Source organism: Caballeronia sp. SEWSISQ10-4 2 (assembly GCF_030464885.1).
GTDB lineage: Bacteria > Pseudomonadota > Gammaproteobacteria > Burkholderiales > Burkholderiaceae > Caballeronia.
In genome coordinates, this window is the sequence record NZ_JALPRJ010000068.1 from 1 (window position 1) to 45,630 (window position 45,630).

At 59.9% G+C, this 45,630-nt stretch carries 40 protein-coding genes, 1 pseudogene and 1 riboswitch; of the genes and pseudogenes, 16 read left to right on the plus strand and 25 right to left on the minus strand.

All coding sequences use genetic code 11. The annotated features are described in order from the left end of the window. Window positions 1–167: 167 nt before the first annotated feature. The 14 genes from M0D69_RS33055 to M0D69_RS33120 form a co-directional block, all read right to left on the minus strand. Window positions 168–977 carry a class II aldolase/adducin family protein gene (locus M0D69_RS33055; protein WP_301786047.1) on the minus strand — a complete coding sequence of 270 codons (810 nt, stop codon included), beginning with the start codon at window positions 975–977 and terminating at the stop codon, window positions 168–170. 288 nt (window positions 978–1,265) lie between these two features. After that, window positions 1,266–2,303: a tryptophan--tRNA ligase gene (gene trpS / locus M0D69_RS33060; RefSeq protein WP_301786048.1), complete on the minus strand. Its 1,038-nt coding sequence runs from the start codon at window positions 2,301–2,303 to the stop codon at window positions 1,266–1,268. Between the two features lie 209 nt (window positions 2,304–2,512). Beyond that, window positions 2,513–4,333, minus strand: a complete 1,821-nt coding sequence (gene atzF, locus M0D69_RS33065) for an allophanate hydrolase (RefSeq protein ID WP_301786049.1) — start codon at window positions 4,331–4,333, stop codon at window positions 2,513–2,515. A 21-nt stretch (window positions 4,334–4,354) separates the two neighbouring features. Next, a complete protein-coding gene (gene uca / locus M0D69_RS33070) occupies window positions 4,355–7,954 on the minus strand; it encodes an urea carboxylase (protein WP_301786050.1) in 3,600 nt (1,199 codons plus the stop codon). A gap of 189 nt (window positions 7,955–8,143) precedes the next feature. Further along, window positions 8,144–8,785, minus strand: coding sequence for an urea amidolyase associated protein UAAP2 (locus tag M0D69_RS33075; protein ID WP_301786051.1), 642 nt, complete (start codon window positions 8,783–8,785; stop codon window positions 8,144–8,146). Between the two features lie 15 nt (window positions 8,786–8,800). Continuing rightward, window positions 8,801–9,505 (minus strand): urea amidolyase associated protein UAAP1, encoded by a 705-nt coding sequence (locus tag M0D69_RS33080; protein WP_301786052.1) that lies wholly within the window; start codon window positions 9,503–9,505, stop codon window positions 8,801–8,803. A 12-nt stretch (window positions 9,506–9,517) separates the two neighbouring features. Next, window positions 9,518–10,309 carry an ABC transporter ATP-binding protein gene (locus M0D69_RS33085; protein WP_301786083.1) on the minus strand — a complete coding sequence of 264 codons (792 nt, stop codon included), beginning with the start codon at window positions 10,307–10,309 and terminating at the stop codon, window positions 9,518–9,520. Next, window positions 10,309–11,121: an ABC transporter permease gene (locus M0D69_RS33090; protein WP_301786053.1), complete on the minus strand. Its 813-nt coding sequence runs from the start codon at window positions 11,119–11,121 to the stop codon at window positions 10,309–10,311. Before M0D69_RS33090 ends, M0D69_RS33085 begins: the two co-directional genes overlap by 1 nt. A 27-nt stretch (window positions 11,122–11,148) precedes the next feature. Beyond that, entirely contained in the window at window positions 11,149–12,219 is a 1,071-nt protein-coding gene (locus tag M0D69_RS33095; protein ID WP_301786054.1) for a putative urea ABC transporter substrate-binding protein, read from the minus strand. Between the two features lie 58 nt (window positions 12,220–12,277). Further along, window positions 12,278–12,385: riboswitch (guanidine-I (ykkC/yxkD leader) on the minus strand. A 379-nt stretch (window positions 12,386–12,764) separates the two neighbouring features. Further along, window positions 12,765–13,598: an AraC family transcriptional regulator gene (locus M0D69_RS33100; protein ID WP_301786055.1), complete on the minus strand. Its 834-nt coding sequence runs from the start codon at window positions 13,596–13,598 to the stop codon at window positions 12,765–12,767. Continuing rightward, window positions 13,595–14,260, minus strand: coding sequence for an NAD(P)H-dependent oxidoreductase (locus M0D69_RS33105; RefSeq protein ID WP_301786056.1), 666 nt, complete (start codon window positions 14,258–14,260; stop codon window positions 13,595–13,597). The genes M0D69_RS33100 and M0D69_RS33105 overlap by 4 nt, the downstream gene beginning before the upstream one ends. 35 nt (window positions 14,261–14,295) lie before the next feature. Next, window positions 14,296–15,030 carry an enoyl-CoA hydratase/isomerase family protein gene (locus M0D69_RS33110; protein ID WP_301786057.1) on the minus strand — a complete coding sequence of 245 codons (735 nt, stop codon included), beginning with the start codon at window positions 15,028–15,030 and terminating at the stop codon, window positions 14,296–14,298. Next, window positions 15,027–15,479: a DUF2000 domain-containing protein gene (locus tag M0D69_RS33115; protein WP_301786058.1), complete on the minus strand. Its 453-nt coding sequence runs from the start codon at window positions 15,477–15,479 to the stop codon at window positions 15,027–15,029. The genes M0D69_RS33110 and M0D69_RS33115 overlap by 4 nt, the downstream gene beginning before the upstream one ends. 592 nt (window positions 15,480–16,071) lie before the next feature. After that, window positions 16,072–16,662 carry a hypothetical protein gene (locus tag M0D69_RS33120; protein ID WP_301786059.1) on the minus strand — a complete coding sequence of 197 codons (591 nt, stop codon included), beginning with the start codon at window positions 16,660–16,662 and terminating at the stop codon, window positions 16,072–16,074. Between the two features lie 556 nt (window positions 16,663–17,218). Here M0D69_RS33120 and M0D69_RS33125 point away from each other — a divergent pair. After that, window positions 17,219–18,424, plus strand: a complete 1,206-nt coding sequence (locus tag M0D69_RS33125) for a hypothetical protein (protein WP_301786060.1) — start codon at window positions 17,219–17,221, stop codon at window positions 18,422–18,424. A 115-nt stretch (window positions 18,425–18,539) separates the two neighbouring features. After that, on the plus strand, window positions 18,540–18,968 hold the full coding sequence (locus tag M0D69_RS33130) for a CBS domain-containing protein (RefSeq protein WP_301786061.1): 429 nt from the start codon (window positions 18,540–18,542) through the stop codon (window positions 18,966–18,968). Between the two features lie 299 nt (window positions 18,969–19,267). Here M0D69_RS33130 and M0D69_RS33135 read toward each other — a convergent pair whose 3' ends face one another. Beyond that, complete coding sequence (locus tag M0D69_RS33135; RefSeq protein ID WP_301786062.1) at window positions 19,268–20,152, minus strand: LysR family transcriptional regulator; 885 nt, start codon at window positions 20,150–20,152, stop codon at window positions 19,268–19,270. A gap of 127 nt (window positions 20,153–20,279) precedes the next feature. On the opposite strand from M0D69_RS33135, the gene argC reads away from it, so the two are divergent. Next, window positions 20,280–21,209: an N-acetyl-gamma-glutamyl-phosphate reductase gene (argC, locus tag M0D69_RS33140; RefSeq protein ID WP_047848539.1), complete on the plus strand. Its 930-nt coding sequence runs from the start codon at window positions 20,280–20,282 to the stop codon at window positions 21,207–21,209. Between the two features lie 226 nt (window positions 21,210–21,435). Here argC and M0D69_RS33145 read toward each other — a convergent pair whose 3' ends face one another. Continuing rightward, window positions 21,436–23,115: an ABC-F family ATP-binding cassette domain-containing protein gene (locus M0D69_RS33145; RefSeq protein WP_301786063.1), complete on the minus strand. Its 1,680-nt coding sequence runs from the start codon at window positions 23,113–23,115 to the stop codon at window positions 21,436–21,438. Between the two features lie 568 nt (window positions 23,116–23,683). Then, complete coding sequence (locus M0D69_RS33150; RefSeq protein ID WP_301786064.1) at window positions 23,684–24,058, minus strand: VOC family protein; 375 nt, start codon at window positions 24,056–24,058, stop codon at window positions 23,684–23,686. A gap of 80 nt (window positions 24,059–24,138) precedes the next feature. Between M0D69_RS33150 and M0D69_RS33155 the strand changes: the two are divergent. After that, a pseudogene (locus M0D69_RS33155) lies at window positions 24,139–24,285 on the plus strand (tyrosine-type recombinase/integrase); the annotation flags it as partial. A 204-nt stretch (window positions 24,286–24,489) separates the two neighbouring features. On the opposite strand, the gene M0D69_RS33160 reads toward M0D69_RS33155, so the two are convergent. The 3 genes from M0D69_RS33160 to M0D69_RS33165 are packed head-to-tail and all read right to left on the minus strand — an operon-like array spanning window position 24,490 to window position 25,619. Next, entirely contained in the window at window positions 24,490–24,864 is a 375-nt protein-coding gene (locus tag M0D69_RS33160) for a glyoxalase/bleomycin resistance/extradiol dioxygenase family protein (protein ID WP_301786065.1), read from the minus strand. A 32-nt stretch (window positions 24,865–24,896) separates the two neighbouring features. Further along, a complete protein-coding gene (locus M0D69_RS43905) occupies window positions 24,897–25,076 on the minus strand; it encodes a WYL domain-containing protein (RefSeq protein ID WP_367619791.1) in 180 nt (59 codons plus the stop codon). A gap of 12 nt (window positions 25,077–25,088) precedes the next feature. Further along, window positions 25,089–25,619: a helix-turn-helix transcriptional regulator gene (locus M0D69_RS33165; RefSeq protein ID WP_367619792.1), complete on the minus strand. Its 531-nt coding sequence runs from the start codon at window positions 25,617–25,619 to the stop codon at window positions 25,089–25,091. A 344-nt stretch (window positions 25,620–25,963) separates the two neighbouring features. Between M0D69_RS33165 and M0D69_RS33170 the strand changes: the two genes are divergently transcribed. Together M0D69_RS33170 and M0D69_RS33175 are read left to right on the plus strand one after the other, a co-directional pair. After that, window positions 25,964–26,587 (plus strand): serine hydrolase, encoded by a 624-nt coding sequence (locus tag M0D69_RS33170; RefSeq protein ID WP_301786066.1) that lies wholly within the window; start codon window positions 25,964–25,966, stop codon window positions 26,585–26,587. After that, on the plus strand, window positions 26,539–26,949 hold the full coding sequence (locus tag M0D69_RS33175) for a hypothetical protein (protein ID WP_301786067.1): 411 nt from the start codon (window positions 26,539–26,541) through the stop codon (window positions 26,947–26,949). The genes M0D69_RS33170 and M0D69_RS33175 overlap by 49 nt, the downstream gene beginning before the upstream one ends. 120 nt (window positions 26,950–27,069) lie before the next feature. On the opposite strand, the gene M0D69_RS33180 is transcribed toward M0D69_RS33175, so the two are convergent. Then, window positions 27,070–27,894, minus strand: coding sequence for an alpha/beta fold hydrolase (locus M0D69_RS33180; protein ID WP_301786068.1), 825 nt, complete (start codon window positions 27,892–27,894; stop codon window positions 27,070–27,072). Window positions 27,895–28,206: 312 nt separating this feature from the next. After that, a complete protein-coding gene (locus M0D69_RS33185) occupies window positions 28,207–28,731 on the minus strand; it encodes a DUF29 family protein (protein ID WP_301786069.1) in 525 nt (174 codons plus the stop codon). 841 nt (window positions 28,732–29,572) lie between these two features. Between M0D69_RS33185 and M0D69_RS33190 the strand changes: the two genes are divergently transcribed. Both M0D69_RS33190 and M0D69_RS33195 read left to right on the plus strand, forming a co-directional pair. Next, window positions 29,573–30,292: a phosphatase PAP2 family protein gene (locus M0D69_RS33190; protein WP_301786070.1), complete on the plus strand. Its 720-nt coding sequence runs from the start codon at window positions 29,573–29,575 to the stop codon at window positions 30,290–30,292. Between the two features lie 558 nt (window positions 30,293–30,850). Further along, complete coding sequence (locus tag M0D69_RS33195; protein ID WP_301786071.1) at window positions 30,851–32,818, plus strand: phosphatase PAP2 family protein; 1,968 nt, start codon at window positions 30,851–30,853, stop codon at window positions 32,816–32,818. 187 nt (window positions 32,819–33,005) lie between these two features. Here M0D69_RS33195 and M0D69_RS33200 read toward each other — a convergent pair whose 3' ends face one another. Both M0D69_RS33200 and M0D69_RS33205 read right to left on the minus strand, forming a co-directional pair. Further along, window positions 33,006–33,527: a hypothetical protein gene (locus tag M0D69_RS33200; protein WP_301786072.1), complete on the minus strand. Its 522-nt coding sequence runs from the start codon at window positions 33,525–33,527 to the stop codon at window positions 33,006–33,008. A gap of 70 nt (window positions 33,528–33,597) precedes the next feature. Then, window positions 33,598–34,428 carry an MFS transporter gene (locus M0D69_RS33205; protein ID WP_301786073.1) on the minus strand — a complete coding sequence of 277 codons (831 nt, stop codon included), beginning with the start codon at window positions 34,426–34,428 and terminating at the stop codon, window positions 33,598–33,600. A gap of 130 nt (window positions 34,429–34,558) precedes the next feature. On the opposite strand from M0D69_RS33205, the gene M0D69_RS33210 reads away from it, so the two are divergent. Further along, window positions 34,559–35,497, plus strand: a complete 939-nt coding sequence (locus M0D69_RS33210) for a LysR family transcriptional regulator (RefSeq protein ID WP_301786074.1) — start codon at window positions 34,559–34,561, stop codon at window positions 35,495–35,497. An 8-nt stretch (window positions 35,498–35,505) separates the two neighbouring features. Here M0D69_RS33210 and M0D69_RS33215 read toward each other — a convergent pair whose 3' ends face one another. Then, window positions 35,506–36,483, minus strand: a complete 978-nt coding sequence (locus M0D69_RS33215) for a glycerophosphodiester phosphodiesterase family protein (protein WP_301786075.1) — start codon at window positions 36,481–36,483, stop codon at window positions 35,506–35,508. A gap of 487 nt (window positions 36,484–36,970) precedes the next feature. Here M0D69_RS33215 and M0D69_RS33220 point away from each other — a divergent pair, with 487 nt between their 5' ends. From M0D69_RS33220 to M0D69_RS33250, 7 genes are all read left to right on the plus strand, one after another. Beyond that, entirely contained in the window at window positions 36,971–37,786 is an 816-nt protein-coding gene (locus tag M0D69_RS33220) for a TlpA disulfide reductase family protein (RefSeq protein ID WP_301786076.1), read from the plus strand. A gap of 103 nt (window positions 37,787–37,889) precedes the next feature. Beyond that, window positions 37,890–38,306: a DUF302 domain-containing protein gene (locus tag M0D69_RS33225; protein WP_301786077.1), complete on the plus strand. Its 417-nt coding sequence runs from the start codon at window positions 37,890–37,892 to the stop codon at window positions 38,304–38,306. 135 nt (window positions 38,307–38,441) lie between these two features. Continuing rightward, entirely contained in the window at window positions 38,442–38,903 is a 462-nt protein-coding gene (locus M0D69_RS33230) for an MEKHLA domain-containing protein (RefSeq protein ID WP_301786078.1), read from the plus strand. A 66-nt stretch (window positions 38,904–38,969) separates the two neighbouring features. Beyond that, window positions 38,970–39,467, plus strand: coding sequence for a cupin domain-containing protein (locus tag M0D69_RS33235; RefSeq protein ID WP_301786079.1), 498 nt, complete (start codon window positions 38,970–38,972; stop codon window positions 39,465–39,467). Between the two features lie 671 nt (window positions 39,468–40,138). Then, window positions 40,139–41,614, plus strand: a complete 1,476-nt coding sequence (locus M0D69_RS33240; protein WP_301786080.1) for a PLP-dependent aminotransferase family protein — start codon at window positions 40,139–40,141, stop codon at window positions 41,612–41,614. A gap of 917 nt (window positions 41,615–42,531) precedes the next feature. Beyond that, complete coding sequence (locus M0D69_RS33245) at window positions 42,532–44,190, plus strand: NRAMP family divalent metal transporter (protein WP_301786081.1); 1,659 nt, start codon at window positions 42,532–42,534, stop codon at window positions 44,188–44,190. A gap of 237 nt (window positions 44,191–44,427) precedes the next feature. After that, complete coding sequence (locus M0D69_RS33250) at window positions 44,428–45,135, plus strand: MgtC/SapB family protein (protein ID WP_301786082.1); 708 nt, start codon at window positions 44,428–44,430, stop codon at window positions 45,133–45,135. Window positions 45,136–45,630 lie beyond the last annotated feature (495 nt).

Below are 45,630 nucleotides of genomic sequence, written 5' to 3' on the forward strand. Positions count from 1 at the left end.
AAAAAGAAATGAAGTGCCGCCACGCACAGTGGCTAATAGTGATAAAGAAATCAGCTAACTCCCGCAGACCACTAACGCCGAAAGTACCACCCCGGCATCAAGTCCGACCACTACGCCCAAAACCCCACCAGCATCCCTAACCGCCTCAACCTCCCACGGCTTAAAAATCAATCAAGCAGATCAGGCTCGGCCTCGACAAGACCTTCATACAAACTCTCAAACGAAAACAGCGCACCTCCCGGACGACCGACCCGCTCGTGCGTCAGTGCTGCGACGTCATGCGGAATTCGCTGAGGCGTGCCGGCGGCTTCGGCGAGTAATTGCGTGTGGCATGCGTTATCCAGCGCGAGATACCACCACGCGGCCGCTTCCACAGTCGGGCCTGCGGTCAGGATGCCATGATTCTTCAGGATGACCGCCTTGCTCGCACCTAGCGCTGTCGCAATGCGCGCCCCTTCCTTGGTGTCGAGCACCACACCCTGGAAATCATCGAATAGTTCGTGATCCTCATAGAACGAGCACGAGTCCTGTGTCAATGGATCAAGCTTGCGTCCCAGGGTCGACCACGCCTTGCCATATAGCGAGTGGGTATGCGCAGCCGCGACAATATCCGGGCGCGCTTCATGAATGGCCGCATGAATTGCAAATGCGGCTTGATTGACGGGTCCCTTACCTACAACGATCTCGCCGGCGCTGTTCACCAGCAGCAGGTCGGAAACACGCATGCGTGCGAAGTGCCTGCCAAGTGGATTGACCCAGAAGTGATCGTGCCATTCCGGATCGCGCGCGGTGATGTGGCCGGCGAGACCTTGGTCGAAACCGTAGCGGGCGAAAAGACGGAACGCGCCGGCAAGGCGCTCCAGACGATGCCGGCGTTCGGCCGCAGGCGTGGCAGGAGGCGGGACTTCGTCGAACCAGAATTTGCGGACGGGGGAGGCGTGCAGAGCAAGATCGGGTGCGTCGGTGAGAGTGCTCATTGTATTGATGTCCTTTGACGTTCAAGCGGCGCTAACCGTTTACGAGGAAAGCGGTTACGCCGGTCGGCAAGGCTAGTGGTGGCGAGTGTCCCTGGCGCGACTGGACGCCGTTTGGCGACAGGCGCCAAAAAGGATTCGGTGGCGCCAGTGGATCGCCTCAAAGGCTAGCATTCGGGAATGCAAAGGCTAAATATCAAATGAAGATAACCATATCGGTTGCACATGGTTTCGCTCAGGACGCGGAAAGCGCCAAGGTAGCCTGGTGCTTTCCAATCGGAGCGTTGCTTCTTAAGACCTTACGGATGCAAACGAAAACGTTCCTAGCGCTGTCCGCACTTCGTCGAGCGTGCGTTGCGTGACCGCCTTGGCACGATCCGTTCCGGCCTTAAGCATGCTGAAGACATAACCCGGGTCCTCGGCAAACCGTTCACGCCGTTCGCGCATGGGGGCGATCAACGCCTGGAGCTTATCTTCCAGCCTGTTCTTGAGCACCATGTCCCCGAGCCCTCCCGCCCGGTACGATGCCTTCAAGCGCTCCACTTCTGCACGGTCGTCGTCGAATACGTCCAGATAGGTAAAGACCACGTTGCCTTCAACGGTCCCTGGATCGGAGGCGCGCAGATGGTTCGGATCGGTGTACATACTCCTTACTGCTTCACGTATGGCGTCAGGCGTTGCCGATAGCGGAATCGAGTTGTTCTGCGATTTGCTCATCTTGGCTTTTCCATCGACACCGGGAAGGCGGCCCATCGACGGAATCAATGCCTCGGCTTCCGGCAGAACGTCCACGCCTGCTTGCCGGTTGATGCGTCGAACGATCTCGTTGGTCTGTTCGATCAGGGGAGCCTGATCCTCTCCTACTGGCACAACGTTGGCTTTGAACCCGGTGATATCGGCGGCCTGCGCGACCGGATAGCAGAGAAAGCCCGCCGGAATGTCGCGACCGAAACCGCGCGCCTGAATCTCTTCCTTGATGGTCGGGTTCCGTTCGAGGCGCGCAACGGTGACAAAGTTCAGATAAAGAAGGGTTAATTCGGCGAGGGCCGGCAGACCCGACTGGACCGCGATCGTGCTCTTGCGAGGGTCGATACCGACAGCCAGATAATCCAGCGCCACTTCCAGTACGTTACGGCGCACCTTGTCGGGATCGTGCGCGTTGTCGGTCATGGCCTGGGTATCCGCGACGAGGATATATTGCGTGTGCGTTTCCTGAAGCTCGATCCGGGTCTTTAGCGAGCCGACATAGTGACCCAGATGCAGCGGCCCGGTAGGGCGATCACCGGTCAGGACGGCGAGGCGTGGCGTGGACGGCGTAGCGTCGTGCATAAACGGATTCTCTTGGAGAACCGCCGCAGAACAATTGCACCGGGAGATAAAGCCATGTCAACCGGACTGCGGCGGTCATGGTCATTAAAAGGCGTGACAATGCCGCTCCCTCAGGAGCGGCACCAGGTATTCGCAGTGGCTAGATTGATTGCGGACATGGCATAAGAATGCCATAGAGCAAGGATTGTTGACAACGCCCCGTTTAACGATCAGGAGGCGTTTTCGAGGGATCCGCTCACGGCGGCAATCCAGCGCCTCCATCCACCAAACGAAGTAATTTCCCGCATTCCTTCCAGCCCAAAGGCATCGCAAATAAATCCTGTCTCCCAGCGGCCATCCGAGAGTTCGACTTTTCCGAGTCCCAGAGGCGCTGGAATGCCTGTCAGGAACGACCCCAATTCCGCGCTGGGCAACTCCCATACCTCGACTTCGATAGCCGCGCCGCCGCCATCGGAAACGCGCGCCATTCCGGGCCGGGCCACGACTCCCTCAATCGCAAACAACCGATAACAAGGCGCACTCGAGGTGCGTTCAACGAGTCGGCCGCCGCGCTGAAGCAACTGCCAGTTCAAAGGCAGTCCCTCCATATGCGCACCGCAAACCACAACGCGCGCGCGGTCGCCGTGAGCCTGTCGCGCTAACGGTTGCAAATCGGGAGCATTGCCTCCAACAACAGGAAAAGCAAACATCCGCTGTAATCGATCAGCGATACTTAGCAAATATTGATCGGTAAACGGTCGTCCAAAAACGGTAATGCCCCAAGGTAATCCATTGGCCATGAATCCGGCCGGTGTGGCAACGGCCGCATAGTCGAGAAGGTTCATGAAGTTGGTGTAATACCCTAGCAAGGAGTTCGGGCCGATAGGGTCCGCCTCCAGCTCCGCCAACGTGACCGGTCGAGGGAAACTCGGCGTGAGGACGAAGTCCACCTCTGCCATGACGGCATCGCAGACTTGCTTGAGCGCTTGAAGCCGGTACTGCGCGCGAAACGCATCGACAGCCGTCGTGCCCGGCGCTTTGGCGAGCACGTCGCGGATCACTGGCAGTACGGTGTCAGGTCGCGTCTCCATCAGCGCCCCCGCGACGCTATAACGCTCCGCGACCCAAGGCCCTTCATAAAGCAATCTGGCTGCTTCGGCGAATGGCGCGAAGTCGATTTCAACGCCCGTTCCACCAGCAGCTTCGAGCGTCTTGCGGGCATCGTTGAAAAGTGCCGGACTTTCGGCGCATCCCGCAAACTCGAGTGATGAAGGCACGCCGAATCGAAATGCGGATACCTCGCCGAATGCACTTGCATCGTTGAAGTGCGGATTGACGCGGCTATAAGGGTCGCGAGGATCTTGCTTCGCCGTGAGCGCGAGAAGTTCGCTAGCCTCGCGTGCGGTTGCTGTCAGATAGGTGACGCAATCCAGTGTGCGGCAAGCTGGCACGACACCCGCGGTCGACAGCAGCCCCTTGGTCCCCTTCAAGCCCACCAGATTGTTCAATGCGGCAGGCACGCGCCCAGAGCCTGCTGTATCGGTACCAAGCGCAAAGCTCGCCACGCCTAACGCCACTGCCAGCGACGACCCCGCGCTCGATCCACCAGAAGGGAAATCCGGATGCACGCTGTTGCGGCACTTGCCATAAGGCGAGCGTGTGCCGTTGAGACCCGTCGCGAACTGATCGAGATTGGTCTTGCCGACAGGCACCGCGCCAAGCGAAATCAATTGCGCGACGAGCGTCGCCGATTCAGTGGGTACATAGGCAAACGCAGGACACGCGGCGGTCGTCGGTATGCCGGCCAGATCGATGTTGTCCTTGATTGCGAACGGGATGCCATAGAGTGGCAGCGCATCGATGTCTCGTGTTTCCAGCGTGTCCAGATAAGGCGCGACTTCGTCCTCGTTCAGGACATGGATGAATAAGTAAAACTCGGGATTGAGCGCGGCGGCCTTTGCGAGCAGCTCGCCAATCAGTTTGCGCGGCGTGGTTTCTTTTGCACGATAGGCGGCGCGCAGCGTAGACATGCGCAGGTCGAATGATGGCATTGTTTTTCCTGATCTGACTGGTTAAGACCGTTCGATGATTGCAACCCGCTGGCCCGCGCGCACAGGCGAGCCCGGCGACACATACACTTCGCCGACCGTCCCGGCGCACGGCGCGCATACCGATATTTCCATTTTCATCGACTCGATGATAAGCAGTACGTCTCCTGCTGAAACGGTCTCTCCGGGTGTCACGCGCACTTGCCACAGGTTGCCGGCAATTTCGCTGTCCACCGCGATCTGTCCGTCTTCCAGCGGTGCTATCTCGGTGGTGTGGGGCACAGGCGCTTCAAGACTTTCCTCCGATGCGCCCGCTTCACGCCAACGCTCGCGCTCGGCCTGAAACGCGGCTTGCTGGCGCGCTCGAAACTGCGAGATACCTTCGGCTTCGCTTGCCAGAAACGCCTGGTAGCCGGCAAGAGACAACTCTGTCTCCTCTATCTTCAACGCATACCGCCCGAGCGGGAAATCCGCGCGGATCCGCAGCAGTTCTTCGGCGGAGACTTCGTAGAAGCGGATCTGATCGAAGAAGCGCAGCAGGTACGGGCGCCCCGCGAAATCCGCGATCTCGCGATAGCGATTCCACATCTGCAATGTGCGGCCGACGAACTGGTAACCCCCAGGCCCCTCCATGCCATACACGCACAGATACGCTCCGCCGATTCCCACTGAGTTCTCGGCCGTCCACGTCCGCGCCGGATTGTATTTGGTCGTTACCAGACGGTGGCGTGGATCGAGCGGCGTGGCAACTGGTGCGCCAAGATAGACATCGCCGAGACCCATCACGAGATAGCTCGCATCGAAGACAATCTGCTTCACGGCGTCGATGGAATCGAGGTCGTTCATACGACGGATGAACTCGAGATTGCTCGGGCACCACGGCGCGTCCTTGCGCACGGTCGTCATGTATTTATCGATAGCGAGCCGGCAAGCAGGATCGTCCCATGAGAGGGGTAGATGTACGATGCGCGATGGTGCGCGTAAGTCGTTTTGCAGCAGTACGTCCTGCCACTTTTGCTGGATTGTCGCGAGCAACTGGCTGAGCGGCAGCCGTTCCGGCTGGTAGTGAATCTGCAGCGAACGAATGCCCGGCGTCAGATCGATCACGCCCGGTAACGCGAGTGCTTCAAGCGATTGCATCAACGCATGACCGCGAAAACGGAGGACCAGATCGAGGTCCGGCGGCCCAATTTCGAGCAGCAAATGCGTGTCGCCGGAAAGTCGCGCGACCAGCCGCCCAGCGTGCGTGCCGGTGTCGAGAACGATGGGCGAAGTGAGCGTTTCAACCTGCGGGTATTCGGGCGCGCTCTGAAGTTCCAGCGTCTCCAGTTCATGCAGTCGCGCAGCCGCAGCTTTGCGGGCGGCATCGATTTGCACCGGCACGAAGCGCACTTTATCGCCCGCTTTCAATTGCCCGATCTGCCAGAGATCGGCCTCAATGATCGTCACCGGACAAACAAAGCCGCCGAGGCTTGGGCCGTCGGGGCCGAGAATCACGGGCATGTCGCCGGTGAAATCGATCGCTCCGACCGCGTACGGATTGTCGTGAATATTCGATGGATGCAATCCGGCTTCACCCCCGTCCTCCCGCGACCATTCCGGCTTTGGCCCGATCAGGCGTACACCGGTGCGGCTCGAGTTGAAATGGATCTCCCATTCGGTCGCAAGGAACTGCTCAATATAGCGTGGACTGAAGTACTCCGGTGAGCCGTGAGGGCCGTAGATGACACGCAGCGCGCGCACCGTAGCGAGTTGAGGAACGAAGGGCAAGGATGCGCCTGCGCTGACATCGTCCAGGGGATTCAGATGCAGCACATCGCCCGCGCGAAGCGCGCGGCCGCCATGACCGCCGAACTGACCGAGCGTAAATGTGCTGCGGCTGCCTAGATAAACCGCCACGTCGAAACCACCCCGCACGCACAAGTAAGCGCGTGCGCCCGCGCCGCGAATCGTGCCGAGCGCGAGCGTCGAACCGGCGGGAACGAACAGCGTCGTATGCTGCGATTGCTCTGCATCGTCGAGCACTACCGGCAAGCTCGCACCCGTGACAGCGACGACTGCATTCGTGTTGAAACGCAAGGTCGGACCGCCCATCGTAATTTCGAGCGCGGCGGCGTTGTCGCTGTTGCCTAGCAGCCGGTTGCCGAGCCGCAGCGCGCGATCGTCCATTGGGCCGGAAGGAGGAATGCCGACCGCCCAATAACCAAGGCGCCCCGGATGATCCTGGACGGTTGTCTGAGTGCCACCGCTTACGATTTCCACAGTGTTCGCGCGATACCGTAGTCCTTCAAGGCAGCGCGTCCATGGCTCGCCGGAGGCGAACGGGGTGTCGTCGATGATCTGGCGCAGATAGTCGCGGTTCGTCTCCACGCCGTAGAGGCTAGTGTTTTGCAAAGCGTCGGCGAGTGCCCGGCGCGCGGCATCGCGGGTGGGTGACCATGCGATGATTTTCGCCAGCATTGGATCGAAGTACGGAGGCACCTCGCAACCCGCTTCAATCCATGTATCGATGCGCAGCGCGCGGCCGTCGGCAGGAGGGAACGCCACGTCGGTCAACAGGCCCGGACTCGGCTTGAAATCGCGGCCTGGATCTTCTGCATAAAGCCGTGCCTGGATCGCATGACCCTCGGGCCTTGACGCCGCTGCCAGATCGCTCAGGGGTGCGAGCGTGCCTGCCGCCAGCTCAATCATCCAGCGCACAAGGTCCACTCCCCAGACCTGCTCGGTCACGCCATGTTCCACCTGCAAGCGCGTGTTGACTTCGAGAAAATAGAACTGCTGCGCGGCGCTGTCGTAGACGAATTCAACGGTGCCCGCCGACCGGTACTCCACTGCTTTGGCGAGCTTGATCGCGGCTTCGCAAAGCGCTTCGGACATGCCTTCGGGCAAACAAGGCGCCGGTGTTTCTTCCAGCACCTTCTGGTTGCGCCGCTGCACCGAACAGTCGCGTACGCCGAGTGCAATCGCGTTGCCGCGGCCGTCGCCGAATACCTGGACTTCAAGATGCCGCGCACGTTCGATGTACTTCTCCAGGAACACGCCAGCGTCGCTGAAGTTGTTCTGGCCGAGACGTTTCACCACATCGAAATGCGCACGGAGTTCGTTCGCGTTCCAGCACACGCGCATGCCGATCCCGCCGCCGCCCGCCGTGCTTTTCAGCATGACCGGGTAGCCGATCTTTTCGGCGGTTTGCAACGCGGCGTTCACGTCCTCCAGAAGGCCCGTGCCTTCGAGCATTGGCACGCCCTGTTCGGCTGCAATTGCGCGGGCAGTGTGCTTCAAACCAAAGGCGAGCAGTTGCGCCGGCGTGGGTCCGATGAACGCGATGCCCGCTGCTTCGCACGCCTCACCGAACTCCGCATTCTCCGAGAGAAAACCATAACCCGGATGAATAGCCTGGACGTTTTCACGGCGCGCGATGTCGAGGATCTTGCTGACATCGAGATACGTGGCCGACGCCGGGCCGTCGCCCAGACCATGCGCGATCGTGGCCTCGCTCACATGAAGACTGGCGCGGTCTGCTTCGGCATAGACGGCCACACCCGCGACGTTGAGCGCGCGCAGCGTTCTAAGGATGCGGCACGCTATGGCGCCGCGATTGGCGATAAGGACTTTCTCGAACATGAGAGATGGGGGATGCGTGGGCGGGCCGTCCCGCCACGGGGAAAAGCATGCCGCGGTCGTCCGCGGCAAGACGCATTTCGCGCGTCGTCAGAGCAAGCTTTTACTTGAGCTGTAATTCTTCTCGCGTCCGGGTGCAGTAGCGGCCCGAGCGTACGAGCAACACGAAATAAAGCCAGTCGCGCCACTTCTTCAGTTCCATATCAGCAACTCCGCGGGCGTCGGGTTGTAGGCGTTGCAAGGGTTGTTCAGTTGCGGGCAGTTCGAGATCAGTACGATCACGTCCATCTCCGCGCGCAGTTCCACGTATTTGCCCGGCGCCGAAATGCCGTCTTCGAAGGTGAGACCGCCTTCGGCCGTGACCGGCACGTTCATGAAGAAGTTGATATTCGCGCCAATGTCCTGCTTCGACAATCGTCCGTCGTGCGCACAAGCTCGCAAGTAGTTGTCGCGACAGCTATGCATGTAGCGCTTTTCCAGCGCGTAGCGCACGGTGTTGCTCTCTTGAGCGCACGCGCCACCGAGCGTGTCGTGACGGCCGCAGGTATCGGCGACGATGCTTAGCATCGGATTGCCGAGGTTCGAATAAAGCACCGTGCCGGTGGTGAGATACAGGCTCTTCTGGCGTCGCAGCGTGCGCTGCGGGTCGAAGCGTTCGCGAGGATCGGTGAGGCTGTAGAAGAGCGTATCCACGGCCTGGTTGCCTTCGAGATCCAGGATGCGCAGCGTCTGGCCGGCCTTCACTTCGTGAAGCCAGGGTTCCCCGGCCGCAAGCGTTTCGCGGAAGACGGCATGTTCGGGAAGTTTGTCGCTGACGGTAAGCGTTGTTGTCATGGTGTCAGAGTCCGCTTAGAGAAAGAAGCGATCGGTGTTCATGAAGCCGCGCACATTTTCTTCGCACGAGGTCCGGCAAAATTCCGCGACCTGGCGATCGGCTTGTCTTAGCGCAAGCTTGACCGGCTTGGGTGCATAGTCGGGATTCGGGTCGAGCGGATGCTGGATCGCGGTAAGCACGACGAGCGTGTTCATCGGGGCGTAGAGCTCAACGTAATCGCCGGCCTTCGAATTGCCGGGGACAAAATTCAGAGCGCCTTCGCTGGTTACATCGACGCGGCTGAAGAGGTTGAGCGTCATCAGCAAGTCGGAGATGCCGAGTCCCCACTTGCCGAGTTCAACGAGCAGGTTGTCCGCGCCATTGCGATAAAACGCGTTACGTAGCTCCTGATAGCGGCCGACGCCGTATTTATCGTTCACTTCGTCCGCATTCGAAACACCGCCTATTGCGTCATGCCAACCACAGGTGTCCGCGACAATGGCAGCGAGCACACGGCCCATGTCGGAGTAAAGGCAATGACCGGCCGAAAGCTTTGCGGTGTGTTGGCACTTCAGCGTATCGGGAAGATTTAGCCGTTCGCTTTTTTCAGTGGCGTTGACGAGCATGACACTCACGTTTGCGCCGCCGCGCAAATCCGTAAGACGCAAGGACTGACCGCGCTTGACGATCAGCGATGCATGGCCGCCGCCTGGGACGGTTTCTTCCAATAGCAAATCCATCTTCAGTTTCCTTTAAGCCGGGATCACATCGGCACGCGCGGCGCCTTCCACGGCGGCTTGCGCCGCATGAATGGACGAGGCCGAATCGCGGCTGTGATCGAGTGGAATGTTGTAGGTGATACGGGCGCCGTATGCGCCGGGTGCTTGCGGGTCGACGCGTACCTTGTCGAATACGAGCACGCGGCTGCCCAGCGTGAAACCTTCCTTCAGATCGTGCGTGACCATGAAGATCGTCAGGTTCGATTCGCGCCAAAGGCCGAGCAGCATTTCGTGCATGTCGCGGCGAATACCGGGGTCGAGTGCGCCGAACGGTTCGTCGAGCAGCAGCACGCGCGGTTTCATGACCAGTGCCTGCGCAATGGCGAGACGCTGTTGCATGCCGCCCGAGAGTTGCTGCGGATACTTGTCCACCGCTGCGCCCAGGCCGACCCGTTCCAGCATTGCGACCGCTTCGTCGCGGGCCGCGCGGCGGCGCGCGCCGAACAGCCGGCCGGTGAACTTCGCTTGTGGCAGTTCCAGCCCTAGCAGCACATTGCGAACCACGCTCAGATGTTCGAACACCGAGTAACGCTGGAACACCACGCCGCGATGTTCGTCCGGCTCGGACGGTAACGGTTTTCCGTCGAGCAGGATCGTTCCGCGTGTAGCTTGTTCCTGACCGAGCAACAGGCGCAGGAACGTCGACTTGCCGCAACCCGATGCACCGACCATCGAACAAAATTCGCCTTCTGCGATACTCAGGTTCAGCCGTTCGAGCACGACCTGGTCGCCGTATTTTTTCCATACGTTGCGTACTTCGATCATCATGCGCCTCCGCCGTACCAAGGGAAGATCCATTGCGTCAGGCGTCTTAGCGCTTCGTCCATCAGCCATGCAAGCAGCGTGATCCACATGACATAAGGAAGGATCACATCCATCGCCAGATAGCGGCGTACCAGGAAGATGCGGTAGCCGAGGCCGTCGGTAGAAGCAATGGCTTCAGCCGCGATCAAAAAGAGCCACGCGGAGCAGAGCGACAGCCTCATTGCAACCAGAAGACGCGGCAGCAATTGCGGCAGGATCACACGCAGGATCAGCGTCCAGCTTGTAGCACCCAGGGTCTGGGCCTTCACCCACAATTCCGCCGGAATCTCGCGCGTGCGCGACTGCAGGTCGCGGATGATCATCGGCGTAATGCCGATCACGATCAGCACGACCTTCGACAGCTCGTCGAGCCCGAACACGATGAACAGGATAGGCAGCACCGCGAGCGGCGGGATCATGGAGAGCACGGTAATGCACGGCGACAAGGTCGCGCCCACCAGCGGTATCGCACCCGTTGCAATTCCGGCGACCAACGCGATCGCGGCACTGACTGCGAGACCGATGCCAAGCCGTCTGAGGCTGGACACCGTGTCGTCCCATAGCAAATATTCGCCGGTGCGCTTGTCCTCCGTAAATGCGACCTGCTTGATGGCGTCGCTCATTTGCGTGGCGCTGGGCAGCAGCTTGTCGTCGGGATTGATCTTTAGCCGCAGCGACGACCCGGTGAAATAGATCGCCACCAGCACGATGAACGGCAGCAACAGCAGCATGAGGCCGCCGCTCCGGCTGGGATGTCGATTGATGAGTCGCATGGCGCGCACCCTGTTAAAGATGCCGGCTTAGAGCTTGCCCGCTGCCGCCATCGCGACATAGGAAGGATCAAAGCGCAACTTGACATTGCTCTTGCTGCCCACCACGACACCCCTGTCGAACGCCATGCCGACCGCGTCCGCACTCGGTGCGCTCTGACCGAGCAGGCCGTGATCGAACGAGAACCTGGCGACTCGCGTCATGATGGTCGGCAGGTTCGGGCTCGTGACAAAAGCGAGCGCGGCTTGCGGCGTATAGAAGAGGGCGGTGGTGGAGAGCTGGCCCTTGAAGCCGGCGAGATCGGTGCCTGACGATTTGGCCATTGCAGTAAGCGCTTCCGTGCTGCCGGCGCTGTTTGCGTGCATCAGCGCGACCATCTCGAACCATGCGCCGGTGAGCGCCTTGCCGAGCGCCGGGTTGTCCTGCAGCGTCTTCGTGTTGACGACCATCATGTCCATGATTTCGCCGGGAATCTTGCTGGAGTCGAAGACTTCGGTGACGTTCGGTTGAGCCTTGAGGTCGGCGAGCATCGGGTTCCAGGTCACCGCTTGTTGTACGGTAGGCGTGGCGAATGCAGCGGAGATATCGGCGTCCGAGGTGTTCACGACCTTGAGGTCGCGCTCGCTCATATGGGCGCTTTCAAGCGCGCGTGCAAGCAGGTAGTGCGAGACGGAGAACTGGACCAGATTGATCTGCTGGCCCTTGAGGTCGGTGAGCTTCTTGCCCTTGCCCTTGATGAGAACACCGTCGTTGCCGTTCGAATAGTCGCTGACAATCAATGCGGTCGAATCAACACCGCCGGACGCGGGAATGGTCAGCGCGTCCATGTTGGTCATTGCGCAACCGTCGAACTTGCCGGCCGTGTATTGATTGATGGATTCGACGTAATCGTTGAGCTGGACGACATCTACGTTGATGCCGTATTTCTTGGCCCACTTGGAGACAATGCCTTGCGTTTTGGCTTCGCCCCAAGGCATCCAGCCTGCATAGATGGTCCAGCAGACCTTGAAGTCCGTACGACCTGCAGCGAACGAGGGGGTGGAGGCGAGGGTGACGAGAGAGACGGCAGCAATGCCGAAAAAGCGAACAAGCTTGCGCATGGGTTTGACCTCGAGGGGACGGTTAGCGGACGGCCAGGAGCAGCGCGAACATCGCGTTCTCTCCCGGGCTTTTATCCCGCCGTGTAACCTCGCCTGAGGTCGACAACTCTCGGACCAGCACCTGCTCGACTAAGCCAAGCAGGCCGGAACCCTAGTCATCCATTTCCAGATTGTGTGCTTTGACCGGATGCTGCACCGGCTCCTTGCATTTTCTTTTAAGCGATTAGCGTGCCATGCACGGAATGACTTATTGTCAGGGGCTTAGCGAAAATGCGTGCTCGGGTTTGGGCTTTCGTGCACCGCACTTAAGCCGTTAGCGCACAGTTTTCGTGCATGCATTGTCTTGTGCATTGGCGCTTGCAATGGTGCCTAGCTGGGCAGCCGTGAGACCGAGTGCCGATGCTCCTAGCAAGGTCCGACGCGATTTATTGACATCACCTGCCATTCGTTGCTCCTTGTGAGATTGACTGCCGACATCGTCCGCGTGGGTGGCGAGGTAGTGTAGGGGACCTGCAACACACGGAGACGGTGGCAAAAACTCGGCATCATGAGAAGGCAGCCTGATAGACCTTCGGCGTCACGCCAGTCTGCTGCTTGAACACGCGCGTGAAGTGCGGTTGGTCGGAAAAACCCATTAGCGCGCCCACTTCCGCAATGGGCCTGCCGGCTCGCAACAACGGCATCGCGCTGCGCACGCGTTCCTGTTGCTGGAAGGCATGCGGGCTCAATCCCGCGTCGCGCACAAAGGCACGCAGCAGCACGAAAGGCGTCACGCCAAACTCGCACGCAAGCGTCGACAAGGTCAGGTGTGCGTACAGTTCGTCTCGCAGGCGGGACTTGATCGCGCGTACCAGCGCAGGCTCGCTGCGCACCACGGGCAGAGCGGCAGACCGGCCCGCGTGTCGGGCATGCAAGCCGATGACGGCGCGGGCCAGCGTTTCACTGCGCTTGAAGCAGTCCTCGTCCACCTCGGAACACCAGTTCACGCCGTAGAGCTGCTGTGACAGTTCAGCGTCGATGACGAACGGACTCGGCATGTCGAACCGCTCGCGTCGGGGAATGCCGAGCCTCCCGCAGTAGGCGGCTAGGGCTGCGGGCTGCACATGTGCCACGCGCATTTTCCATTGCCCATCGCCGGCGGCGGAACCTGCGTGCACCACGTCGGCATCGATGACGATCACGTCGCCACGGCGGCACACGCGTCGCTGGTCCTGAACTTCGACCGCCAGCGCCCCACCCGTAATCACCGCAAGGCAATGCGTGTCGTGCGCGTGCGGTGGATAGCGGTGGCCGACGAACTGGCCCTTGAGCATGACGGCATCCATGACGTCTGGCGCGTGCCAGAGCTTGATCGACTTCGTCGGTCCAGTGGTGTTCATGGTGAGGCTGCCCCTGGAAGTGGCTGGAAGATTTCATCATATTCCTCTAGCCGTGGCATCGGCATGCGCGGCTGCTCGTCGAGGCAGGCGACGAAATCGCCCCAACGCTTGAGCGTGTCGACTCGCTGAGCGTGCGAACAATATGGAATGTGCCAGGCAAAGAACGGATCGAGCACTTCATAACCGACATAACCCAAGGTCCCCTGTAGCAGGTGGCGCAGCATGCCGCCTGCAAGTTCGCCATGTATGCCTTGCGGCCCGAACATGTGCTCCCGGCCGCCCAGGCTTACCCCGACCACCGCGCGCTTGCCGACCATGCCACCGCGACCGTAGATGCGCTTGCCGCCGTACAGCGCGCCGGACAGGAAGCAGCGGTCGATCCATCCCTTGATAAGCGCAGGCACCGAAAACCAGTAGAGCGGGAACACCAGCACCAGCGTATCGCTGGCCAGCAGTGCGTCGACTTCCCGCTTGATGTCGTGCGCAAGGGCGTTGTGCTCAAGTGCGTGGCGCTGCTCCTTGGCGTAGACAAGGTAGTCGCTGTTGGCGCGCTCGGCGAAATCGCTGGCGCGCACCACGGGATCGAAGTTGAGCGCGTAGAGGTCTGAAAAACTCACATCGTTGCCGCGCAACTCCAGCAGGCGTTGGGCTTCATGGGCCATGGCCGTGCAGAAGGAGCGCGGCGACGACGTGAACTTTATGCATGAGGGGTCGAGCGCCAGGTAACGGCAGGAATGAAGGCGTTCAGGTGGGCAAGCTCGTGCTGGATGGCTTCGCTGGCTGACAGCGTAGCGCCCTCCAGCAACAGACGCCGCATACTTTGCAACGCTGCCGGCGGCTTGGCGGATAGCATCGTGCAGTATTCGTCGGCCGTTGCGCGCACATCCGCGTCGGGAACCACGCGCGAAACGAAACCCCGCTGCAATGCCTCCGCGGCCGTTATCGGCCGGCCGCTCATGAGCCAGTCGCGTGCGCACAAATCTCCCACCCGGCGGGCCAGCAATGCGGTTGCGCCGGCTTCAGGCACGATACCGAGATCGGCGAACGGAAAGCGGAACATGGCCCCCTCGCCGGCGACCACCCAGTCGGCGTGCAGCAGCAACGTGGCACCAAACCCGACCGCCGCGCCATTGACAGCTGCCACGAGCGGCTTGGGCTGGTCCGCGAAGGTCTCGATGCAGCGGGCGACCGCGCCGTCGGCTGCCTGCGGCCACAAGGAACCGAACTCGGCCTTGTCGTGGCCCGAGCAAAAACATTCGCTGGTTCCGTGCAGCAGCACGCAATGAACGCCCACGTCTCCTTGCGCCGCGCGCAAGGTGTTTGCCAACGCTTCGAACAGAGGGCCGTTCAGCGCATTGCGCTTTTCCGGACGGTCTATACCCACAGACCAGACCTGGCCGTGAAGCTCCGCGGTGAGGTTTGCGCCCATCATGCGAACAGGGCGAAGCCGCCGACCAGTTTGCCGACCTTCTTTTTGGGCCCGACCAGTCCGACAGCCAGGTACTGGAGGGACTCGCCCGGCAGCACGCGCACCGCGTGTAGAAAGGCGTCGTAGTCGACGGTGGCCTGCCCTTGCACGGGAAAGTCGACCACGTCGCAGTGCGCCAGCGATTTCTGGCGCAGCGCGTTCAACTGATCAGCCGTGGCTTTGAGAACCGGGATGCCAATGGGAATGAGACCAGGGTGCGCCGTGCCGTCCCGCTCTCGCAAGGGCTCTCCGACGAGATGGCTGTGGCGCTGGCCCAGCGTGAACGCCACCACTGCAGCGGCGTTCGAGGCTTTGCCGGGCGGGAGCGCTTCGTCCACGACGATGACACAACGCTCCGGCTCGGGCGGGGCTTCAATGGCGTTAGCGCCGTCTGGCTCGTTTTGTAATAACAAAGCATCTCTCCAGAAAAGTAAGCGGTGGAGGGAATGCTAGGTAGATTCAGGCCACAAGTATTGAACGATCTTGCAGCAAGCCGAGGTCGTGTCGGCGACGATGACACGCCCGAACCTCCACCCCAATTGTGGCGGACAACCTAACGCCAGTAGCATTTCAGGTAGGTCGATACCGACGAGCGGGGGCAAGCGACTTCAGCGATCGTCTCGTGCCGGCTCGGTAACTGACGGTCGCAAATCGCACGAACGGCACTTGATGGCCGATGGTTGTCTATCGTGATAGGTCAGCCACGCTCCGTGGCTGACGTGAGGCCGAAGCTTGAACAATCATGCGCGATGGCTCACCGATCACGGCGCCGAACATTGCTGGACGGATGTCCAAGGGCGCGCCGGTTTCCGAGATCGCCTAGCCAGCGACAGCCGGATCACGTTTTCGCTACCCACCACTATGTGTTGTAGACGGATGGCATGGCGGCAAAGTACTAGGCGGCGGCGAGGCCCGGCCTTGAATGGCCGCCACGGTGTCGGTGCACTTCACGACGAGGTCGACGTTGACTCGGCCTCTGCGCGGAGCTAAGTGCCCGATACAGACTCAGCGCTTGTCGCGAACTGCCTGCTGTCGTCGGCCCTGCGAGGCGATGTGTGTCTGGATCACCTTGGAACGCGAACCGGCGAGCTGCGAACGTTGCGCCGCTGCGCTCGCTTTTTCACTGGTCAAGCCCACGCTCGCCTTGGGATTTCTTGCCACCGACGCAACCGCCGCGCGCTTGTTGGAGGGCCTCTTTGCAGCGATGACCTTGCTTGGCTCGACGCGCGCCTTACGTGTCGCAGCTAGCGCGAGCGCGCTCTCCGCCTGGCTGGCCTTACGGGCTTCGGCCGCTGCTAACTTGACCTGTCGGCCCTCCAGGCGCTGCTGCACTTCTTCGAACAGCTTGACTTTTTGTTCAGTGCGCACGTTGTCGTTACCTTGCACACCCGACTTGGTCCCGGTGCGCTCGCGGGTGGCCAGTTTCTGACGGCGTAGAAGATCCCGATACTTGTCACGCAGGTCGCAAGCGCGCTTGATTTTCCGGCGCAATTGCGCAGCGTTCCACCCGGTCAGTGCCTCGCCGACACTGGATTCAAACAACGGCAACTCGGATGCGCTAAGCAATCCTCGTGCGTGGCGGCGGTTGTATGCCATGTGACGGCCTCCTGTGTCTATGCTGAATGTATAGAGCACGCCGCTCACTAGGGCAAGCCTGAGTTTCCGGAGCGTTAGCATCAAGCGCGAGGTGTTTAGATGGGGCGAGCCGCCCAATCAGACAACTTCCGGCATCGACAGAAGCCCGCACTGCATGAGGGAAAGTGGCCGGCTTTTGCCTGTCAGCTATCGGCAGAAGTCGACCCGGCGCCGTCCTTCGAGCCAAGACCATCTCAACGGCCGCTTCCGAGGTCCAACGGCCATTTTTAACCTTTAGCAGGCAGCAGAAGATCGGCCATTGAGTATGAGCTGGCCAGGTTTGCCAAAGGCAGACACTCATGAGGCGAACACGCGTTCCTATCACGAGCAGATGTGTAGGTCACCCTACGAAATTCACACAAGAACTTGACGGATACCTCTCTGCAGTATATCCCCTGAATAACGCCACCCCCGCCGCAAACGTGATCGATCGAAGCATGGAAGCGGTGAGACCCCCGGCAGAAAACCGCGGCCAATCCTAAAGAGTTTCGACCGGTTGGCGCGTCCCACACTTAGCGTGATTGCTCAAGACCCGAAAAAACAAGAGGATGCAATGACACGGTTACTGGTCTTGGCAACTCTGGCGGTCTCTTTTGCTATATCGAGTTGCGCGAATCGCGGCCAACCCGGCGATGTTTCGCACCCGGCAGATACTGCGGCCACTGGAAGCATCTATGTTGCCTACATGGGCGTGCCCGGTCCTAAGGGAGACAAAGGAGACCCTGGTCCAAAAGGGGGAAGGGGAGACCCCAGTATAAATGGTGTAACTGGTGCATCTGGGCCGACTGGACGCCAGGGTGAGCCGGGCCTTGGAGAACGAGGTGCTAAAGGAGAAAAAGGAGATGCCGGGCTGAAGGGCGAGAAAGGTGACGCAGGACCGAGAGGCGACCGGGGAGAAAAGGGAGACCGTGGTGAGAGAGGAGACCGTGGCGAAAAAGGCGACCGAGGTGATCGAGGCGAGAAAGGGGGGGCCGGCACCCCCGGCAAAGATGGAGCAACAAGCATCAATGGAGGCGCTGGCACGGCTGCTCCCTGGCTCTGGTCATGGCCACTGTCACTAGAGCCGACGCCCAAAACGCCCGGCGGTTCTGTCAACTGTTCGGATTGCCATGAAGGAGCCGGCTCGCTGGCGATTCGTGTCCTGTCTGCCCTGTTCACAGGCCTCTCGGGTCTCGTCGCAGCGCTAAGCCCTATCCTTATTGCATTGATTGAGAAGGAGAAGAGCATATCCGATCCGGGCCAACGACCTTCCGAACGAGAATCGCAGGAGTATGCGCGAGAACAAATAGTGCCCTCTCCTGGGATGTCCGGGAATGAACGAGAATCTAAAATCAATGCTCTTGCCGACAAAGACTTCAAGGAACGAACGGTAGCGTACGAGATAAAGCTTGAAAGATATAAGGAGGTTTCAAACAATGCACTTCAAAAGGAAGTGACCATTATCTCTGTGGGAGCGTATTTCTTCGCGTATCTGGCCCTCAGATTTTTAGAGTTGCTATTCATCTTTATTTGCGCATATACACTCATCATTGGCGTGATATTCATCTGCTATGCGTTTGGAAAAAAGATATTAGACGACGCGGCTTACAAGAAGACTCAAGCCGAACTGGAACTTGCAATGGTGAAACTAAAGCAGGCACACGAGTTGGACATGACAAAACTGAGATTCGACCAACGAATGGTTCTGCGCGGAGCGAAGACAAAGTCGGACAACGGATCCTAAAACATCCTTTCCAACCGATAAAGGGTTGAATGGCTACCCAATTTGCATCAGAACCGGTCTAAGTATACAACTTGAGTGGGATCCGATCTTGCAATGGACAATAGGGGGAGCACAAATGGACTACGCCATGAACGTGAAGAAAATCATGAGCGCGAGGGTTGTCACGGTTGAGTTGGACGACAAGCTATCCGCGGTTAAGGAGATTTTCGAGAATTGCAAATTCCACCACGTACTCGCAGTCGAGGACGGCGAGCTTATAGGTATCGTTTCAGACGGGGATTTGTTCAAGGCGCTGAGTCCGAACATTGGAACTTTCACGGAAACCTACAAGGATGCCGCGACCCTGGATAAAAGAGTGCACCAAATCATGGCGCATCATCCTATTGTGCTTGGCGAAAATGCCACAATTGGCGGCGCGATTGATTTATTCAATGCACACAATATTTCTTGTATTCCTGTTGTGAACAGTGGCAATTGGCCTGTTGGAATCGTCTCTTGGAGAGATATCCTTAAAAATATTCGGCCGGGGACGTTGCCCGTTTGATTTCCGTTTTCCGTATTGAAAGTCAGCAGGTCAAGTATTCGGCCGCACTTCCATACGGACGGCCTATTTTTCCACTATAGATCGTCAACGATTCAGTCGCCGATGTCGACCGGCCGAAAGTGGCCGAGCCCGGTCCGACGTTGAACTGGCGGAGTGGGCCGCCATTGATCGGTCCACGTCGGGCAGAAGTCGACCCGCTTCGGCCGGTCAAATTTCTACAAACCGGCCATTCATTCGTCGTGGCGCGCAATCGGCTACCGTCCCAGCCAGAAGCAAGCCGAGGAGGCAAATGGCAATTCCTACGCCAATCGGAGATCCCACAACACATCGAGTACGTGTTGCGTGGAACGTTCGACGTATCCCGCACGATGTGCAACGCCGAGGCGACGCCACAACGCAGGGCGTAGCGCATGCATGGCAATGCGTCGGTCGGGCAAAGGCGTAGTGGCCTCATGAGGCAACAGCGCTGCCCCGTAACCCGCCGCGACCAGGCTCTTGATTGCGTCGTTGTAGTTGAGCTGAATGCGCGGCGCAGGGTGGTGACCGCCGGTCGCGAACCACTCTGCAGTCAGACGCGAGAGACGCGTGGTGGAGTCGTTAAGAATGAGCGGCTGAGCCGCGAGCCACTCAGGCGTGATGCGAGCAGGACATCGCCAATGTGCCGGCACGAAGGCCATGACGGGGTCGCGACGCCAGGGCTTTATTGTGAGCCCAGCCACCGGGGGCTGAGGGAGAGCAACCAGCCCAACATCCAGCGTTCCATCCGCCAGTCGGGACAGCGTTTCATGCGAAGTGAGTACGGCAACTTGAATGTCTATAGCGGGATGGTGCTGACGCAGCCCCTCAAGCGCTTGCGGCAACAGGTGCGCGATCGCGCCGGTCGACGCACCGAGCCGCACCCGCCCTTCGAGCCCCTGCACCTGGCGATGAACATCGTCCAACGCCTGCTCCGCGTCGGCCAGCAGTCGACGCGCGCGCCCTACCAACATCTCGCCTATCGCCGACGGTCGAACATGTCCGCGCTTCCGTGACAGGAGCGGAGCCCCAATGCGGTCTTCCAGTTCAGCGATGTGCAGGCTGACCGTTGGCGGTGCCAGGTGCAGCGCACGCGCCGCGTCGGCGAATGAGCCACGGTCGGCAATAGCGACCAGGGTGCGCAAGCGGTCCAAGCTGATCTCTCGCATGTCAGGTTCCAGATTCAGAAAAACTGAATGTTAGCGTTATGAAATTCAACTTTCGCTATTCTAGCTGTACGCAGAAGATAGGGGCTCACTCTCATCGTTATGGCCCAGTCACCGGAGTATTCCGCGCATGATCCCTCCCCTCGTTTTCATCGACGGCGACCAAGGCACCACCGGGTTGCAGATCCACGAACGGCTTCGCGATCGAAGCGACCTGAAGCTATTTACGCTTCCCGCTGCGGAACGCAAGGATCCGAAGCGTCGCGCCGAAGCCATTAACGCCTGCGACATCGCCATCCTCTGCTTACCCGACGACGCCGCGCGTGAGGCGATGGATACGATCGCCAATCCCGCTGTCAGGGTAATCGACGCGAGTTCCGCCCACCGCACGCAGCCGGACTGGACATACGGTTTTCCGGAGATGGCTGCGGGACAGGCGGAACGCATCGCGAACGCACGTCGGGTCACCAATCCTGGTTGCTATCCGACCGGTGCGATTGGCCTGCTGCGTCCCCTGCTACAGGCCGGGCTCATACCAGACAGCTATCCGGTCAGCATTCACGCTGTGTCCGGCTACTCGGGACGTGGACGTGCCGGCGTGGAGGAGCACGAGGGGCGGGGCGCCGTCAACGCGCCTTCTTACCAGGTCTATGGTTTGGAACTCGCGCATAAGCACACCCCGGAGATCCAGCGGCACGCCGGGCTCGCGCAGCGTCCGATCTTCGTCCCTGCGTATGGTGCGTTCCGCCAGGGCATCGTGCTGACGGTGCCCTTGGAGTTGCGGCTGCTGGCGCCCGACGTGGATGGCGCCGCGTTGCACGAATGCCTCGCGCGGCACTATGCCGAGGCGACCCACGTGCATGTCTTGCCGCTGCTGGAATCGTGCGCCTTAAAGCACCTGGATCCGCAAATGCTGAACGGTACGAACGACATGCGCTTGAGCGTATTTCCCAACACGGCGCACGGGCACGTGCTGCTATCTGCGGTTTTCGATAATCTCGGCAAAGGCGCATCCGGCGCTGCGGTTCAGAACCTGAACCTGATGCTCACGCAGCAATAGTGGCCGATGGATTGAGCGAACGTTCGGCCGCATCCATATGCCGACGATTGTTGTCAATCTGGTCGTAGCCGTCGAATGTCTCATACTGGGCGCAGTCCGACGTTGAGCTTGCGGAGTGAGCCGCCATTGATCTGCCCGCGTCGAGCAGAAGTCGACCCTATAGCGGCCCTTCGACTCGATGCGAGCGCTATGGCAGCTTCCAAACTGGAACTGCCAGGGGGTTGACTCAGGCGATGACCTTCTGCTCCCCGGCAGCCTGCTCGCGCATGCGACGGGCTTCGTCGCGCAGGAACTGCTGGTAATCGTCCAAATCGCCGTCGAAGGGCTCGACGCCACCCTTGGTGACGAGCCAGAACTCGTCACATACCGCGCGCAGCAGGGACCGGTCGTGACTGACGAGCATCACTGTACCTTCGAATTCGTTGAGTGCCATGCCTAGCGCTTCGCGTGTGGCCAGGTCGAGGTGGTTGGTAGGCTCGTCGAGCAGCAGCAGGTTGGGACGCTGCCACACAATCATGCACAACACGAGCCGCGCCTTTTCGCCGCCGCTCATCGTGCCGACCTTCTGATGGACCATGTCACCACTGAAGTTGAAGGTGCCGAGGAAGGTGCGAAGCGATTGTTCGGTGCCACTCTGGCCGGGGGCGCGCATGTTCGCCGGCGTGTCCTTGGCAAGGCGGATCATGTGTTCCATCGGCGTGTCGAGAGGACGCAGCACGTCGAGTTCCTGCTGTGCGAAGTAGCCGATGTTCAGGCCTTTGCCTTCGCTGATTTCGCCGGCAATCGGCGCCAGCTCGTGCGCCACCGTCTTCACCAGCGTGGACTTGCCTTGGCCGTTGGCACCGAGAATGCCGATGCGCTGCCCGGCCAGCACGGATCGGTTAATGCCCCGCACGATGACCGTGGGCGGCGTGCCCGGCAGGGCGTCGGTCGGCGCCGGGTAGCCGAAGCTCGCGTCCAGCATCGACAACAGCGGGTTCGGGACGTTGAGCGGCTCCTTGAACTCGAAGGTGAAGTCTGCGTCGGCAAGCACGGGTGCGATCTTCTCCATGCGCTCGAGCGCCTTGACCCGGCTCTGCGCCTGCTTCGCCTTCGAGGCCGTGGCCTTGAAACGGTCGATGAATTTCTGCAGGTGGGCGATCTTGTCCACCTGCTTGGCCATCGAGGCCTGCTGCAATACCAGTTGCTCAGCGCGCATGTCTTCGAACTTGCTGTAGTTGCCGCCATAACGCACGAGCTTGGCGTTGTCGACGTGCACCGTCACCTGCGTCACCGCGTCGAGGAATTCGCGATCGTGGCTAATCACTACCATGGTTCCTTGATAGCGCTTGAGCCACGCTTCCAGCCAGACCAGCGCGTCGAGGTCGAGGTGATTGGTCGGTTCGTCGAGCAGCAGCAAGTCGGACGGGCACATGAGCGCGCGCGCCAGCTGCAGTCGCATGCGCCAGCCGCCGGAGAAACTGTTGACCGGCTGGCTAAGCTGCGCAGCACTGAAGCCAAGGCCCAGGATTAGCGCTTCGGCGCGTGCGGGGGCATCGTGTGCACCAGCGTCGTGCAGCTCCATGTAGGCGTGCGCCATGCGCATGCCATCGTCGCCGGCCTCAGCGGCCGCTACTTCGGCCTGCGCGGCCAGCAGCACGGTGTCTCCCTCGACTACGAAGTCGGTCGCGCTCTGCTCGGTCTCCGGCATCTCCTGCGCGACCTGGCCCATCTTCCATGCAGCAGGAATCGAGAACTCGCCGCTGTCTTCGTGCAGCGTGCCGTTGAGAAGGCCGAAGAAGGACGACTTGCCGGCGCCATTGCGGCCGACAAGACCAATCTTTTCGCCGGGGGTGAAGGTGACGGACGCGCTGTCGAGTACGACATTGACGCCACGGCGCAGCGTGACATTACGGACGGAAATCATAAGCAGCTACTTCGGAGAGGATAGGCATGATAGCCGACCGGACGTACAGGGCTGTCTCTTTTCTGGCCGCACGAGTGAAGAGCCGCTTGCGCTTTGCGGCGCCCACTGGCCACAAAGCAAGGCGGGTACTGGCGCACCGGGCGTTCCGGCTGCGGGGCCAGGACAGACGGTGAGTGACGGCTGCTGGCCGAACCCGGTCTGCCGCTGATTGAGGGGAGTCGGCCGCCGTTCATCGGCCTGGGTGTCGGGCAGAAGTCGTTTTGGGGTTGTTCGATGCCTGCCATTGTCCGCAGGAATGTGAGTGCGCCATCGCGCGTGTTGGCAGGCGTCGAATAAGCCTAAACGAACCCGGTCGGACGTTGAACTGGCAGAGGGGCCGCCGTTGATCGGTCCGCGTCGGGCAGAAGTCGACCCTGTATAGATGGTCCGTTCCGCTTTCGCTGATACTAGTTGCACTGGCAGTTTGCTGCCAGTGCTGGCGGAACATCCACCCGCGGGCTACGAATAACGGACGCTCAACATTGACATGAGAGGCGGCCTAGCCTCGCGAGTCCGCTCGATGGAAGGGTTAGGCCTCGGGTTGGTGGCAAACCACTTCGATGTTGTGCCCGTCCGGACCAATGACAAAAGCTGCATAGTAGTTCGCGTGGTAGTGCGGGCGCGGACCAGGCGCACCATTGTCTTTGCCACCCGCCTCCAGAGCCGCGCGATAGAAAGCTTCGACTTGCTGGCGATTCTCGGCCGTGAACGCCAAGTGAAGATGCGCCGGCTTCTCCTCGGTTTGGTACAGGCACAATGAAGCCTTACCCTGTGGGCTAAGCTCGACACCGTAAGTCGGCGGCCCCTCCGAGACAACAGCTACGCCGAGCGGTTCGAGTGCCTTGACGAAGAACGCTTTGCTCGCTGCATAGTCGCTGACTCCGAATTTGACGTGGTCGAACATGACTTCTCCTGAAGTGTGTGGGCCTGCGCGAGGCCTAACGCGATTTAGAGATCACCGCGATGTTGCCGCCCGTAGACACAAGTAGCCACCGGTGGCAGTCGGGGTATGACATCCGCACGGTGCAGGAGTTGCTCGGACACGCAGACGTGGCCACCACGATGATGTACACGCACGTGCTGAAGGTTGGCGGTGGAGGCGTGCCGAGCCCACTGGACTCGTTGCCTTGAAGGCGGCCAACCGCAAAGCAGACCGTGGCGAAAGACCGCAAATGGCTGGCTTGTGCCTGTTAGCCGTAGGCAGAACTCGACCCTGTCAAAGGGACGTTCGCGTCTCCCTAAAACGGCCGTTCGTAAATGAACGAACAGCGAAGCTGCGGGCGGCCGCGATGAGGAACTGAAGTCGGGGAAGTTACCGTGGTCCGGCGGGTTTCCTCAACGCTTTGGTCGAGAGAATATGTTAACGAGATTCCCATCCGGGTCACGCAGCAACAGCGAGCGATTGCCCCACGGCATCGACGTTGTCGGCATAACGATGTCTGTCCCCAACGCATTCATTCGTTGGAACACTGCGTCAACGTCCTCCACTTCAAACTCCAGGATCGCCGACTGATTCGCAGCCGCGATGGCGGCACCGACATTAAAAAGCTTAATCAGGTGCTCAGACGAAATCGCAAGCGTCGCTCCTTCGAATTGTATTTCAGCAAACCCATCAGCCGGCCGCGCAGCCCCGAGACCGGAAAGCCTTTGGTAAAACTCGACCAGACCTTCAATATCCTGGGTAACAACACGAACAGATGCGAACTTCATTTTGAGCTCCTGGCTAAGAAAGGAAACTCAGTTTAATGGTCGATGCTGTCAGATTCTGGCAGTATTGTGCGGCTCGCTACGTGATTGACCCTACGCCACTCTCGAAGCAGCGTTGACCGTCTTTTGGGGTAGCGCTCCTCCATCTGCTCGACGTTCAAGATTCGGTCCGATCGGAAATTCCGAAAACCTGCTCGAAGCTCGCACCAACACATTAGCACCCGGGCCTAGTCGAAATACACCAGAGCAAATGGCCAAACTACACGCTGTGAGTTGATACCGCTGCCGTCCGCGTAAGTAATATTAAGCTTTCGCTCGGCCCGCACTGCGGCACGTAGAAGGCCTTGCGAGACCTTGTGGGCAGGTCTCTTCAACGGCGCACCGACTAGCAGCGACGATTCCTCCAGTTCTCGACGCAGTTCAGTGGGTAGTACGGCGGCTACCTTCGCAAGCGTGCTCAGCGCGCCGTCCGATAGCGTCTTGTCGCAGCGATCAGCCACCCACCGCATGCCAAGAACCAAGGCGTCGAGTTCCTCTGAGCGGAACATCATTGGCGGCAGCATGAAACCCGGTTTCATAACGTAACCAACGCCCGGCTCCCCCTCGATCATTGCTCCTTGCGCTTGCAGACTGGCGATGTCCCGGTATAGCGTTCGGATGCTCACGCCAAGCTTCTCGGACAAAGCTTGACCACTTACGGGGCGTCGATAACCCCGTAACACTTGCAAGAGATTAAGGAGACGTTCGGAGCGTGGCATACGCTGATCCTGATCGACACTTCAGTAGGTCGGCGACACCATCGGTGGCTTCGAGCCGCATAACAATTGGTTGCTTCCAGATAGAGATTGCATTGTTGACGATCTATAAGGCTCTGTCGAACGTCTCCTGTTGGCCGCGTACTGCCCGACTCGTCGGGCGCATCTCGACCTGGCGCGGTGCGTCAGTGCAATCGCGACGCGCGGCTACTTCCGACCGCGAAGTGAACAATGGCAAATGGCACGCGGCACGGCGCGTGCAGGTGACGCGGGGCGCAGGACCGAGGTGCGTGCTCCCGGCCCAGTCTGTACAATTTCTTTCCCTGAAATTTCCGAAGCGCGAGCAAATGACCGATCTGGATAAATTCCTCGCGGAAACGACTGCCTGCGGCCCAATTCACGGCGTGTCGCTCGCAACGCTTCGTGCGGGCACGAGAGGCACCGAACACTACTTTGGCATCCGGGGCTCTCATGACCGCTCTGCTGTCGACGCTCAGACCGTTTTCGAGGCCACGTCCCTCACGAAACCGGTCGTCGCCTTCATCGCTCTTCAGCTAGCCGAAGAAGGGCTTCTGGACCTGTATCAACCTCTGTTCGACATCTGCGGCGATTATGTGCCGGGCGACTTGAGGTCGCGCAAGATAACTGCTTTTCATGTTCTGACGCACACGAGCGGCCTCCCAAATATCGTCCGCGACAAAGCACCGCTTCGCACGTACTTCAACCCCGGTGAGAGATTCAGCTACGGTAGCAGCGCATTCGCATGGCTTCAGCGGGCGATGGAGACCGTCAGTGGACGCTTGCTGGAAACGCTGGCTCGCGAGCGCGTGTTCGAGCCGTTGGGAATGCTTCATTCGAGCCTGGAATGGCAGGCCGCTTCTCAGAGAACCATGCACAGGGTCACGAATGGGAAGGAGAACCAGTGCCAAAGCGCCGCGTACAGACGGCGCAGGCCTCGTGCTCGCTTCTGACGACAGCTTCCGACTATATCGGATTCGTCCAGCATGTACTGGCCGGCCGCGACCTGACGAGCGCAAGCTACGATCAGTGGTTCCTGCCGCGCGTCAACACGCGGCAAGGCGATGACGCTGAAGACCTGCACGGCGAGGACCCACCGGATCACAACGTTGCCTGGGGACTAGGTTGGGGTCTCGAGCCTTCCGAAAGTTGTTTCTTCCATTGGGGAAATAATCCCGGATTCCGGGCGTTCATTCTCGCCAATCGACTGACGAAGGATGTAGTTGTATGGTTCGCGAACTCGGCGCGCGGTATGCGGCTGATACACACGGTCGTACCGGAAACCGTTACCGGCGAACACCCCTCCGTTCAATAGCTCCGCATCGGCCGGCTATGACGCATCGAGTAGCCGGCCAAGCGACAGCGTCAGTGGTCAAGCAAGCAAAAAGCAGTCTAGTGTACTGACTGTCTGTCCCACTGCTGGGTGCCGTGGTCATCAGCCCCGTCGGCAATCGTCGAGTAACACCAACAGCCGCTGGGTGACTCGTTCGGGCTGCTCAAGACTTGGCAGATGGGCCGCAGCGCTCAGCATCTCGAGCCGACCATTCGGGAGCCCTGCCGCGAGCTGTTCGCAGCGTGTCTGGAGGTGCGGTATATCGAGGTCGCCGCACAGGATCCGTACAGGAACGGCGATTTGATCGAGTCGGCCCCAAGCTGGCTTGGGTTCGACAACTCGACCAAGCGATGGCGCCGCCAAAGCGATCGCGTTCATTGCCAGGAACAGGGCGCGGGGCGATCCGCTTACGCGCCCCTCGTCTGCTAGTGGTCCATCGAGCCAGAGTGCGGCTTGCAGTCGATTCACCTCATCGAGATCGCCTGACTTCCTCGCCAACTCGGTGGCGTCGAGTAGTCGCTGCACAGCCGCGATAGGTGTTGCCGCAGGCGCGCCGCTCACACCCGGTGCGACCAGGACCAGTGCCGCAACCCGATCCGGAGCCGCGAGGGCAGCATCGATGGCGATGCCGCCGCCCCTCGAGCAGCCAACCAGAATCGCCGGCTTATCGCGGCCTGCCAGTCGGTCGAGTACGGCAAACAGATCATCTGTCTGGCTATAGGTCTCGTCGACCATGGCCGTTTCACCGAAGCCCCGGCGGTCGAACGCGATTACCTGATAGCTGGCGGCGAGCGCGTCAAATTGGTGACGCCACATCCGACGGTCCGCAACGTTGGCATGCAGGAAGACAATCGGCTGGCCGTCGCCGGCCCATTCAGCCGCGATCCGTGCGGTACCGACAGGCACGATTTCTGGTGTTGTCTGCATTTCAACCTTGCTCGCTCAGGTCCATTTTTGGTCATGATTGTCAACTACTCGCGCGTTGCTGTCGAGCGACGCAAAATGGTCGAGCGCGCTCCGACGTTGAACCGGCGGAGTGGGCCGCCTTTGATCGGACCGCGTCGGGCCAAAGTCGACCCCATTCGGCCCTGCAGCCGGATCTTTCGAATGTCACCACTGTCCCCCATAGCAGTCATTCTGGCATTGCCGCACGCTCGTACCTAACCAGTGGTCGTTAATTCGTTTCCGCCCCCGTCGCATTATGCAGCTCGGTCCTGCTGTGATTTCAGGTCACTACGCCTACCCGCTGCGTAGCTGAAACGCCATAAGCAAGAAAAGTCCAAGGGTAGCAACCGCGCACATCAAGCAAAAGATCTGGCATACGGACCGGAGAGGGTTCATGTTGAACTCCTGCACCCTAAGTTCCTTAGAGGCCTCGCCGTGGACCCTGGCTATACGTTTAGCCTCGGTGATGCTATAAAAGAAAAAAATCGTGAATCCGCCATTCACTACTGCGGGAAAAGCTAAGGCAATACTGATTATTGGGTTGCCATGGTTAGAAAGAACATAAGACGCGATGCCGCCGGTGACGGCCATCAAGAAAACGGAGGCCTTAACTGACACATCCAAATAAAACTTATACAGATCCACGTCCTTATCGATCTTCCAGCGCAATGTGTCGCGTTTTTCCCGCCGCTCGCCCTCTCCGACGCCGTCAATCTCTTTGGCAAGGTTTTCGAAATCCAGTTCGTTGGAGCGTCCGGCGCGCAGCGCCTGCGTCTGCTCGGTGAGCCATTGCTCAATATCCTTGTTGTAGTCTGCCATGTTGGCTCCATTCGTTTAGATGGCGCGCATGTCACGCGTTAGTCCGTGCAGACCCACGACACTCTGGCCAAGCGACTGTACGAGCGGATGACGCCAGCGGACCGTAATCTCAAAGTAAGTTTTGATTCTTGCAGTCGCGGGAGCATCTATCCCGCAGCGCACAGCGCTTCAAAAATGAAGCTGGCTTGCCGACGAATAGTCGGCTGCCGTCGCTTTGCGAAATGGCGACTCATCGCTCATCAGCAGACGTTCGCCAGCCGACCGCGAGGGACCAGCCGAGCCCGGTCCGACGTTGAACTGGCGGAGTGGACCGCCATTGATCGGTCCGCGTCGGGCAGAAGTCGGACCCGTTCGAGAGGCACAGACGCGATTGGCGACGGACTGCAATCGGGTCGATATGAGTCATCTATCCATATCGCTTAGCCTGCTGTTCGTCGACCATTGCGGCCAGCAACCGGTGCGCTGGCCGTCGGCGGACGATGGCTGCACCAATGGAAAACCCGGTATTTGAATGCCAATTAACGTTACCCCGGAGGCGGGAAACGACGGTGCTGGTCGCTGTGGCGGGGCCATAACAGCGGTTGTTGGCAACCGCGAACGGGCGATTTGCGTGAATGCTTCTGGAAGAGGCTTGAGCGAGGGATCCGACAATTAGCTGGGACACTACACGCGCCAGCGCACATACCACATGTTCATGACAATACGATGATGGTCGTTACCGGCCGTCGAGCGCTTCGCCGCGTAGCCGGGCACTAGCGATGCTTGCGATGCGGCGTCGTGACAACGGCTGCGGCCAACGATGAAGTTATGTCGATTGCCGCACATAACGGAGCAGAGACAAATGAACGTCATCGATACGTGGACCATCGCGTCCATAAATAAAGTGGCCATTCACTCTCAAGGCTTCACCCCTGTAGTCGAAGCGGTCGTGAACGCGTACTTGCCCAAGGGCGTGGTGTTGGTTGCACTGCTGTGGTGGGTCTGGTTCAGGCACCAACGCGCGGAGGGACCTGACGGCGAGGCCGTTCGGCGACACCAGCGCGAACTTGTCGTGATCGCCATCGTGAGCGGCCTCATCGCGCTGGCGGCCGGCCGCCTGCTTGCGCAGTACCTGCCGTTTCGCCTGCGGCCGATGTATGAACCGGCGTTGCGTGCGTTCTTTCCTGAGGCCGACGTGGACGAGCCGGTGCTGCGAACGTGGAGTTCGTTTCCGAGCGATCACGCCATGCTCTGGTGCGCGGTCGCTATGGGCATTTTCCTCGCCTCGCGGCCCGTGGGGATCTACGCGCTATTGCACGCCGTGGTGCTGATCGGCCTGCCGCGCATCTATCTCGGCGTGCACTACCCGACGGACGTGCTGGCCGGTGCGGCGCTCGGCATCGGCATCACGTACGTGATGAGCGCCAGGGCGATACGCACGCGCATCGCCGCACCGATGCTGGCGTTCGCACAGCGCTATCCCGGCGTGTTTTATGGCGGCGCGTTCGTGCTTAGTTTCGAGTTGGCGACACAGTTCCAGGAGCTGCGCGTGTTGGCGCACGCCCTGATACATGGGATCTAGTTGGTCGGGAAGGTATGGAGAGGAGGCGCTCATCGCCCCCTACTGGACACGCTCGCACGCATGGCTTGGCATCTGATCGGTGGAGGAAGGCGTTCAAAGCTGGATCGCCTGCTCGCGGCTTGTCGGGCCGCAACGGCCGACGAGCGGGTGTCCTTTTGCCGATGGCGATTGTCTGGCGGTCTCCATTGACTCAGGCCCACCAAGTTGCCGTCAAGGAGAAACTTGCGTGGCGAGCGTGCGAGTTGATAGTCACAACGGTGACAGTTTTGACGCGGCCAGCGGACACCCCATCGACGTTTACTCTTAGCGGCCCTGGCAATGTCGCAACTTCATGCCACGCTCTGGGAACGGCCGTAGCATCCAGTTTGGCGCTCGCTTGCCTGCACGACGTGCCCTAGCCGCCCGCCGCGCGGCTTCGCCTGACCTGCGCTGTCCGCCTTCCCGCATCAAGCAACACATTCCTCCCGAAGCAATGATTTGCCGTCAAGGTAATGAAAGCTTCATGCTGCCCCCATAAACTGCGCGCTTCCTTACCTACCCTTATCGGGAACGCTCGCCATGTCGTCATCGCAGATACGCACCGTCCGCCTCCTCTTTGCCGTTTCCAGCATCGCGCTTTTGCTGGGGGCGTGTGGTGGCAATTCCGACAATGGCAACAACGCACCCGCCACGGTCTCGGTTGTTCCCGCGCCGCCCGCCGACCCGGGTTTCGTCGATAGTGCGCCGGTCCAGGCCTCGGTCGCCGCCTTCGTCGATAACGCGGCGACCAACCAACGCGGCGACGCTCGGTACGCCACGTTGGCGACGAACGCCGGTGTGCGCGTGCTTAACGGCTTCCGCACGTTGTGGCAACCGCTCACCGATATCGTGGATGCCGGTGTCTCTGCGCCGGCTGTCGGGAGTTTCCCGGCGGTTGTGGCATCGACCTGGACGGGCATCCCGACCGACGGCACGCCCAACGGCACCGCGCTGAATCCGACTGTGCTTGATGCCAATATCCAGTACGTCGTCGCGGCGACCACGCAACGCACGGACGCACAGGGGCAAGCCGCTTACTACGACGACCGGCGCGGCAAGGGCTACAGTGTGTCGGACGGCATGGGACCACTCACCAATGCGTGGCGCAGCGCCGCGCAGCAAACTACGAGCATCACCAGCATTCCGGCGAACGCGGTCACCACCGCCTACAACGACACTGGCAATAACACGGGCGTGGGCGGCACGGCGAATGCGCAGTTCGGTTCGGTTGTCGACTTCATCAACGCGATGGGCAACAATGGTTCAACTGAACCGGCCAAGCGTTTCTACAAATATGCCCGGCCGTTTCGCTGGAGCAGCAGCGTAGTCGTCGTGCCGACACTCGTGCCGGCCGAAAGCACGACGCCGGCGACCGATGGCGGCTTTCCGAGCGGCCACTCGGCCGAAGCCATGCGCGATGCACTTGCGATGGCCTACGCGCTGCCCGAGCGCTATCAGGAGATGCTCAGTCGCGGTCTGGAGCTCGGCGAGAACCGCATCTTCGCTGGCATGCACTCTCCGCTCGATGTAATCGGCGGACGGATCCTGGCGGAAGCAGTGGTCGCCGCAAACCTCTCCGACAGCGCAAACGCGACGCTCAAACAGACAGCCGTCACGCAGGCGCACAGCGCGCTGTACACGCTGACCAACACAGATGCCACGACGTTTCGCGCGCTGGCCGAATCGGGGACCACGGCAACCGACCGCTTCGCCGACTACGCCACCAACAAGGCGAACTACACGCGGCGCCTGACCTTCGGGTTCGGCTCGATCGCAACGACCACCGGGGCCGCCGTAGTCCCGAAGAGCGCAGAGGTGCTGCTCGAGACGCGTTTTCCATACCTGAGCGCCGGTCAGCGGCGCGTAGTGCTCAAGACAACCGGGCTCGCATCGGGCTTCCCCGCTCTCGACGACGCGGAAGGCTGGGGTCGCCTCAACCTGTTTGCTGCAGCGGACGGTTACGGCTCGTTTTCCGGCAACGTCGTTGTATCGATGGACGCATCGCTTGGCGGCTTCAGCGCGATCGATACGTGGCGCAACGACATAGCAGGCGCCGGCAAGCTGACGTTTAACGGTACCGGCTTGCTCACGCTCGCTGGATCGAATGCGTACAGCGGCGGCACGCAGGTACAGGGCGGAACGCTCGTCGCCGGTGCAACGAACGCGTTTGGTGTGGGCGACGTGTACGTCAGCGGCGGCACGGTTGCGGTGAACGCTGCCTCTCGCGTGACGATCGGCGGCAAGTTCACGCAACTCGCCGCCGGCACGCTCGAAATCGATCGCGGCAACGGCGACCAGGGAAGGCTCGCGGTGAGCGGACAGACTTCAATTGTCGGCGGGACGCTGCATGTAAAGCTCGCCGCAGGCTTCACGCCGAAAGTGGGTGACACAATCGCGGTCGTGGATTGCAACGGCTTGCAGGGGCGCTTCACGACGGTTACGGTTGACGGCTTCAAGGCGACAGCACTTTATAGTGCCTCGGGTGTGCAACTTCACTTGGACTCGTAAGCGGTCGTAGCGGAATCAAGGTATCGAGTTAGGTCCACGCCCTACGTCTTCCGCTCGATATCGCGACGCCCGGCATTCCGCCCGGGCCGCACACCGATTGAACGCTGCCGCGCAACACGCTCAAGAGCGTGCAGAAACGTCCTTCGGTCATCGTGGCCTGCTGGCAGCAGGCTACGCTTTGGTCATGTCATGACTTACGGAAAGATAAATCGCTCCGAGCCGCCTTGGGCTGAGGGCGCAGCAGCAGATAGAAGGCAGCAACATGCGTGATCATCAGCAAAGGCACGTAGATGATCGGAATCGCGTACGTAGCGCCCAGCTCTCCCGCACGCGCAGGAAGATCGGACTGGATAGCGTGGTAGTAGTCGAGGATGAGGTCGGTCACTCCCACAAGATTGAAGGCTACGACGAACAACCAAAAGAGTGGGCGTATTCGTGCTGTGAGTAGCGCCAGCATCGCCAGAACTCCCGTTGCGAAGTCAGCGTATGCGGCGAACACGGCGAAGCTGGCAGGCAGATGGGGACTCACGATGCCCGGCAGGATGAAGACCAGCCCGAAGAACCGGAAGCTGTGCAAGGTGGCGATGGCGCGTTGCGCTTCGAATGGGTCCATCGACTTGAGCCTGGGCCAGACGTATACGCGCAAGCAAAGCAGCCAGGCGACGTACCCCAGAACGAGATGCAATTGGAAGACAAGTTCCGATGACATGTTGCCTCCGGTCCTATGCAAGATGGATTCTGCCAGGTGTTGTCTGGCGGATCGAAGGATAGGAAGGAGATCAGCCGGTGCGTCGTCGGATCAGCTGGCGCAGCGACAGCGCGTGCAGCAGGATCGAGCCTGGCACCACGAAAGCAGGGGTCAGCACATCCGGATAAAGGCCGGCGCCGATGCTCGGCACGCTCGGAACGATCAACTGGAACTGGCCCGGCGAAGTGATCATCCCCAAGGTAATCGCGACGGCGAAGTCGGTGAGGCCGAACATGTTCCAGGCGATCGTCGCCTTCCGCCCTTGATCTTTACCGCTCGCCACGGCGATTGCCGCCGGCACGGCGAACAGGCCGGTCAACACATCGCCAATTCCCGCCGGCAACGCGAACACGCCGGGCAGCGCCCCATGCAGCCAGGCTGCGAGAGCCCAACCGCCGAATACCCGGTAAAGCTGAAGAGTGACAAGCCACGTCGCCGGCATCGCATCGAGAACCTGACCCACCCGCTTCGACAACAGCAACAGCGGCGCGCCGATCATCACCGGCAGGAAGATCGCCAGCGGCAACAACGGCAAGGGTGAGACGCCCGTGCGGAAGACGCCATTGATCGCCGCGCTCCAGGCGACAGCGAACCAAAGCGTGTCCGGGATCATGACCGCCAACCAGATCGCGCGGCGTTGGCCCCGCGTCAGGTCCGTGCTTTCGAGGCCGAGCCACAAGCCGACCGCGATAAGCCCATGGGCTGTCAGTTGGTGGACCGTGGTCGGAACGCCGCTAGCCGGGATAATCGGTTGCCAGTAGATCAACACAATCCACAGGACCGTCAGCGGGACAATCCAAAGCAGGCTGCGCCAAGCGGGACGCGGCCAGACGATACCAGCAGGAATAGGGGTGGCGGTCATGAGCGGTTCCTCCGCGGTCTTAGCGGATTGTTCAGGGCTTGCGAGTCGACATCGGCGTGACTCCTCATCTGCAGGCGTAGGTGTACCATGGCCTCTCGCGAGCGACTATTCACCACAATGTTGACGGGCTATGAAGCAGAACTTCACAGTCAGGCAGGGCGCGCTCGATGGCGTGGAGGTGTTCCTGAGCGTTGCCCAGCATCGCAGTTTTCGCCGGGCAGCCGCGGAACTCGGAGTGACGCCGTCCGCCATCAGCCAGACGGTGCGTGTACTTGAAGCGCGCATTGGCGCTGCGCTCTTCATACGCACCACGCGTAGTGTCGGCCTAACCGAAGCTGGCGAACGGTTTCTTTCGCACGCAAAGCCTGCCTTCGAGGAGCTTGTCGCCGCTAGTGAGGTTGCGCGCGGACTCGGCCAGCGGCCCTCCGGATTGTTGCGTCTTTCAGTGCCGCGCGCGGTGGTGCCAATCCTGCTGGAACCACTGATTGCATCCTTCTGCCAGGCTTATCCCGAGGTCGAATTGGAGATCGCCACAAGCAAGGATCTGATCGATCTTGCAGCGGAAGGGTTCGACGCCGGTATCCGGCTGGGCCAGTTCGTCGACCCCGACATGGTCGCCGTACCGTTGACGCCACCGTTTCGTCTCATCGTTGTCGGCAGCCCAGCCTACTTCGCCGTGCGCGGCCGGCCCAAGCACACGGACGATCTGCGCCAACACGCGTGCTTGCGGTGGCGGCGATCCAGCGGCGCGCTCGCGCTATGGTCATTCAACGACGACGGCCGCGCGATCGAGATTGCCGTATCGGGCCCTCTCATCGCCCATGATTTTCCCACCATGCTGGGCGCGGCAGTCGAAGGTATGGGCCTTGCGCAGCTACCTGAGCCGATGGTCGCCGAAGGGTTGAGAACGGGAAGACTGGTGCACGTGCTGGAGCCGTTCGCGCCGGTGATACCGGGAGTATTTCTCTACTATCCAAGCCGCCGGCAGATCATGCCGAAGCTGCGCGCCTTCATCGATCATGTGAAGAGCCACCCGGCAGGCCGTGACAAAGTTCCGGGTACAAGGTGACTGATGTGCTACTGAGGTTTCTTCTCCGTGCGCATTGCACGCGGTGAGTCCGTCATCACCGCATCGATTCCAAGAGCGGCAGCGGTTGCGTACGCGTCGGCCGAGTCAACACCGAATGCAACGATCTTCACGTTCCCATTGGTCTTGAAACACTTAACCGCCGCGGGTGTCCACCACCGTGCGTCGACCTTCGACACCCCCGTCCCCAACGTGAAGTGCTCGACCACCTCGACCTGACGATGCAACTCGATTCCGACCCAGCTTCCCGCGGGAGGCGGGTTGTCACACGTGCCGCCAAGCGAGAGATCGACCAAACGATTCCGCGTCGCGTCACGCGTCTCGAACACCTGGGCCTCGGGGTGGGTTTTCATGAGCTCAATCGCATCGGCGTCCGTGGAATACAGGCGCACGCGCGACCATGCGTGCGCGCTGTCGAGAACCCGGGCGACCGCTTCGACCAGCGGCGCCGCGAGTGATTGTTTCATGTCGAGCATGATCGGCACGCTTGGCGGCACCGCATCCAGCGCTTCACGCAAGGTCGGGATGCGCAGAGGGTCAGCGCGATAAGGGTAGCTGACCCGTCCCGAAGCGTCCTTGCGGCTAAACGAATAACCCGCGTTGAGCTTGCGAAGATCGTTTAGCGTGATGTCGTCGAGACGACCTTGCCCGTCTGTGAGCGAGCCAAGGTCCGCGGGACGGTAGAGCACGGGAACACCGTCCTTTGTCACCTGAACAGTCATCCAGAGCGCATCCGCGCCGTTTTCCAGCGCCGTGCCGAACGCTTGCAACGTGTTCTCGGGTGTATCCCCGGTGCCACCACGATGCGCGACGATAAACGGCGCAGCGAGTGCAGGCGTGAGTGAGAGCGCGGTGATGATCACCAGCGCAGCCGCGGTAATGCGAGAGCGTGTGCTGCGCGCTAACCTGATCCGCTGAACCGGTGCTTTTCCAGGCTGCGTAAAACCAGTTGAGACAAATTTTTTCATTATTGTGTCATGCTTATTAAATAAAAGAAGATCTGTCTTCAGGTTTGATGACGGCATTGAGACGCCGCAAGAAGCGGCAACAACGAAAGCGTCATGCCGTGGCAGGGTACGGGAAGCGTCGGAACGTATCAGCAAGATCGCGAATACGCATGATCGTATCGCTTCAGTGAATAAATGTCATTGAATAACCTGACGAATCCATGACCGCTGTAACCGGACCTTCCAGCGCGAACCAGATTGCATTCTGATGCGTGGTTTCAGGCACGCTCGAGAATCACGCACAAACCGATGGCGTACGGTCATGCCAAAGAGACTGTCTCGCGCTTGGCCGTGCCACAATCCACTTTAGACGCGGGCCTTGGCCATCTCGCGTGGGTCAGGTCCAGGCGAGAACCTAAAAACCGCCGAGAGTAGGGGCACCGGATAATTGTCCGGCGCAGCCGCTTCCATCCACTCAATCCATTCTTCAAATACCGGGCAGCATCAGATGAACGTCGGTCCTCTTTCGCTACCCCTGCCTCCGTTGATCTTCTTCATCAGCGTGGTGGTTTCCTTGTTTGCCGGATGGCTCTTTCGCAAGAACCGCGCGAACGTGGATGGAGCGATCTTCAGCAGTGTGTTCACCGGGCTGGTGGTGGCTCGGCTGTCGTTCGTCCTGCGTTACCTGCCGGCCTATAAAGGTGGTCTCGTGAAGATGCTTGATTTCCGGGATCAGGGATTCGACTTGATCGCCGGTCTGATAGCCGGAGGATGTGTGGTCGGATGGTTTCTCCTACGCCGCCGTACCATGCGTGTGCCGTTGTTAGCTGCCGTCGTGGCCGGAGCGGTGGTCTGGACTTCGGTAACCTCGTTTGTCCATTTATCGAGGCAACCGGCGAACGTACCGGTTGTCTCTCTGATCAATATCGATGGCGCTCGCCAGTCCTTGACCAAAGGCGACGGCAGGCCAATCGTGCTGAACCTGTGGGCGACGTGGTGCCCTCCGTGTCAGGCGGAAATGCCCGTTCTCGCAGAGGCTCAGGCGCAGACTCCGGGTCTTCATATCGTGTTCGTGAACCAGGGCGAGACGCGCGATGTAGTAAGCAGCTATCTGAACTCACATGATCTTCACATCAAGAACGCTTTGCTTGACCCCGATCTTGCCGTCGCGAGAGCCGTTTCGGCTACCGCGTATCCCACGACGCTTTTCTATGACGCGCAAGGCCGCCTGCTATCGGCCCACTTGGGACAGTTTTCACGGGCCACGTTTGCACAGGCGATTGAACAGTTCTATCCGGAGATTGAATTGAAGGATTTTCAGTGATTGCCGTGGCGTCGTGCTTCCACCACCGGCCAAGCCTGGCGCACTATGATGCGATTTTCAGGCATTGAACGATGACCCCACTGTTTACCGGATGGCGCACACCATGACCGCACGCACCAACACCTCCGCAGAATTCCCTTCCACGGTCGTCACGTTGCAGAGCAACCATGACTTCGAGGCGACCGTTTCCCGGCTCAAATCGGCGTTGGCCACACACAGCGTGACGCTCTTCGCCGAGATCGACCAGAGCGCCGCCGCCGTGGACGCCGGCATGCCCTTGAGGCCCACCCGGCTCTTTCTGTTCGGAAACCCGAAGGCAGGCACGCCGGTGATGGAAGCCAACCCGCACGCGGCGCTTGAGCTGCCGCTAAGAGCCGTTGTCTGGGAAGACAGCGGGAAGACGGTATGGGTGGACTATCAGGATGTGACAACGACGCTTGAGCGCGACTATAAGGTCAACGAGAAGCTGATTGCACCCTTGAGGAAAATGCCGGCTTTGCTAAGAGCCGCTTTGGCTTAAAGGCATCAGTCGTGACACGAACGGCCATTCGAAAACTGATTCCGCCTTTTCCGCTGAAAGACGGGATTTTGTGTGGCACGGTAACATTCATCGCTTGAATCGGAACGTTACTCCCACCTTTCAAGACTCAACCCTATGACGATGTCGCTAGCCCTCGACCCTGACTTCTGCGATTTGCTGACGGACAGCCACCTTCGGGTGGTCGGAACGCCCCTGCTAGATAATGAGGCCTTGCAGGCCGACGCCGCGCGATGGTTATACGAAGATGCGCCATTTTGCGTGGTCGCGCACAACACCGACGCAGACCCGCGGTTTGTCTATGCAAACCGGGCCGCGCAGCAATGTTTTGAATATACGTGGGCCGAAATGACGGCGCTGCGTTCCCGGTTGTCGGCAGAACATCCTGACCGCGAGGAACGTGATGGCTTGCTTGAATCGGTACGAACCAAAGGTTACGCAAGCGGCTACCGCGGCCTTCGCATAGCGAAGTCGGGAAGACGCTTCTGGATCGAGAATGTAACGGTCTGGAACCTGATCAATCGCGAAGGCGTGTATTGCGGGCAGGCCGCGACCTATCGCCAATGGAAGGATGTTTGAGCGAGGTGTGCCCGGTCCAGATACCCGTAGTTGGATGGAAGTTTCCCAATCTCCCTAGAGGTCTGCATGCACCGTTGCGTCATCAATCTGGACGAAGTCGAATTGCATTCATTTCCGGCCGAGCACGCTCCGTCCGGCGCCGCGGCGGAACGCTTCGCGCCGCGCATCGGTATGCTTGGGCGACAACTCGGTGCGTCGAAGCTCGGCTATAGCCTGATCGCGCTGGCACCGGGCAAGCGTGCTTTTCCTTTTCATAGTCATCGCGTCAATGAAGAGATGTTTTTCGTGGTGGCCGGGCAAGGGGAGATTCGCCTTGGCGATGATCGTCACGCACTCCGCGCCGGCGACGTGGTCGCGTGTCCCGCGGGCGGCCCGGAAACGGCGCATCAGATCATCAATACCGGCGACGTGGAATTGCGATATCTCGCGGTTAGCACGCAGGAGTCGCCGGAGGTTTGCATGTATCCCGATTCCGGCAAGTACGCGGTGATGGTGGCCGGCGAGGGCGGTTTCAGAACGGTGGGGCGGCTTGAGGAATCGTTGAGCTATTGGGAAGACGAGTGAAGTGTTCGAGGTGCCGTGCGTGAGGGCGTCCGGTATAGCGGCACTTTTTTAAGCGGAATCCTTGGCCCATCGCTTGCTCGCTAGTCTCTCGTCACGCCCTGCGTTCTTCGCTTGTCTGGTCCTTGGGCGTTGGCGCGTACGTGACATCCAATCCACCTGGCACATCTGCCGATAGCCGCAACGAGGGAGTACTCCGGGCGGGGCACGCTCACAAGACCGTACACCGCAGAAGTTCCAAGCGCTTCTATTTCGACAAACGTATCGTAGGGAAGCACATGGCATCCGCCTTCCTCGATGGCGACCGAAACAGGACCGGTCACATTTAAAAGCCAGTCCAGAGAAGGGTCACGATAGGTCAACCGAAGCACGCCGTCGATCGCGACGACTTGCGTTCCGGCTCGCTGACGTCGGGCATTGAGTTGCCCGGGATAGAAACATTGCCTGATCGCTTTCATAAGACGCGCCTTTGCTGTTTGTTTGAATTCGCTCTACGCACCTTCGCGAAAAAGGGCTTAAGCACGACTCAAGCTTATTGAGGCGGCTCCCTTTGCGACAGATTCAGCGCTGTACAATCTGTTCCGAAACAGATTGATCATTCAACATCTGTTTCCGTCCAATTTCCTCGCTTCTGTATCTGGCGCGAGCGATGGGTTACCAGCAGCATCTGCACAATGACACTCTCCTTCGAAACGCCGCCTCGAGATCTGCCCATGACGGGCGAGCCGCTTTATGAGCGCCTGGCCGAGCACTATCGCCGTGTGATTGCCTCGGGGACGCTTGTGCCGGGCGATCGCATGCCTTCTGTCCGGGCGTTGATGCATAGGCACCAGGTCAGCCTCTCGACGGCGCTGCAGGTCTTCCGGCGTCTGGAAGATGCCGGTTGGCTGCAGGCAAAACCACGTTCCGGATATTTCGTTCGTCGACGGACGACGCCGGTTTTACCCGGCGTAGATGAACCGGCAAACGTAACTGCGCCCGCGGAGGCGCAGTTTGTAGGTCTGCACGAATCCATATCGAAGGTAATCGCCCAAGCCCAGCAGTTTCCCGATGCGCTGAACCTGGGTGGGGCAACGGCCGCGGCATCACTTTATCCAACCGCACGGCTGCAATCCTTGACGATGAAAATCCTTCGGCACAGGCCGACGCTTCTTACGGAAGCGGGAGGGGATTCAGGAGGCGCCGTGTTCCGGCAAGCCGTTGCGAAACGTGCTCTTTCCGCGGGCCTGACGCTCTCGCCTGACGAAGTGGTCGCAACAACCGGTGGTGTGGAAGCGGTGAACCTGGCGCTGCGGGCGGTTACTCAGGCCGGCGATACAGTGGCGATCGAATCCCCGGCGTTCTTTGGGTTGTTGCAGATTATCGAGAGCCTGGGCCTGCGCGCGCTCGAGATTTCCACTAGCCCCACAACGGGGCTGTCGCTCGAAGCGCTGGAGATGGCGCTGCTTGCATACGGAAACATCAAGGCTCTGGTTGTTGTGCCGCATCTGCAGAATCCGCTTGGCAGCGTCATGCCCAACGAGCGAAAGGCCGAGCTCGTCCGGCTTTGCGCGCGGCACCGGGTTGCGGTGATCGAGGATGAACCCTATCGGGAGTTGCTTGACGACGCCGACCAGAACAAGCCTTTGAAGGCATGGGACCGCGAGGGTGGGGTCATTCATTGCGCGTCGCTGAATAAAGTCCTGGCGCCTGGATTGCGGCTAGGGTGGATGTCGCCCGGCCGATGGCATGCACGCGTCAAGATGCTTAAATTCGCGCAGAGCCGGAATAACGACAGCTTGCCTCAACTCGTTGCCGCGGAATTCATTGGCTCCGGTGCCTATGATCGACATCTATTCCAGCTACGCGAACGACTAAGGACACAACGGGAAGCTACCGCCGACGCTATCGCGCGTTATTTCCCGTCCGGTACGAGGCTTAGCATGCCCGTTGGCGGCGTAGTGCTCTGGGTCGAGTTGCCGGCAGGGTCGGATTCCGGGCGGCTGTTCGAAGTGGCGCTGACGCAGGGAATTCGCATAGCGCCCGGAACCATATTCTCGAATTCGCTGCGCTTTGCTTCGTTCATTCGTTTAAGTTGTCCGCAGCCGTTTGATCAAGCATTAGACGATGCATTGCAGCGTCTTGGAAGGCTCGCTCGGGACATTGCCTGACGGCAACAGCGCTTCATAGGGATATTGACCATTTCTCTACACGGGGCATGGTAATAATCTTTCTTTAAGCTTTCATGTTTCTAGCCGTCAGGCGCATGGGCCGGACTTGAGGCGCCTTACTAACGAGCCATACAACAACTACCCGCTTATTTCTGCTTCGCTTAACGAATACTGTTGACTTGTTATTTCGCGGTTGCATAAAATTCAATCATCGTCACAAAAGGGCCAATGCCTTGGACACTTGTAGTCGTCGACCTCTGGATTGTTTAGCTGCCTGACCGGCAGGACTCCGCGCTCGAATTCTCTAGCCGCCGTCTTGCCACCAGGCAGACGGTGCGCGTCGTAGTACTTTCGCAGTACTTTTCTCGTGCACCCCCTATTGCGCCAATCGGTCGCAGCGTTTGTTTGCGTCTGAACGGCGCCTCGCCGTGAGCCAACACTCGCGGCCGCTTTTGCACGCGCTGTGTTCCGCATTCAGGAACCAGCGCGGCGTGGATCAACACGTGCATATCAAGCGCGTACGAAGCATGAAAAGGAGCCGTTATGACGGACAGTGACAGTTACCCCTTAAGCCCCATGACCATCACCAAGCTTTAAGGACAGCAAGTAGACCTGCTTCGACGCGCGCAAGGCACGATCGGACTCCGTGCTGCTGGCTTTCCGAGAAGCGAATAAGCCAATCGCCTGGAGAAATACCATGTACTTCGGTCTGCTCGTCTCGTCACCTCCGCATGCTCAGGAAGCGCGCCACTACGTCGCCGCACTCCCGTGCGGCTCTGCCCGCCCGCGTCGGCTAGCGGTGCTCTGGCGTGCTATTGCAAATCTAATTGCTTAGCAGCGTTTTCCGCTGCATGCGTTTGCGTTCGCAGCCGAGGCGCCTTTAACACTCAAATATTCCATCGCTTCCGGGGAGCATCATGTCCACTCCAACAAACGTTCTACCGCCGCGCAGCGCAGTCCTGGATGACGCGCATCTTGGCGACATCAAAGGCGCGCTCGGCACCATCGCGCATCACGACACGGCGCCCCGTACCAACTGGTGGGCACGCCTGCGCACGCTGCTGGCGATTCTCGGTCCCGGCTTGATCGTGATGGTCGGCGACAACGACGCGGGCGCCTTCGGGACCTACACGCAGGCAGGGCAGAACTACGGCACGACGTTGTTATGGACTCTGCTGTTGCTGGTCCCCGTGCTCTTCGTGAATCAGGAGATGGTGCTGCGCCTGGGCGCGGTGACCGGAGTGGGTCATGCCCGTCTGATCTTCGAGCGCTTCGGCAAGTTTTGGGGTGCGTTCAGTGTCATTGATTTATTCATTCTCAATTCGCTGACCATTGTTACGGAGTTCATCGGGATCACGTTTGTCCTCGACTTCTTCGGCATTTCGAAGCTTGTCGGGGTCGGCATTGCGGCCGCGTTGACCATGGCCGCGGTCAGTACCGGCAGCTTCCGGCGCTTTGAGCGTTTTGCGGTCGTGCTGTGTTTGCTGAGTCTCTTGCTGGTGCCGGTGCTGGTGTCGATTCATCCGCCGGTCGCACAAATATCGCGCGATTTCCTGATCCCGAACTGGCCAGCGCATTCGAAGCTTAGCGACGTGATGCTACTGGTTATCGGTATTGTCGGCACAACGGTGGCGCCATGGCAATTGTTCTTCCAGCAAAGCTACATTATCGACAAGCGCATCACACCTCGTTTCATGAAGTACGAAAAAGCGGACCTGTGGATCGGGATTGTCTTCGTGATGATCGGCGGCGTGGCGATGATGTCATTCTGTGCAGCGCTTTACGCGGGCAAGCCCGAGTTCGGCAACTTCACTGATGCAGGTGGTGTGATCAACGGATTGAGCAAATACGCCGGACATACCGCTGCCACGCTGTTCGCCATTGCACTGCTTGACGCTTGCATCATCGGCGCTGCTGCGGTGTCGCTGTCGACTGCGTATGCGATTGGCGACGTCTTCAAGATTCGTCACTCGCTGCATAGGGGCGTGTCCGATGCAAAGGGTTTTTATCTCGTCTACTTTGGCATCGTGGTGGCTGCTGCTGCGCTGGTGTTGATTCCGGGAAGCCCGCTGGGGTTGCTGACCGAAGCAGTGCAGACGCTTGCGGGTGTCCTGCTGCCGAGTGCGACCGTGTTCCTTCTGCTGCTCTGCAACGACAAAGCGGTGCTGGGCCCTTGGGTCAACTCGAAGCGCCTGAACGTTTTTACAGGCGCTGTTGTCTGGGTGCTGGTAATGCTTTCGATCATCCTGACAGCCTCGGTGATGTACCCGGACATAAGCGGTGCAGCGATCCTCGAAACGCTCGGCGGCGGAACCGTGCTGGCGGTGGTCGGCTACGCAATCACGTTGATGCTCCGCGAGCGCCGGCGCGACGGGGCGGGCGCCGAGTCCGGCCTTGCGGCTTCGGCTCACTCAAAGCACGGCCGGGAGTCATGGCGCATGCCACCGCTCGATACCTTGCCTCCGCCGAACCTCAGCTTGACCAAGCGAATCTGGATGGGCGTGCTTCGAGGTTATCTTGTCGTGGCCGTCGGTCTGGTCGTGGTCAAGGTTGTTCAGATGGTCTTCTTTGTCTGAACCGCGCCTGGGGCTTCCAAGCGTGCGGTTTCTTCGGCATGGCTCACGCTTGAGCCATGCTGCCAGCACCTGCCTGACAGAGTAGTTTGCCTGCTGTCATTTGACTGTCACGCGCAAACAATACGGTGACGCGCACTGGCAGTGCGCGCCGGTGCAGTCGTTAAGCGCGCGTCGAGCGTGCTTGAGCGGTCTTCGTCAGACAATGCATGCGAACAATACAATTCAAAGAATCGCTTTATGGTGTTCGACTATATTCTTCCTCTGTTAGCCGCATTGTCGTGCGGAGTCGCCATCGGTCTTGAGAGGCAGATGCGGCAGCGAACGGCTGGCCTGCGCACCATCACACTGGTGACCAGCGGCGCTTGCTTGTTTGTGATCCTCGGCGCCTTGACGGGAAACGGAACGACGACGGTAACGCAGATCGCGGCGTACGTGGTGTCTGGCGTGGGCTTCCTGGGCGGCGGCGTCATCATGCGTGAGCAAGGCGCAATCCAGGGTATCAATACGGCGGCCACCTTGTGGTGCTCCGCTGCCGTCGGCGTGCTTTGCGGATCATCCCACTATGGGCCTGCCATTGCGGGAACCGCGGTGATCCTGTTCACCAATACCGTGTTGCGTGAAATAGGCCGTGCGATCAATACGGCGCCGGTGGCTTCCGCGGATCTCGTGCGCAGTTATGTGCTGAAGGTCGTCTGCCGCGCGGAAGACGAAGTGGATATCCGCGCTGTCATCACCAACTCGATGGTGTCGGCGCCGCTGTCGTTTCAAGGACTTAGCAGCAAGGACCTGGACGACGATTCGCATCGGGTTGAAGTGATTGCAACGCTCGAAACGCATCCGAAATATCAATCGAAGGTCGAGGCTGTCGCGAGCCGGCTAAGCATGGACAAGGGTGTGTCGAGCGTTAGCTGGGCCGCGCTCGACACGGTGCCCGTGCCTGATTGACACTGCATCACGATTCGTCGTGGCGCGTGACGAGGGGCATGGGTTTTGAAAGAATGCATGGGTCGTATCCGGGGCGGCGACGTCTTGCGCACCCATGAGCCTCGCGGGGGGGAAGGGCGGCACGCAACATCGGGCGCCGCTCCATTCCATTCAAAGGTTGCAGATGAGTACATATGTGTTGTTGGCTTGCGGATTTGGAACTGGACTAGCGATTGCCATCTGGGGGATATTCGACGCGCTAAAGCATTCCCGGCGCGAATCGGAAGAGCAGGATGCGGACACCCGGTCAGCAAGCGATAAATCTAGACGCTGACGCTGACGCTGACGCTGACGCTGACGCAGGCGTAAAGTCGTTTTTCGTTCGCGCCGGTGGACGGGTTTTGGGTGCAGGCGGTTTTAGGCTTAGCGGTGGGGGTTGATGCCGGGTTGCTGCTTTCGGTCTTAGTGGTCTGCGTGAGTTAGCTGTATTTTTTATCACTATTAGCCACTGTGCGT

Excerpts from the sequence above, each read along its gene's own strand:
- M0D69_RS33055 (WP_301786047.1), bottom strand. The coding sequence starts at position 977 with ATGAGCACTCTCACCGACGCACCCGATCTTGCTCTGCACGCCTCCCCC.
- trpS (WP_301786048.1), bottom strand. The coding sequence starts at position 2,303 with ATGCACGACGCTACGCCGTCCACGCCACGCCTCGCCGTCCTGACCGGT.
- atzF (WP_301786049.1), bottom strand. The coding sequence starts at position 4,333 with ATGCCATCATTCGACCTGCGCATGTCTACGCTGCGCGCCGCCTATCGT.
- uca (WP_301786050.1), bottom strand. The coding sequence starts at position 7,954 with ATGTTCGAGAAAGTCCTTATCGCCAATCGCGGCGCCATAGCGTGCCGC.
- M0D69_RS33075 (WP_301786051.1), bottom strand. The coding sequence starts at position 8,785 with ATGACAACAACGCTTACCGTCAGCGACAAACTTCCCGAACATGCCGTC.
- M0D69_RS33080 (WP_301786052.1), bottom strand. The coding sequence starts at position 9,505 with ATGGATTTGCTATTGGAAGAAACCGTCCCAGGCGGCGGCCATGCATCG.
- M0D69_RS33085 (WP_301786083.1), bottom strand. The coding sequence starts at position 10,309 with ATGATCGAAGTACGCAACGTATGGAAAAAATACGGCGACCAGGTCGTG.
- M0D69_RS33090 (WP_301786053.1), bottom strand. The coding sequence starts at position 11,121 with ATGCGACTCATCAATCGACATCCCAGCCGGAGCGGCGGCCTCATGCTG.
- M0D69_RS33095 (WP_301786054.1), bottom strand. The coding sequence starts at position 12,219 with ATGCGCAAGCTTGTTCGCTTTTTCGGCATTGCTGCCGTCTCTCTCGTC.
- M0D69_RS33100 (WP_301786055.1), bottom strand. The coding sequence starts at position 13,598 with ATGAACACCACTGGACCGACGAAGTCGATCAAGCTCTGGCACGCGCCA.
- M0D69_RS33105 (WP_301786056.1), bottom strand. The coding sequence starts at position 14,260 with ATGGCCCATGAAGCCCAACGCCTGCTGGAGTTGCGCGGCAACGATGTG.
- M0D69_RS33110 (WP_301786057.1), bottom strand. The coding sequence starts at position 15,030 with ATGATGGGCGCAAACCTCACCGCGGAGCTTCACGGCCAGGTCTGGTCT.
- M0D69_RS33120 (WP_301786059.1), bottom strand. The coding sequence starts at position 16,662 with ATGGCATACAACCGCCGCCACGCACGAGGATTGCTTAGCGCATCCGAG.
- M0D69_RS33130 (WP_301786061.1), top strand. The coding sequence starts at position 18,540 with ATGGACTACGCCATGAACGTGAAGAAAATCATGAGCGCGAGGGTTGTC.
- M0D69_RS33135 (WP_301786062.1), bottom strand. The coding sequence starts at position 20,152 with ATGCGAGAGATCAGCTTGGACCGCTTGCGCACCCTGGTCGCTATTGCC.
- argC (WP_047848539.1), top strand. The coding sequence starts at position 20,280 with ATGATCCCTCCCCTCGTTTTCATCGACGGCGACCAAGGCACCACCGGG.
- M0D69_RS33145 (WP_301786063.1), bottom strand. The coding sequence starts at position 23,115 with ATGATTTCCGTCCGTAATGTCACGCTGCGCCGTGGCGTCAATGTCGTA.
- M0D69_RS33150 (WP_301786064.1), bottom strand. The coding sequence starts at position 24,058 with ATGTTCGACCACGTCAAATTCGGAGTCAGCGACTATGCAGCGAGCAAA.
- M0D69_RS33160 (WP_301786065.1), bottom strand. The coding sequence starts at position 24,864 with ATGAAGTTCGCATCTGTTCGTGTTGTTACCCAGGATATTGAAGGTCTG.
- M0D69_RS43905 (WP_367619791.1), bottom strand. The coding sequence starts at position 25,076 with ATGTGTTGGTGCGAGCTTCGAGCAGGTTTTCGGAATTTCCGATCGGAC.
- M0D69_RS33165 (WP_367619792.1), bottom strand. The coding sequence starts at position 25,619 with ATGCCACGCTCCGAACGTCTCCTTAATCTCTTGCAAGTGTTACGGGGT.
- M0D69_RS33170 (WP_301786066.1), top strand. The coding sequence starts at position 25,964 with ATGACCGATCTGGATAAATTCCTCGCGGAAACGACTGCCTGCGGCCCA.
- M0D69_RS33180 (WP_301786068.1), bottom strand. The coding sequence starts at position 27,894 with ATGCAGACAACACCAGAAATCGTGCCTGTCGGTACCGCACGGATCGCG.
- M0D69_RS33185 (WP_301786069.1), bottom strand. The coding sequence starts at position 28,731 with ATGGCAGACTACAACAAGGATATTGAGCAATGGCTCACCGAGCAGACG.
- M0D69_RS33190 (WP_301786070.1), top strand. The coding sequence starts at position 29,573 with ATGAACGTCATCGATACGTGGACCATCGCGTCCATAAATAAAGTGGCC.
- M0D69_RS33195 (WP_301786071.1), top strand. The coding sequence starts at position 30,851 with ATGTCGTCATCGCAGATACGCACCGTCCGCCTCCTCTTTGCCGTTTCC.
- M0D69_RS33200 (WP_301786072.1), bottom strand. The coding sequence starts at position 33,527 with ATGTCATCGGAACTTGTCTTCCAATTGCATCTCGTTCTGGGGTACGTC.
- M0D69_RS33205 (WP_301786073.1), bottom strand. The coding sequence starts at position 34,428 with ATGACCGCCACCCCTATTCCTGCTGGTATCGTCTGGCCGCGTCCCGCT.
- M0D69_RS33210 (WP_301786074.1), top strand. The coding sequence starts at position 34,559 with ATGAAGCAGAACTTCACAGTCAGGCAGGGCGCGCTCGATGGCGTGGAG.
- M0D69_RS33215 (WP_301786075.1), bottom strand. The coding sequence starts at position 36,483 with ATGAAAAAATTTGTCTCAACTGGTTTTACGCAGCCTGGAAAAGCACCG.
- M0D69_RS33220 (WP_301786076.1), top strand. The coding sequence starts at position 36,971 with ATGAACGTCGGTCCTCTTTCGCTACCCCTGCCTCCGTTGATCTTCTTC.
- M0D69_RS33225 (WP_301786077.1), top strand. The coding sequence starts at position 37,890 with ATGACCGCACGCACCAACACCTCCGCAGAATTCCCTTCCACGGTCGTC.
- M0D69_RS33230 (WP_301786078.1), top strand. The coding sequence starts at position 38,442 with ATGACGATGTCGCTAGCCCTCGACCCTGACTTCTGCGATTTGCTGACG.
- M0D69_RS33235 (WP_301786079.1), top strand. The coding sequence starts at position 38,970 with ATGCACCGTTGCGTCATCAATCTGGACGAAGTCGAATTGCATTCATTT.
- M0D69_RS33240 (WP_301786080.1), top strand. The coding sequence starts at position 40,139 with ATGACACTCTCCTTCGAAACGCCGCCTCGAGATCTGCCCATGACGGGC.
- M0D69_RS33245 (WP_301786081.1), top strand. The coding sequence starts at position 42,532 with ATGTCCACTCCAACAAACGTTCTACCGCCGCGCAGCGCAGTCCTGGAT.
- M0D69_RS33250 (WP_301786082.1), top strand. The coding sequence starts at position 44,428 with ATGGTGTTCGACTATATTCTTCCTCTGTTAGCCGCATTGTCGTGCGGA.